This is a genomic window from Kribbella sp. NBC_01510 (genome assembly GCF_045040325.1).
In the GTDB taxonomy this organism is placed as follows: Bacteria; Actinomycetota; Actinomycetes; order Propionibacteriales; family Kribbellaceae; genus Kribbella.
The window spans coordinates 8,121,073-8,175,496 of the sequence record NZ_CP109418.1 but is presented as its reverse complement, the minus strand read 5'-3'; the positions used below and the strand labels follow the sequence as shown (position 1 = coordinate 8,175,496).

The 54,424-nt window shown below is 67.0% G+C and carries 62 protein-coding genes, 1 pseudogene and 1 other annotated feature (1 of these 64 cut by a window edge); of the genes and pseudogenes, 25 read left to right on the top strand and 38 right to left on the bottom strand.

Going from position 1 to position 54,424, the window contains the following annotated elements; all coding sequences use genetic code 11:
• The first annotated feature begins 109 nt into the window (after positions 1-109).
• The gene (locus OG558_RS40030; RefSeq protein WP_405067683.1) at positions 110-292 is read left to right on the top strand and encodes a hypothetical protein; all 183 of its coding nucleotides are present in this window, start codon (positions 110-112) and stop codon (positions 290-292) included.
• Between the two features lies 1 nt (position 293).
• On the opposite strand, the gene OG558_RS40025 is transcribed toward OG558_RS40030, so the two are convergent.
• The 7 genes from OG558_RS40025 to OG558_RS39995 all read right to left on the bottom strand — a co-directional run bounded on the left by OG558_RS40025 (position 294) and on the right by OG558_RS39995 (position 4,748).
• Positions 294-527 (bottom strand): hypothetical protein, encoded by a 234-nt coding sequence (locus OG558_RS40025; protein ID WP_405067682.1) that lies wholly within the window; start codon positions 525-527, stop codon positions 294-296.
• Between the two features lie 13 nt (positions 528-540).
• Positions 541-1,494: a sigma-70 family RNA polymerase sigma factor gene (locus OG558_RS40020; RefSeq protein WP_405067681.1), complete on the bottom strand. Its 954-nt coding sequence runs from the start codon at positions 1,492-1,494 to the stop codon at positions 541-543.
• On the bottom strand, positions 1,487-1,768 hold the full coding sequence (locus tag OG558_RS40015) for a DUF899 family protein (RefSeq protein ID WP_405067680.1): 282 nt from the start codon (positions 1,766-1,768) through the stop codon (positions 1,487-1,489). Before OG558_RS40015 ends, OG558_RS40020 begins: the two co-directional genes overlap by 8 nt.
• Positions 1,769-1,798: 30 nt before the next feature.
• Complete coding sequence (locus OG558_RS40010) at positions 1,799-2,506, bottom strand: hypothetical protein (RefSeq protein WP_405067679.1); 708 nt, start codon at positions 2,504-2,506, stop codon at positions 1,799-1,801.
• A 57-nt stretch (positions 2,507-2,563) separates the two neighbouring features.
• A complete protein-coding gene (locus tag OG558_RS40005) occupies positions 2,564-3,379 on the bottom strand; it encodes an SDR family NAD(P)-dependent oxidoreductase (protein ID WP_405067678.1) in 816 nt (271 codons plus the stop codon).
• A complete protein-coding gene (locus tag OG558_RS40000; RefSeq protein WP_405067677.1) occupies positions 3,376-4,101 on the bottom strand; it encodes an SDR family oxidoreductase in 726 nt (241 codons plus the stop codon). Before OG558_RS40000 ends, OG558_RS40005 begins: the two co-directional genes overlap by 4 nt.
• Before the next feature lie 242 nt (positions 4,102-4,343).
• Positions 4,344-4,748, bottom strand: a complete 405-nt coding sequence (locus tag OG558_RS39995; protein WP_405072278.1) for a PH domain-containing protein — start codon at positions 4,746-4,748, stop codon at positions 4,344-4,346.
• 401 nt (positions 4,749-5,149) lie between these two features.
• On the opposite strand from OG558_RS39995, the gene OG558_RS39990 reads away from it, so the two are divergent.
• Positions 5,150-5,644 (top strand): MarR family transcriptional regulator, encoded by a 495-nt coding sequence (locus tag OG558_RS39990; protein WP_329479007.1) that lies wholly within the window; start codon positions 5,150-5,152, stop codon positions 5,642-5,644.
• A 456-nt stretch (positions 5,645-6,100) separates the two neighbouring features.
• Complete coding sequence (locus OG558_RS39985; RefSeq protein WP_405067676.1) at positions 6,101-6,634, top strand: DoxX family protein; 534 nt, start codon at positions 6,101-6,103, stop codon at positions 6,632-6,634.
• Positions 6,635-6,702: 68 nt separating this feature from the next.
• On the opposite strand, the gene OG558_RS39980 is transcribed toward OG558_RS39985, so the two are convergent.
• Positions 6,703-7,674 carry a GlxA family transcriptional regulator gene (locus OG558_RS39980; protein WP_405067675.1) on the bottom strand — a complete coding sequence of 324 codons (972 nt, stop codon included), beginning with the start codon at positions 7,672-7,674 and terminating at the stop codon, positions 6,703-6,705.
• A gap of 141 nt (positions 7,675-7,815) precedes the next feature.
• Here OG558_RS39980 and OG558_RS39975 point away from each other — a divergent pair, with 141 nt between their 5' ends.
• Positions 7,816-8,748, top strand: coding sequence for an NADP-dependent oxidoreductase (locus OG558_RS39975; RefSeq protein WP_405067674.1), 933 nt, complete (start codon positions 7,816-7,818; stop codon positions 8,746-8,748).
• A 160-nt stretch (positions 8,749-8,908) separates the two neighbouring features.
• Here OG558_RS39975 and OG558_RS39970 read toward each other — a convergent pair whose 3' ends face one another.
• Positions 8,909-9,445 (bottom strand): hypothetical protein, encoded by a 537-nt coding sequence (locus OG558_RS39970; RefSeq protein WP_405067673.1) that lies wholly within the window; start codon positions 9,443-9,445, stop codon positions 8,909-8,911.
• 254 nt (positions 9,446-9,699) lie between these two features.
• Between OG558_RS39970 and OG558_RS39965 the strand changes: the two genes are divergently transcribed.
• Genes OG558_RS39965 through OG558_RS39955 form a run of 3 tightly spaced genes read left to right on the top strand, consistent with a single transcriptional unit; the run spans position 9,700 to position 12,043 of the window.
• Positions 9,700-10,563, top strand: coding sequence for an NAD(P)H-binding protein (locus OG558_RS39965; RefSeq protein WP_405067672.1), 864 nt, complete (start codon positions 9,700-9,702; stop codon positions 10,561-10,563).
• Positions 10,560-11,504, top strand: a complete 945-nt coding sequence (locus tag OG558_RS39960; RefSeq protein WP_405067671.1) for a haloalkane dehalogenase — start codon at positions 10,560-10,562, stop codon at positions 11,502-11,504. The genes OG558_RS39965 and OG558_RS39960 overlap by 4 nt, the downstream gene beginning before the upstream one ends.
• A 5-nt stretch (positions 11,505-11,509) precedes the next feature.
• Positions 11,510-12,043 (top strand): anthrone oxygenase family protein, encoded by a 534-nt coding sequence (locus OG558_RS39955; RefSeq protein ID WP_405067670.1) that lies wholly within the window; start codon positions 11,510-11,512, stop codon positions 12,041-12,043.
• A gap of 316 nt (positions 12,044-12,359) precedes the next feature.
• Here the strand turns inward: OG558_RS39955 and OG558_RS39950 are convergent, their stop codons facing one another.
• Complete coding sequence (locus OG558_RS39950; protein WP_405067668.1) at positions 12,360-13,148, bottom strand: alpha/beta fold hydrolase; 789 nt, start codon at positions 13,146-13,148, stop codon at positions 12,360-12,362.
• Positions 13,149-13,274: 126 nt separating this feature from the next.
• Here OG558_RS39950 and OG558_RS39945 point away from each other — a divergent pair.
• Positions 13,275-14,551, top strand: a protein-coding gene (locus tag OG558_RS39945; RefSeq protein WP_405067666.1) for an IS3 family transposase whose coding sequence is annotated in 2 segments (ribosomal slippage) — positions 13,275-13,554 and positions 13,554-14,551 — 1,278 coding nt in all. Because the reading frame shifts where the segments join, the coding sequence is not laid out codon by codon here.
• Positions 13,553-13,705 (top strand) — a sequence feature (AL1L pseudoknot). Its footprint overlaps the gene before it by 153 nt.
• Before the next feature lie 1,141 nt (positions 14,552-15,692).
• Here the strand turns inward: OG558_RS39945 and OG558_RS39940 are convergent.
• Positions 15,693-16,202: a hypothetical protein gene (locus OG558_RS39940; RefSeq protein ID WP_405067665.1), complete on the bottom strand. Its 510-nt coding sequence runs from the start codon at positions 16,200-16,202 to the stop codon at positions 15,693-15,695.
• A gap of 266 nt (positions 16,203-16,468) precedes the next feature.
• On the opposite strand from OG558_RS39940, the gene OG558_RS39935 reads away from it, so the two are divergent.
• A complete protein-coding gene (locus OG558_RS39935; RefSeq protein ID WP_405067664.1) occupies positions 16,469-17,344 on the top strand; it encodes a tyrosine-type recombinase/integrase in 876 nt (291 codons plus the stop codon).
• Positions 17,345-17,397: 53 nt separating this feature from the next.
• Here OG558_RS39935 and OG558_RS39930 read toward each other — a convergent pair whose 3' ends face one another.
• Positions 17,398-17,661 carry a hypothetical protein gene (locus OG558_RS39930; protein WP_405067663.1) on the bottom strand — a complete coding sequence of 88 codons (264 nt, stop codon included), beginning with the start codon at positions 17,659-17,661 and terminating at the stop codon, positions 17,398-17,400.
• A gap of 118 nt (positions 17,662-17,779) precedes the next feature.
• On the opposite strand from OG558_RS39930, the gene OG558_RS39925 reads away from it, so the two are divergent.
• Positions 17,780-18,160: a hypothetical protein gene (locus tag OG558_RS39925; protein WP_405067662.1), complete on the top strand. Its 381-nt coding sequence runs from the start codon at positions 17,780-17,782 to the stop codon at positions 18,158-18,160.
• A gap of 87 nt (positions 18,161-18,247) precedes the next feature.
• Complete coding sequence (locus OG558_RS39920) at positions 18,248-18,487, top strand: hypothetical protein (RefSeq protein ID WP_405065343.1); 240 nt, start codon at positions 18,248-18,250, stop codon at positions 18,485-18,487.
• An 81-nt stretch (positions 18,488-18,568) separates the two neighbouring features.
• Here OG558_RS39920 and OG558_RS39915 read toward each other — a convergent pair whose 3' ends face one another.
• The 4 genes from OG558_RS39915 to OG558_RS39900 form a co-directional block, all read right to left on the bottom strand.
• On the bottom strand, positions 18,569-19,153 hold the full coding sequence (locus tag OG558_RS39915) for a DUF4291 domain-containing protein (protein ID WP_405067661.1): 585 nt from the start codon (positions 19,151-19,153) through the stop codon (positions 18,569-18,571).
• Positions 19,138-19,677 carry a hypothetical protein gene (locus OG558_RS39910; protein WP_405067660.1) on the bottom strand — a complete coding sequence of 180 codons (540 nt, stop codon included), beginning with the start codon at positions 19,675-19,677 and terminating at the stop codon, positions 19,138-19,140. Before OG558_RS39910 ends, OG558_RS39915 begins: the two co-directional genes overlap by 16 nt.
• 926 nt (positions 19,678-20,603) lie before the next feature.
• Positions 20,604-21,143, bottom strand: a complete 540-nt coding sequence (locus tag OG558_RS39905; protein ID WP_405067659.1) for an META domain-containing protein — start codon at positions 21,141-21,143, stop codon at positions 20,604-20,606.
• A 50-nt stretch (positions 21,144-21,193) separates the two neighbouring features.
• Positions 21,194-21,694, bottom strand: a complete 501-nt coding sequence (locus OG558_RS39900) for a SigE family RNA polymerase sigma factor (protein ID WP_405067658.1) — start codon at positions 21,692-21,694, stop codon at positions 21,194-21,196.
• Positions 21,695-21,956: 262 nt separating this feature from the next.
• On the opposite strand from OG558_RS39900, the gene OG558_RS39895 reads away from it, so the two are divergent.
• Positions 21,957-22,475, top strand: coding sequence for an NUDIX hydrolase (locus OG558_RS39895; protein WP_405067657.1), 519 nt, complete (start codon positions 21,957-21,959; stop codon positions 22,473-22,475).
• A gap of 416 nt (positions 22,476-22,891) precedes the next feature.
• Here the strand turns inward: OG558_RS39895 and OG558_RS39890 are convergent, their stop codons facing one another.
• Positions 22,892-23,929 (bottom strand): hypothetical protein, encoded by a 1,038-nt coding sequence (locus OG558_RS39890; RefSeq protein ID WP_405067656.1) that lies wholly within the window; start codon positions 23,927-23,929, stop codon positions 22,892-22,894.
• 78 nt (positions 23,930-24,007) lie between these two features.
• Here OG558_RS39890 and OG558_RS39885 point away from each other — a divergent pair, with 78 nt between their 5' ends.
• Entirely contained in the window at positions 24,008-24,628 is a 621-nt protein-coding gene (locus tag OG558_RS39885) for a TetR/AcrR family transcriptional regulator (protein ID WP_405067655.1), read from the top strand.
• Between the two features lie 6 nt (positions 24,629-24,634).
• Here the strand turns inward: OG558_RS39885 and OG558_RS39880 are convergent, their stop codons facing one another.
• Positions 24,635-24,850, bottom strand: coding sequence for a tyrosine-type recombinase/integrase (locus OG558_RS39880; RefSeq protein WP_405072277.1), 216 nt, complete (start codon positions 24,848-24,850; stop codon positions 24,635-24,637).
• 204 nt (positions 24,851-25,054) lie between these two features.
• On the opposite strand from OG558_RS39880, the gene OG558_RS39875 reads away from it, so the two are divergent.
• Positions 25,055-25,696: a class I SAM-dependent methyltransferase gene (locus tag OG558_RS39875; protein WP_405067654.1), complete on the top strand. Its 642-nt coding sequence runs from the start codon at positions 25,055-25,057 to the stop codon at positions 25,694-25,696.
• 699 nt (positions 25,697-26,395) lie between these two features.
• The gene (locus OG558_RS39870) at positions 26,396-27,034 is read left to right on the top strand and encodes a hypothetical protein (protein ID WP_405067653.1); all 639 of its coding nucleotides are present in this window, start codon (positions 26,396-26,398) and stop codon (positions 27,032-27,034) included.
• Between the two features lie 186 nt (positions 27,035-27,220).
• Here the strand turns inward: OG558_RS39870 and OG558_RS39865 are convergent, their stop codons facing one another.
• Positions 27,221-28,942 (bottom strand): CocE/NonD family hydrolase, encoded by a 1,722-nt coding sequence (locus OG558_RS39865; protein WP_405067652.1) that lies wholly within the window; start codon positions 28,940-28,942, stop codon positions 27,221-27,223.
• A gap of 134 nt (positions 28,943-29,076) precedes the next feature.
• On the opposite strand from OG558_RS39865, the gene OG558_RS39860 reads away from it, so the two are divergent.
• Both OG558_RS39860 and OG558_RS39855 read left to right on the top strand, forming a co-directional pair.
• Positions 29,077-29,976 (top strand): LysR family transcriptional regulator, encoded by a 900-nt coding sequence (locus OG558_RS39860; protein ID WP_405067651.1) that lies wholly within the window; start codon positions 29,077-29,079, stop codon positions 29,974-29,976.
• A gap of 132 nt (positions 29,977-30,108) precedes the next feature.
• Positions 30,109-31,368, top strand: a complete 1,260-nt coding sequence (locus tag OG558_RS39855) for an MFS transporter (protein WP_405067650.1) — start codon at positions 30,109-30,111, stop codon at positions 31,366-31,368.
• 275 nt (positions 31,369-31,643) lie between these two features.
• Here the strand turns inward: OG558_RS39855 and OG558_RS39850 are convergent, their stop codons facing one another.
• From OG558_RS39850 to OG558_RS39840, 3 genes are all read right to left on the bottom strand, one after another.
• Positions 31,644-32,231, bottom strand: a complete 588-nt coding sequence (locus OG558_RS39850) for a TetR/AcrR family transcriptional regulator (protein WP_405067649.1) — start codon at positions 32,229-32,231, stop codon at positions 31,644-31,646.
• A gap of 82 nt (positions 32,232-32,313) precedes the next feature.
• Positions 32,314-32,547 carry a hypothetical protein gene (locus OG558_RS39845; protein WP_405067648.1) on the bottom strand — a complete coding sequence of 78 codons (234 nt, stop codon included), beginning with the start codon at positions 32,545-32,547 and terminating at the stop codon, positions 32,314-32,316.
• A gap of 61 nt (positions 32,548-32,608) precedes the next feature.
• Positions 32,609-33,451: an alpha/beta fold hydrolase gene (locus OG558_RS39840; protein WP_405067647.1), complete on the bottom strand. Its 843-nt coding sequence runs from the start codon at positions 33,449-33,451 to the stop codon at positions 32,609-32,611.
• A gap of 127 nt (positions 33,452-33,578) precedes the next feature.
• Here OG558_RS39840 and OG558_RS39835 point away from each other — a divergent pair, with 127 nt between their 5' ends.
• Together OG558_RS39835 and OG558_RS39830 are read left to right on the top strand one after the other, a co-directional pair.
• Positions 33,579-35,171 (top strand): FAD-dependent monooxygenase, encoded by a 1,593-nt coding sequence (locus OG558_RS39835; RefSeq protein WP_405067646.1) that lies wholly within the window; start codon positions 33,579-33,581, stop codon positions 35,169-35,171.
• 190 nt (positions 35,172-35,361) lie between these two features.
• Positions 35,362-36,429: an alpha/beta fold hydrolase gene (locus tag OG558_RS39830; protein ID WP_405067645.1), complete on the top strand. Its 1,068-nt coding sequence runs from the start codon at positions 35,362-35,364 to the stop codon at positions 36,427-36,429.
• On the opposite strand, the gene OG558_RS39825 is transcribed toward OG558_RS39830, so the two are convergent.
• The 3 genes from OG558_RS39825 to OG558_RS39815 are packed head-to-tail and all read right to left on the bottom strand — an operon-like array spanning position 36,398 to position 39,296.
• Positions 36,398-37,399, bottom strand: a complete 1,002-nt coding sequence (locus tag OG558_RS39825) for an LLM class flavin-dependent oxidoreductase (RefSeq protein ID WP_405067644.1) — start codon at positions 37,397-37,399, stop codon at positions 36,398-36,400. The genes OG558_RS39830 and OG558_RS39825 overlap by 32 nt on opposite strands.
• A gap of 32 nt (positions 37,400-37,431) precedes the next feature.
• Positions 37,432-38,214 (bottom strand): methyltransferase family protein, encoded by a 783-nt coding sequence (locus tag OG558_RS39820; RefSeq protein ID WP_405067643.1) that lies wholly within the window; start codon positions 38,212-38,214, stop codon positions 37,432-37,434.
• A 44-nt stretch (positions 38,215-38,258) separates the two neighbouring features.
• A complete protein-coding gene (locus tag OG558_RS39815) occupies positions 38,259-39,296 on the bottom strand; it encodes an alpha/beta fold hydrolase (RefSeq protein ID WP_405067642.1) in 1,038 nt (345 codons plus the stop codon).
• A 14-nt stretch (positions 39,297-39,310) separates the two neighbouring features.
• Between OG558_RS39815 and OG558_RS39810 the strand changes: the two genes are divergently transcribed.
• Positions 39,311-40,018: an alpha/beta fold hydrolase gene (locus tag OG558_RS39810; protein WP_405067641.1), complete on the top strand. Its 708-nt coding sequence runs from the start codon at positions 39,311-39,313 to the stop codon at positions 40,016-40,018.
• Between the two features lie 199 nt (positions 40,019-40,217).
• Here the strand turns inward: OG558_RS39810 and OG558_RS39805 are convergent.
• Together OG558_RS39805 and OG558_RS39800 are read right to left on the bottom strand one after the other, a co-directional pair.
• Positions 40,218-40,514, bottom strand: a pseudogene (locus OG558_RS39805) (FAD-dependent oxidoreductase); the annotation flags it as partial.
• Positions 40,515-40,577: 63 nt separating this feature from the next.
• A complete protein-coding gene (locus OG558_RS39800; protein WP_405067640.1) occupies positions 40,578-41,243 on the bottom strand; it encodes a hypothetical protein in 666 nt (221 codons plus the stop codon).
• 21 nt (positions 41,244-41,264) lie between these two features.
• On the opposite strand from OG558_RS39800, the gene OG558_RS39795 reads away from it, so the two are divergent.
• A complete protein-coding gene (locus OG558_RS39795) occupies positions 41,265-41,450 on the top strand; it encodes a hypothetical protein (RefSeq protein WP_405067639.1) in 186 nt (61 codons plus the stop codon).
• 106 nt (positions 41,451-41,556) lie between these two features.
• Here the strand turns inward: OG558_RS39795 and OG558_RS39790 are convergent, their stop codons facing one another.
• The 4 genes from OG558_RS39790 to OG558_RS39775 all read right to left on the bottom strand — a co-directional run bounded on the left by OG558_RS39790 (position 41,557) and on the right by OG558_RS39775 (position 45,009).
• Entirely contained in the window at positions 41,557-42,537 is a 981-nt protein-coding gene (locus tag OG558_RS39790) for a serine hydrolase domain-containing protein (protein ID WP_405067638.1), read from the bottom strand.
• 70 nt (positions 42,538-42,607) lie between these two features.
• The gene (locus OG558_RS39785) at positions 42,608-43,417 is read right to left on the bottom strand and encodes an FAD/NAD(P)-binding protein (RefSeq protein ID WP_405067637.1); all 810 of its coding nucleotides are present in this window, start codon (positions 43,415-43,417) and stop codon (positions 42,608-42,610) included.
• 4 nt (positions 43,418-43,421) lie between these two features.
• Positions 43,422-43,886: a Crp/Fnr family transcriptional regulator gene (locus OG558_RS39780; RefSeq protein WP_405067636.1), complete on the bottom strand. Its 465-nt coding sequence runs from the start codon at positions 43,884-43,886 to the stop codon at positions 43,422-43,424.
• A complete protein-coding gene (locus tag OG558_RS39775) occupies positions 43,879-45,009 on the bottom strand; it encodes a 4Fe-4S dicluster domain-containing protein (protein ID WP_405067635.1) in 1,131 nt (376 codons plus the stop codon). The genes OG558_RS39780 and OG558_RS39775 overlap by 8 nt, the downstream gene beginning before the upstream one ends.
• A gap of 106 nt (positions 45,010-45,115) precedes the next feature.
• On the opposite strand from OG558_RS39775, the gene OG558_RS39770 reads away from it, so the two are divergent.
• From OG558_RS39770 to OG558_RS39760, 3 genes are read left to right on the top strand one after another with little or no spacing between them, the layout of a single operon-like run.
• On the top strand, positions 45,116-45,868 hold the full coding sequence (locus OG558_RS39770) for a hypothetical protein (protein ID WP_329478929.1): 753 nt from the start codon (positions 45,116-45,118) through the stop codon (positions 45,866-45,868).
• Complete coding sequence (locus OG558_RS39765) at positions 45,865-47,160, top strand: Ni/Fe hydrogenase subunit alpha (RefSeq protein ID WP_405067634.1); 1,296 nt, start codon at positions 45,865-45,867, stop codon at positions 47,158-47,160. Before OG558_RS39770 ends, OG558_RS39765 begins: the two co-directional genes overlap by 4 nt.
• Entirely contained in the window at positions 47,157-47,624 is a 468-nt protein-coding gene (locus OG558_RS39760; protein WP_329478925.1) for a hydrogenase maturation protease, read from the top strand. Before OG558_RS39765 ends, OG558_RS39760 begins: the two co-directional genes overlap by 4 nt.
• 62 nt (positions 47,625-47,686) lie before the next feature.
• Here the strand turns inward: OG558_RS39760 and OG558_RS39755 are convergent, their stop codons facing one another.
• From OG558_RS39755 to OG558_RS39745, 3 genes are all read right to left on the bottom strand, one after another.
• Complete coding sequence (locus tag OG558_RS39755) at positions 47,687-48,832, bottom strand: YbhN family protein (RefSeq protein WP_405067633.1); 1,146 nt, start codon at positions 48,830-48,832, stop codon at positions 47,687-47,689.
• 48 nt (positions 48,833-48,880) lie between these two features.
• On the bottom strand, positions 48,881-49,414 hold the full coding sequence (locus OG558_RS39750; RefSeq protein WP_329478920.1) for a flavodoxin domain-containing protein: 534 nt from the start codon (positions 49,412-49,414) through the stop codon (positions 48,881-48,883).
• 211 nt (positions 49,415-49,625) lie between these two features.
• Positions 49,626-50,738, bottom strand: a complete 1,113-nt coding sequence (locus OG558_RS39745) for an alpha/beta hydrolase (protein WP_405067632.1) — start codon at positions 50,736-50,738, stop codon at positions 49,626-49,628.
• A gap of 146 nt (positions 50,739-50,884) precedes the next feature.
• On the opposite strand from OG558_RS39745, the gene OG558_RS39740 reads away from it, so the two are divergent.
• A complete protein-coding gene (locus tag OG558_RS39740) occupies positions 50,885-51,400 on the top strand; it encodes a hypothetical protein (protein WP_405067631.1) in 516 nt (171 codons plus the stop codon).
• Here the strand turns inward: OG558_RS39740 and narI are convergent.
• The 4 genes in view from narI to OG558_RS39720 are tightly spaced (each overlapping or abutting the next) and all read right to left on the bottom strand, a layout consistent with a single transcriptional unit that may run on beyond the window.
• Entirely contained in the window at positions 51,367-52,080 is a 714-nt protein-coding gene (gene narI, locus OG558_RS39735; RefSeq protein ID WP_329478914.1) for a respiratory nitrate reductase subunit gamma, read from the bottom strand. The genes OG558_RS39740 and narI overlap by 34 nt on opposite strands.
• Positions 52,077-52,757 carry a nitrate reductase molybdenum cofactor assembly chaperone gene (narJ, locus tag OG558_RS39730; protein WP_405067630.1) on the bottom strand — a complete coding sequence of 227 codons (681 nt, stop codon included), beginning with the start codon at positions 52,755-52,757 and terminating at the stop codon, positions 52,077-52,079. The genes narI and narJ overlap by 4 nt, the downstream gene beginning before the upstream one ends.
• Positions 52,754-54,382, bottom strand: a complete 1,629-nt coding sequence (gene narH, locus OG558_RS39725) for a nitrate reductase subunit beta (protein ID WP_405067629.1) — start codon at positions 54,380-54,382, stop codon at positions 52,754-52,756. Before narH ends, narJ begins: the two co-directional genes overlap by 4 nt.
• Positions 54,382-54,424, bottom strand: the 3' portion of a protein-coding gene (locus OG558_RS39720) for a nitrate reductase subunit alpha (RefSeq protein ID WP_405067628.1). 3,668 nt of this gene lie beyond the right edge of the window; 43 of the gene's 3,711 nt are visible here — the last part of the coding sequence; its start codon lies beyond the right edge, outside the window — the gene reads right to left on this strand; it ends in the stop codon at positions 54,382-54,384. The genes narH and OG558_RS39720 overlap by 1 nt, the downstream gene beginning before the upstream one ends.

The following is a 54,424-nucleotide window of genomic DNA, read 5'->3' as shown; positions in this document are numbered from 1 at the left end:
TGAAGTCCTCGAAAGAGTTCCGGAGGCGGTGTCGGATCCGGCCGAAGGTGTTCGTAGAAGGGGTGAGCGGCCGCCCACGAGGGCGCCACAGATCGCAGGAGATGAAACCATGTTCGGGACACCGTTGACGCCAGAGTCGATCAAGGCGGAGACGGCGTACCGGCTGGAGCGGGCCAAGCGTGCGTTCCGGTCCGCGCGCCGCCGGGAGCGCCCGGAGCAGGCCGGCCCCAGCCCCCGCGACGATGGGCTCGCCGGACCCTCCGGCCCACAGGCGTTGGAGTTCGTCGCGTAGCCTACTCGTGCGATGAATGACCGCGGGCCCCGCAGAGGTCGGCGGCGATACTGAATAGTCGGACGCGTTCTGATTGCCGACGTTGTTGATCGTCTTGGTGATCGAGTGCGCGATGGTAGATCTGCCGCATGACGCGGTCGGCGGCGTCGGCCGAACCGAGCATGAGGTGGCAGAACAGTCGCAGCTGTGCGTGAAGCTCCTCGTTGTCCTGGGTGATGTTTTCTGATTCAGACATGCCGTTGGCCGTGTCAGAGCCCGAACAGTGGAAACAGCCCTGAGCCGTGGAACGCGACGATCCGGCAGACGCCCTCGGTTGTGAGTGTCAGTACGTGCAGCGCATGTGGGTGGTGTGCGCCGTCGCGGCCGCGGGCGTACACCGCGAAGGCGGGTTGTCCGTTGGCGGAGGTAGGGACCAGTGCGGCCGGTCCGATCACTCGCATCTGTTTGGCCAGGAAGGCGAGGATGGTGTCGCGGCCTTCGAACCAGGTCGCGATCGGCGGCATTTCCCATCTGGCGTCCTCGGTCAATACCGCGACGAGTTGATCGACGTCCGCGGTTTCGAAGGCGGTGACGTATCGGTCGAGCAGGGCCCGCTGTCGTGGCTCGGCGGGTTCGGTCAGGTCGTCTTGGCTGAGCGGAACCTGGGCTCGGGCGCGCTGGAGCGCGCTGTTGACGGCCGCTGTCGTCATCTCCAGCAGTTGCGCCACCTCGGCGGTACGCCATTGCAGCACGTCGCGGAGAATCAGCACGGCTCGCTGTCGCGGCGGTAGCTGCTGGAGCGCTCCCACCAGCGCGAGCCGCAAAGTCTGTCGTTCCACCACGACCGTCGCCGGATCGGCCGGTGCGGTGGTGAACAGGAAGTCGGGTATCGGCTGGAGCCACGGCACCTCCCGAGCTTGTGCGCCGAGCGCCGCATCCGGGTCTGTCTGGGGGGCGCCGAGATCCGCGGGCAGAGGCCTGCGTCTACTTTTTTCCAGCGCCTTGAAACACGCCCGGGTCGCGATTCGGTACAGCCAGGTACGCAGGGACGACCGTCCCTCGAACGCGTCGTAGGCACGCCAGGCGTCGAGGTAGACGTCTTGCACCACCTCTTCGGCCTCGTCGACCGAGCCGAGCATGCGGTAGCAGTAGGCGAGCAGCTCACGCCGGAACGGTTCGCTCAGCCTTCCGAAATCCTTGTCGCCGGCTTTGGCTTCAGTCATGGTGTGCATGATCCGCCGATTGTGTGGTGGCGGATTGCGCGGCTCGCCCGGTCGGGCCGTATTCGTCGTGTCGCTTCAGCCACGAATATCGCGGCACCTGGGGGTATCCGTCGGGGGAGTCCTCCCAGTCCACCTTCAGCCACGGCATCCGCCTGCGCTGAGCAGCCAACGCGTCCCGTGCGCGGGTCAGCTCCTGCTCCTTCGCCAACAGGCGCAGGCGGGCGGCCTCCCGTTCCGCCGGCGTGACGACCCGGGCCCGGTAGGTGTTGTTCATCATGGTGTCCCTTGTGAGAAGGAATTCGGATCAGTGGACGTCGATGTCAGCCATGTCGATGGCGACGAAGACGATCTGGTCGTCGCCCATTGGGGCGTAGGCCCGTCGCGTGGCGGGGATGACGATGCCGTCGACGTCGCGGTAGTCGGCGGCGTAAAGCTGCGCCTCGACCGTCCGGCCGACGATGTCGATGGTGAAGTCGTGGCGGCGCAGCAACCCGTCCGGGCCGAAGCAGAACACCTGCGTGCGGGTGTGGCTCTTGATGTGGTCGGGGAAGGTCACCTTCAGCCGCCGCCATGTTTCACCGTCGGCCTCAATCGGGGCGATCTCCTCGCAGACGAACCCCGGCCAGGTGAACAGGAACGGCGTATTCAGGTACGTCCACAGTGCTTCCCCGGTGAAGTACGCCAGATGCAGGTCGTCCCACGGCGTCTCGAACTGGTGGCCGTCGAACGACCGTTCCGGGTCGTCGCGTGCCTCGACCACCGTGCCGATCGGTCGTTGCAGGACGACCCGGTCGGGTTCGAAGACCGACCGTCGGTCCTGGCCGACGAAGTCCATGGTCAGCCGTTCCCGCGTGGTGTCCACCTCGAAGCGGACCTTCGTCAGCGCGTCGCCTTGTCCCTTGATCTGCCAGAAGGCCCCGGTGATGGCGGCGTCGACAGCGATCGTCTGGATCCGGTTCCACCGGTCCACGCCACCGTGCGCGGCGACGGCGCTCGCGAGTAGATCGTTCATTCTTGCTCCTCTGTAGGGATGCCCCGGCCGCCGAAACGGCGGTCGGGGCGAGTCGGGTCAGTCGACGATGATTCCGCCGGTCAGGTTGGCGACGGTGCCGGTCATCGCGGATGCCCGGTCGGAGGCGAGGAACACCGCCGCTGCCGTGAGTTCGGCCAGCGTGGTCGGGCGCTTGCGGTGGCTCATACCACTCGCTAGCGCAATGAACTGCTCCTTGGTGATCCCCAGCGCGTCGGCGTGCAGCCCGTACACGACGTCGATGACCGGTGTCTCCACCATGCCCGTGGTGCGTAGGCAGATCGCGCGAACACCGTGCTGGGCCCATTCGGCCGACAGCGCGCGGTTGAGGCCTTCCATCGCCGCCCAGCCGACGCTCATGCCGCCCACCAGGGGCAGCGGCAAGCGGGCCGGTTCGGGTGTGTGCATCATGATCACCCCCGACCGCCGGGCGATCATGTGCCGTGCGGCGGATTTCGCGGTGATGAAATGAGCCTGGGCATACGTGGTGATCGGGCGCAGGAAATTCTCGACCGGCAGTTCGATGAGCGGTATTCCCTGCAATCCCACGGGCGAGATTCCGATCGCGTTGAACGACACGTCGATGCTGTCGGCGTCGGCGACGACGGCGTCCAGGTGCTCGGTCACGGATTTCTCGTCCAGGGCGTCGACCACGGCGGTCTCGACTGCTCCACCCGCGGCGGAGATCTCCTTCGCGATCGTGTCGATGACGTCGAGATTTCGCGCGGTCAGGAACACCCTGGCACCTTCGTGAGCGAAACCGCGGGCCACCGCACTACCGACCGCGCCGCCCGCGCCGTAGACGACGACATTCTTGTTTTCCAGCAACATATCCTTCTCTTTCTGGTTGTTCACGCCATCGCGTGAAGTCCGTGGCCGGTGAGCTGGTACTCCCGGTGCTCGTCCTGGTTGTAGGTGTCCTGGCACAGCCGCGCGATCTCGGTGCCGACGATGGCCGGCGTGAGAAGCGGTTGCAGTGCCGCCGCGAATGTGTCGGTGTCGATTCCCTGCCGCTGGGCGTATGCGGCGACCCCGGCGGCGCCGAGTTCGGTGGCAGGCGTCAGTTGCGGCAGCACGGTAGCGAAGCCGATGCCGAGCTGGGCGCGGCGGGATTCATCGGCGGCGTATCCGGCGAGAAATCGGATCATCGCCTTTGCGCCCGAGTATCCGCCGCTGAGCGGTGAGCCGCGCAGGGCAGCCCCGCTGGATATCGCCACCACCAGGCTGCCTGGCGTCAGCGGGTGGCGCAGTGCCGCGCGGATCCAATGGAAAGCGTGTTGGGTGTCGACCTGCCAGTTGCGGCTGAACGATTCCCAGGACTGTTCGTGTACTGGGCCGATGGCGGGCGTCGCGCCCGCGTTGAGCACGAGCAACGTCGGTTGGTGTTGCTCGATCAGGGTGCGGGCGGTCTCTGCGTCGGTCGCGTCGGCGACAACCGGGACGAACGCCGCACCCAATCGTCGGTGCACGTCCGCCAATGCGTCGGCGGTGCGTGCCACGCCGACGACCTGGTGACCTTGGTCGATCAGCGCGGCGGCGATCGCCGATCCGAAGCCGCGGCCCGCTCCGGTGACCACCGCCGTGGTCTGTGACTGGCGTGATGAGCTCATACCTATACAGAGGCGAGCTCACCGCGAAAGTCATCGCTGCGGCTCGGTTCGGGTTCTCACAGAGGGTGTCCGATGATTTGTCCGGCGACCGCTCGAGCCGGGGGTATCTCGTCGGGTCAGGATCCGGAGCATCCAGCCTTGGCCTGAACACGAAGTTGGAGGTCGTCTGGCACGTGACGCATTCCCATGTTGGCCCCGTTCGGCGCCGATTAGCTCGGACCGACGAGGAGGCCGACGACTGCGGCAGAGATGCTCGCCGCGGTGCCTGCCAAGAGCACCGCAGCACCCCACGACGGAGTGCTCTGGCGACGTGTTGCTGTGCTTCGGCTCGCGAGCCGGAGCCGTTCGAGCACAGCGGCGACCTCTACGGCCGATGGTCGCCCGTTCTGACCGTCAAACCGCCAGGTTTCACGGCCGTAGCGGCCAAGATCAACGTTTACTTCGTACCGCCGAACCCGAAGTCGTTCGATCGCTGACCAGGGAAAGGCACGCTGACGCAGCACCCCACGGATCTCGAAACCTTCTGCCGTCACCGTGAGGCGACAGCAGGGACCTCGTAGCTCGTCGTACAGAGGCCACAAGAAGAAAGTGCCCAGCCCCAGCCACCATGGCATGGTGCTGCCCGCCAGGTAGACAATCCCAAGTGGCCAGCTGACGAGTACCGAAACCAACCGCCACGAGCTCCCGCCGCTGCCCTCAAACTTTGGGCTCCAGGGCAAAATGGGAAGTTCGGGTGCCGGCGTAAAGTCCTGGGCGTCCCACGGCCGCTGCGCATCGATGTCGTCCACGAGCCACCATCCTGAGATTGTCGATCATCCAAGCTACGACGCAGCGAGCGGCTGAGCCGTTGCACCTTGCGTGGTGGTCGTGGTAGCCGCCGCCGTCCATCTTGCAGTTCTTCCGGAGGGCGTTGCTTGTTCTGCCTTGACATATGCGCCGCTCCCATGCGGAGTAGCCTCCTCGGGGCCTGAGTACGATATTGTGCGTATGTCATACGACACGAGGAGCAGATTTTATGAGTCCGGGGTCTTCCAGCGTGGCGCGACGCCGGCGGCGGCTGGCGACCGAGATCAAGGACTTGCTGCGCCAGTTGAGCAACGAACTGTCGTTGCTCAACCACCAGGTCGGCACGCACCTCGAGCTGAAGGACGTCGACCTGGACTGCTTTGAGCTCATCAGCCGGTACGGCCCGATGAGCCCGAGCAGCGTGGCAAGACGGGCGGGGCTGCATCCGGCGACGATGACGGGCGTGCTCGACCGCCTGCAGCGGGGCGGCTGGATCACCCGTGAACGCGACCCGGAGGCCACTGACCGTCGTGCCGTGACCTTGCGCGCACTCCGCGACCGCAATGCCGAGGTGTTCCACCTCTACTCGGGAATGAACAGCACGATGGACGACGTCCTGGCGGACTACTCCGAGGGCGACCTGGAACTCCTCGTCGGCTTCCTCCAACGCACTACCACTGCCGGCCAGTCCGCCACTGCCACGCTCGCTGAGGCCGAAGTCTAGGTCTCGGTCCACTTCGGGCCTTCAGAGCTTACGGCGGCCGGGAGGAGCTGTACGCCGCGTTTGTCGCGCGCCGGTCGCCTGCCACCACTCATCCGCAGCCGGTAACCGCAGCACTCGGCCCAGCTAACCACGGGCAAGCTCCGGTACCCGCGCCAGGACCTGGCGCCACGACGGCCGCCGCCCCTCATCACGCCGGCGATATCAGTGCCAGGCAATGCGCTGGCCCCGCCCTCGATGACGTCGCTTCGCGGGTTCTCGTCGGAATCAGCGTTGGAACGGCCGGCGGATCAACACTACCTTCAGGCGCGCTTGGTGATGCTGAAAACAGATGATACGATTCTCATATTATCTCTCATGCGAATTTTCGGCATCAGGGTGGGCAGTGGAAGGAAGCTCCCGCAGGGAAGCAGCGACGAGCCGACCGCCAGACCTTCCCGTACGCGAAGGAGCAGCAACATGAACACAACGTTGAACGTCGTTCTCTGGATCGCCCAAGGTTTCCTCGCCCTCTTCTTCCTCGCGGGTGGCGCCCCGAAGGTCCTCGGCCGCGGCATCGACCGTTGGACCGGGTTCTCCGACCTGCCCCGCGCCCAGGTGATCCTCGTCGGTGTCGCGGAGGTTCTCGCCGCCGCGGGTCTGGTGCTGCCCAAGGTGACCGGAACGCTGCCGTGGTTGACCCCCCTGGCGGCCATCGGTCTTGCCGTCATCGGTCTGATGGCCGCTGGGTTTCACGTGCGCGCCAACGAGCACCTCAACGTACTGGAGACATCACTCCTGGCTTGCATCGGCGCAGTGATCGCGATCGGTCGCTGGGACCTCATCGACTCAAGCGCCGATGTCTCGCCACGGACGCTGGTCGTAGCTCTCTGCCTGCTGGTCCCTGCGGCCATCATCAACGTCATCGTCCTCTACTCGGGCAATGGCGAGCTGGCTGCGCCGGAGCACAGCAGTTCCGGACAGGTTGACGGAACCCGGCAGCCCGTCGGGTGACGACGCTACCCGCGGTCCACCCTAGGCCGATCCGGAGTGACAGATCGGTGCCTACGGCATGCAAGGTGTCATGCGGACAGGTCCTGAGCGCGAAAGGTGCGCCGATAGGCCGCTGGGGAGACGCCGATGGCGGCGCGCAGGTGTTGCCGCAGGGAGTTGCCTGTGTTGAAGCCGGCCTGCTGGGCAACGTGATCGATCGGCAGGTCGCTGCTCTCGAGCAGCTGGCGGGCAAGCTGGACGCGCTGCAAGGTCAGCCATTCGCCAGGTGTCAAGCCGACCTCGGATCGGAAGCGTCGCGTGAATGTGCGCACGCTCATCCGTGCGTGGCCCGCCAGCTCCGCCAGGGATAACGCTTGGTCAAGTCGATCCAGAGCCCAGGCCCGTGTCGCGGAGGTGCTCGCTGTCGTTGCCTCTGGCACCGGCCGGTCGACGTACTGCGCCTGGCCGCCATCGCGCCAGGGTGGGACCACGCAACTGCGCGCCACCTGGCTGGCCACTGCGCTTCCGTGGTCGAGGCGCACCAGGTGCAGGCACAGGTCCACGCCCGCCGCAGCTCCGGCGGACGTCAGGATGTCGCCACCGTCGATGAAGAGCACATCCTGATCGACGTCGACGCGAGGAAAGGTCTGGTGGAAGTGCTCGATCTCTTGCCAGTGCGTGGTGGCGCGGCGCCCGTCAAGCAGGCCCCCGGCTGCCAGCACGTACGCCGCCGTGCACAGTGAGGCGACCCGGGTCCGTGGCCCGATCAGCGCGAGGGCAGCAGCCAGCGGCTCGGGGAGAACTCCCTGGTCGCGAATCGAACCCAGTGACGCAGAGGGAGGAATGACCACCGTGGCGGCGGTCGCGAGTATCGATGAGTCGTGCTCGACAGTCACGGAGAACCCAGCAGCAGTACGGACCGGCCGACCGTCCAGTGTGCAGGTGACCACCTCGTACAACGGCTTGCCGTTGGCGCCTTCCGCGCTGCCGAAGATCCGAGCAGGGATTCCGAGCTCGAAGGGGATGACTCCCTCCAAAGCGAGCACTGCCACGCGATGCATGGCCGGATTCTGTCACATGATGTCCATCGAGCCACTACCTGGCGAAGGACTGGCGGGTGACCCTGGACAGTGTCCGGGGTGGTCCCGGCGTCACGACGACATCGGAGAACTTGAATGCGATCGGAGTCCGGCGGTGTGCGGATGCGTGCGATCAGCCTGCGCGACTGGGGTGGACCTGAGGTTCTTGAAGAGATCGAGACGGATCGGCTGAACCCTGGGGCGACGGAGATCCTGGTGCGTGTGCATGCCGCCGGGGTCAACCCGACAGACTGGAAGGCCCGGTCGCATGGCGGCTTGAGGCTCTGGGACGACCCTGTGATTCTCGGCCACGACGTCTCCGGTGTGGTCGAGGCCGTCGGGCTGGGGGTGACATTGTTCGAGCCCGGCGACGAGGTGTTCGGGATGCCTGACTTCCCACGCCAGGCTGGGGCGTATGCAGAGTACGTCGTAGCGCCTGCGAGGCATTTCGTCCGGAAACCGGAGGGAATCGACCATGTCCATGCGGCTGCGCTGCCGATGGCCGGGCTGACGGTGTGGCAGGCTCTGACCGAGATGGTGAGCCTGAGACCGGGGCAACGGGTGCTTGTCCACGCGGCCGCCGGTGGCGTCGGGCATCTCGCCGTACAGATCGCGAAGGAACTTGGTGCCTACGTCATCGGAACCGCTCGGCAGGACAAGCATCTCTTTGTTCAGAAACTCGGCGCCGACGAGGTGATCGACTACACCCAGGTCGATTTCGCCGACGCGGTATCGGATGTCGACGCGGTGCTCGACACGATCGGGGGAGATTACAGCATTCGTTCGCTCCGGACGCTTCGCCGAGGCGGCACCCTCGTGAGTCTGGCCGCAGCGGCCGATGCTCCTTCTGCCGACGTGGCAATGGAGTACGGCGTCCGCTGCGGGTTCATGCTGGTCGAGCCTGACTATGCCGGCCTGAAAGCCATCGCCGGTCTCGCCGCGGCAGGGCGGCTCATCGCCGAGATCGCAGCTGTTCTCCCACTGGCCGAAGCTGCCGAGGCCCACATCCGAGGTGAGACAGGCCGCACCACGGGAAAGATCGTCCTCGTCCCGTGACCCTCGCTCGCTGATTGCCTCAGCGTGAGACCAGTTTTTGGTAGAGGTCAGCTGGTTGGGCACTGCGAAGCTCTGGTCGAAGTGCCGGAAGTCGATGCCGTCCTTCAGCGCGGTCATCTGATGCATCACGACCTCGGGCTCCGGTGAATGCCGCTGACCGTCAGGACAGCAGGGCGCATCCATCGACGACGTGACCGGTGGTGGAGAGTTCGACGATGTCACCGGACGCGTCAACCGTGCCCAGGATGTGGCCGCCGCTGACGAGCCTCAGTGCCGGTGCGCCCAACCGTGCCTTCTGCGCTTCCCTGACCCAGGCCATTGAGTTGCCTTCGAAGTCCAAGGTGGAATGACTGTCCGGGTAGACAGTGAATGTCCCAGGTCCTCCGTTGTCGTAGTCGATGGAGACCCCGGTGTTCAGGTTGGTCAGGCGGTTGATGAGACGTCCGGTCACCCGCGTGGTGATCGAGCCGTCCGCGTTCTCGGTCTGCTGCACCACGTACTCCCGGTCCTCGATAGCGCTGATGTGTATCGGGAAACCGCAGACGTCCGCCGGGATGTCGCCGGGGGTGTTGCCGACCGGGACGCGGGGGTCACCCGTCCCCGCCTGCGCCATGCCCGTCGCGGTGGTGATCAGCGTTGTGATGACGGCGAGACCGAGTCCGATGCGGAGTGCCAGTGGCGATTGCTTGCGCTTCATGGAGTTTCTCCCTTGCGTCCGCGGCGCGGGTGGCCGTTGTTGTGAGATGCGGTCAGGTGTCGAAGACATTGCACGAGATTCATAACATATGGAGAGCGTATGTCATCGGGCGGGCTGCGCTCGTCATGCGCGGCCCCAGGACGCGACCGCAACCATCGACGAACTCGGCCCAGCCGGTGCCTCAGGTTGCGTCAGGAGAAGATGTGACTAATATGGGGATCATAATATACGAATCTCGCAGAGATGGAGTTGTCATGATCGTGATCACAGGAGCGACCGGCACCGTCGGACGTCCGCTCGTCGCATTGCTGAAGGATCAAGGCGTCGCCGTCCGTGCTGTCACCAGGTCCGCCGAAGTGGGGAAGGTGCCGGCCGGCGTCGACGTTCACAGGGCCGATCTGGCGCGGCCGGAGGACGTCGCGCCCGCTCTGGAGGGAGCCAGCGCCCTCTTCGTGCATCCGCGTGCCGTCGGTGAGAGTGCGGCGAAACTGCTCGCACTTGCCGCCGAGAAGGGGGTGCGGCGAGTGGTGGTGCTGTCGGCGATCAACGTCGACGACGATCCGGAGTACCAGCCGTCGCGATTGAACGGTGATCGCAACAAGGAGGTGGAGGCCGCTGTCGCCGACGCGGGATTGCCATGGGTCGCAGTGCGGGCCAGTTCGTTCGCCACCAACGCCATCGGCATGTTCGGCGCCCAGGCCCGCGCCGGCGACGTCGTCCGGGCCCCGTATGCGAACTTCGCCGAGGCCCCGATCCACGAGTCGGACCTGGCCGCGGTGATCGCTCGTGCGCTGGTCGATGACGACCTGGACGGACGCCGGATCCCAGTGACCGGTCCGCAGTCCGTGACCCATCAGGAAATGGTCGCTGTCATCGGCGAGGTGATCGGTCGGCCGCTCCGTTTCCAGGAGGTCCCGCCGGAGCTGGCCGCCCGCGGACTGGTTGCGAATGGCCTGCCGGAGGCTTTCGTCGACGCACTGCTGGCCAGGTACGCGCGGGACGCCGGAAAGCCGGCCCGCGTCACTGATGAGGTGGAGCGGATCCTCGGCCGCCCGGCGAGCAGCTTCGCCCAATGGGTCGCGGATCACGCGGACGCTTTCCGGGCGGTGGCGTCATGACGATCACCGTCCGTCGTACTCCGGATGCCAGATTCGAAGGGCTCCTGGACTACCCATTCGAACCGCACTACTTGGACATCGATGCCGGCGACGGCGCCGGCACTCGGCTGCGCGTGCACTACATTGACGAGCGACCTGATCCGGCCAAGGCGTCCGGCGAGACGGTGCTGCTGCTGCATGGCGAGCCGACCTGGAGTTTCCTCTACCGCCACATCATCCCGCCGTTGGTCGCCGCCGGGCACCGCTGTGTCGCCCCCGACCTCGTCGGCTTCGGCAAGTCCGACAAGCCCGCTAACCGATTCGACTACACCTACCAGGCTCACGTGGACTGGCTGCGCCAGGTCGTCTTCGACCGGCTCGACCTGTCCGACGTGACAATGGTTTGTCACGACTGGGGTGGCCTGCTGGGCCTGCGCGTGCTGGGCGAACACCCTGACAAGTTCCGGCGCGTCGTCGCGACGAGCACCTCGATGCCGACCGGGGACCGGGACCCCAGCGGCCCGCTGTCCATCTGGCTGCAGATCAGCCAGCGGTCGAACCCGTTCGTGGCGAGTCAGGTCATCGACCGCGGTACGGTCACCGAACTCGATCCCGCGGTTCGGGCGGCGTACGACGCGCCGTTCCCCGACGAGAGTTACCTGCAGGGCGCCCGGCAGTTCCCGCTGCTCATCCCGCTCACACCGTACGACGAGGCGACCGTACCGAATCGCAAGGCATGGTCGGTACTGCGGACCTTGTCGATCCCCTTCCTGTATGCGCACGCAGATCACGACTACGGAGTCGGCGAGGGGAGGACGACTCTGCGCGAAGCGGTTCCGGGCGCGCAGGAGGTCGTCCTCGAGAACGCCGGTCACTTCGGCCTGGAGGACCGTGGGCCCGAATTCGTCGCCGTGGTCGACGAGTTCATCCGTTCAACCGCCACAGTCGAGAGTGACAGGTGACCGTCATGTTTGTCGCGAAGGTCTCGCGGGCGGCGAGCCTGCTATTCACCGGACTGTTCGCCGGGTTCCTACTGGGGGTGCTCGTGCTGGAGAACTCGCTGCGGGGCTACGACGCCTCGGTCTATACGCAGGTTCGGAAGGTAGAGCTCGATTCGCTCGACACGCTGGCCTCCGTCACCTTGATCCCCGCACTGGTCTCCACTCTGATCCTGGCCGTTCTGACCATCCGGGCCAGAGGCAACGATCGGTGGCTGCTACTGGCGGCGTTCGCGTTGCTGGCGCTGGTGTTCGTCACGTCGCTGGCGATCAACCTGCCGATCAACGGCGATCAGGCCGACTGGTCAGTGCAGGCTCCACCATCGGACTGGGCGAGTGTGCGGGACCGCTGGCAACTTGCCCACGTGGTCCGCACAGTCTCCGCCGTACTGGCGCTGTGCTCACTGACCGCCGCCGCTGTCAGCCAGACGGTCCGGCGCAATACCGGCGCAGGATCCGACCGTGTCCTGCTTGGGAGCACTACGGGTTCATCTCAGCAGTAGCCGGCCCCGTTGTCGCGTCATCGCACCGGATCTGCTGAGCCTGCCTGGCCCGACGACCAGCACTCCGGTGCCGTCGATCGACGGCACCGGAGCCCTACCGAGGCAGCCTGGAGCAGGCGGTCTGCGCTGGAGAATCTTGACAGAATGTTGTGCGGAAGTCGTATGACACGAGGAGCCGACCTTATGAGTCCTGTATCTTCCGGCGAAGCGGCGCGCCAGCGGCGGTCCAGTTGATCGGGGTGGCCGGTGCCCGGCGAGGCGGGGCAATGAGCTCAACCTCCGACTGATAGAGCCCTCGGACGGAATTACGCCTTTGTCATTGCTGGAAGAAGCTGGTGAGGACCGGCTTCAGTGCGGCTGGTGACACGGCGTGGCTCTGTCCGTCGAGGGCCTGATACTTGCCATCGGGGAGAATTCCGGCCAGTTGCCGAGCCCCGGTACGCAGCAGTTCGGGAGCCTTGCCTCCGGCCAGGACGAGAGTCGGCACCTTCACGTCAGCGAAATCGGCGGCTTGGAGCGGCTTGCCGTAAATCTTGTCGTCGACGATCGCCACGTCGTACGGAAGAGTATGAGCCAGCCCGGTCAGGCGTTTCCATAACGGCAGCAGCCGCATGACGCCGACCGCGAAGCCAGGTGCGCCCATGCCCTTGGTCATCATGTACCTCACCGCAGCACTCCGATTGCCTTCGGCGACGAGCGTGTTCAGGTGCTTCTGGAAGTCGGCCGGTGGCAGTGGTTTGCTGTGGTCGACCCGGAACGGCGGTTGATACAGCGCGAGGCTGCGAATGCCGATGTCCGCCGCGGCGGCGTGAAGGGCCAGCGCGGCGCCGGAGGACTGCCCCCAGACGTGCGCCTCGCCGCCGGCTGCCTGGACGAGTGCTTGTAGATCTTCGATCTCGCGTTGGACCGCGTATGGCCGGGTGTCCGTACTGTCACCACGTCCCCGGCGGTCGTAGTTGTAGACGGTGAACCGGTCCGAGAGGGCGGCCACCAGCTTGGGCAGCATCGGGTACTTGCGGTAACCGAAGGCCCCGGCGACGAGGATCAGTGCGGGGCCGGTGCCGGCCTTGTCGTACGCGATGGTCGTGCCGTCAGGCGAGGTCACTGTGTGCATAATCGTGTTCTCCAGTGGAATCTGGTCTTCGTACCAACTCGTCGAATGACTGGGTCCGTAATCGACTGAATCGCCCCGGGTCTGATGGAGGCTCTCAATCCATGGAGGATGAGAGTTATGGCGGCACCGAGGAAGTATGGCGACGAGTTGCGTGAGCGGGCCACGCGGATGGCGGTGGATGCGCGCAAGGACCCGGCGACGAGGTCGGGTGCGATTCCGCGGATCGCGGAGCAGCTCGGTGTGCACCGCGAGACGTTGCGGGGTTGGGTCCGGCAGGCTGAGATCGACGCGGGGACGGTGGCGGGGACTACGATCAGCGATGCGGAGCGGATTGCGCAGCTGGAGCGGGAGAACCGCGAGCTTCGGCGGGCCAACGAGATCCTGAAGACGGCGTCGGCTTTTTTCGCGGCGGCGGAGCTCGACCGCAAGGTGAAGTAACCGAGGTGCCGACTGCGGTGCTGGTCGAGTTCATCGACCAGCACCGCGACCGGTTCGGGGTCGAGCCGATCTGTAAGGTCCTGGCCGCGGCTGGGATCAAGATTGCCCCGAGCACCTACTACGCCGCCAAGAGCAGGCCGCCGTCGGCCCGGGCGGTTCGCGACGCCGAGCTGGTCGCGGCGATCCGCCGGCTGCACAAGGTCAACCTTGAGGTCTACGGTGCGCGCAAGATCCATGCCGAGCTGAATCGGGGCGGCATCAACGTTGCCCGGTGCACTGTGGAGCGGCTGATGCGCGCCGAGGGCCTGCGAGGGATCAGGCGGGAGAAGACCCGCAAGACCACCCAGGCCGGGGGCGCTCAGACATCACGTCCGGCCGACCTGGTGCAGCGGCGGTTCGTCGCCGATGCTCCTAACCGGCTGTGGGTGGCGGACCTGACCTATATTCGCACCCGCTCCGGGTGGGTCTACGCCGCGTTCGTCCTCGATGTGTTCTCCCGCCTGGTCGTGGGCTGGCAGGTCTCGACCAGCCTGCGCACCGACCTGGCTCTGGACGCCCTCGACATGGGGCTGTGGGCACGGCAGCGGGCCGGCCACGACCTCACCGGGCTGATTCATCACAGCGACCGCGGGGCCCAATACCGAGCTGTCCGCTACACCGAGCGGCTCGCCGAGGCCGACGCCGTCGCCTCCGTCGGCAGTCGCGGCGACTCCTACGACAACGCGATGGCCGAGGCCTTCAACTCGCTGTTCAAGGCCGAGCTGATCCGCAACCCCGCCACCCGACCCAACACAGGCTGGAAGTCCATCAGCGACGTCGAGATCGCTCTCGCCGAATACGTCGACTGGTTCAACCACCGACGCCTACACGGCGAGATCGGCCACGTCCCACCCGCCGAGCTCGAAGCCAACCACTACAGTGAAATCCCCGACCTCACCGAGGCCGGAGCCAAGTAATCGAGCCTCCACGAACCCGGGGCGATTCACAAGCGAGGAGGTCGAGGTGCCGGCTGACGACGAAATTCGAGCTCCATCTGGGCACGAACGTGCTCGGCCATTTCGCCCTCACCGGGCCGCGATGGCGTCCGCGTCATGGGTTATCTGCTGCTGTTGTGGGTTCTCCCCTGGTGCACCAGGGGAGAACCCAAACCTCGAGGGGATATCCGGCTCTTCCGACAGGTGGGAGATCCTCCCCAGCCGTGGACGTCGACCTGCTCACCCCACATACCGACATACGCGCGCAAGGGGTTACACAACAGCTCCTGCTTCGCCGGATCCGGACCGCCCGACAGCACGTGGGCCAGCGTCCGTTGCCAACTGCAGGCCGCCGTTGCCATGGCGATGTGAAGCGCGGAGATCTGCTGGAACTCGGTGGCGGCGTCCGTGTAGATCCACTCGTTATAGGCGGGCAGGTGTAGTGACCTCTGTCAGCGGCGTTTACGTCCAGCCCGAGCCCGGCCTCTGCCAACCCAGTGCCTGAGTTCATCCGTCGCCTCCTCATTTCGCCTCTCTACCTGCGGAATGACTCTTCCCGGCTCGGCGAATGCAATGATCGGCGTCCACACGATCCGTCCAGAGCGGCTGGACCATCGGACCGCAGGAAAGTGAGTGATTGCCCGAACGCTTGACCGGGGAATCTTGCGGCTCCAGAACAGGCCGCGAACAGTCATCGTCGTGCTGTCACAACTGACACCGAGGCGGTACCCCCGGACGGACAAGGTGACTCCGACACCCGCAAGCGTGGCAGCGCCGACCTGGTGCAGGACGCCTGTAGCTCCGAACCACCATTCGATGCCAAAACCCGACGGGCAGGACGCCGGGAAGCATGTTGGCGAGGCGGGTAATCAGCAACGGGCGAAGCTCCACGACACCGATCGTGACACCTCCGGTTCGCCGCGCCCACTGCCTGCGCTGACTGACACCGGCATGCCGTCCACGTGCCCTGGGTAGTGGTCGCTTGCGGGGTGGGATCTAGGCGTGGGGGCACCTCCTCTACGGCGGCCGGGCCGCCGGGCCGCCCGGCCAACGCACGCTCATGCCGAATTGAGGACGTTCGTTGATGCGAGAAGGACTCAGCGTGAGCGTTCGGCGCGCCGGGTCAATCGTCGTAGAGCGAGTAATCCGTTGCGCTCGGCTTCGCGTCGTCGACACCGATCGCCAGTAGGTCGGCCGGGCTGAACGTCAGTTCCGCGCGGTCGCCGAGCATCGCCGTGACGAGCGCGTCGAGCATCTCCAGGTGGGTCTCCCGCGACTCGGCTGTGAGGGCATCGATGCGCTGGCTGGCCACCATGACACGCTGGCCGTCCGACCCTGCTTCGTCGATCTTGCGGACCAGGAGGCCCGCCTCCAGGAAACCGGACCACGGAGTGCGCAGGGCGAGAAACGAGTCGGCCGTCGCGGAAAACAAGCTGAACAGCACCCGGTCGTTGAAGGTGCCGATGCCTTCCGGATGCTGGTGCAGGCCGAAGAGTTGCTGAAGCCCGTCGAGCATCGCTGCGTAGTGCGCCTTCAGCGCCGCGTTGAAGGTCGACGACTCGGGATAGTAACCACCGAATCCCCGATCCTGCGCGCCGAGGTAGACGCGGACGAGGTCACGCCGGTTGTACAACGGTCCTCCTACGATGGATCCCGAACGCTACCTCGTCCGCCGTCCGCCGTCCGCCGTCCGCCGGGGATGCCTGCGGTGCGACCGGACACACCATCTATTCGCCCCATTGCGCCCCGCTCCTCCAGCACGAAACCGGCCGGCCCAAACGCGCGCATCTGCCGCAGATGGTGAATGTGTGAGCGGTTGACGCGACTGGCACGTCCTTGGGCACTGGGGGAATGGAGATCTCACAGCCAGAGCCGGCCGTTTCCGGTGTCGTTGTCGTCATGTCTCGCGTCCTGCGGTTAGCTGTCGCTGCCTACTTGGCTCGGTTCAAGGGCCAGTCCCGCATCCACACCGACTCCGACCTGCGGGGCTATCTGGTGTGGTGCGAGCGGCGGGGCCTGGACCCGCTGGCGGCCGGTCGGCCACACATTGAGCTCTATGTCCGTTGGTTACAAGAGGTGCGCCGGTACCAGCCGTCGACGGTGTCGCGCCGGTTGTCGGTCGTTGCAGGCTTCTACCGGACCTGCGTGATTGACGGCGTTCTCGAGCACTCCCCGGCCGAATTCGTGCGCCGCCCCCACGTACCGGCCCAATCCCCGACGCTCGGGTTGAGTCACCTGCAGTTCGAGGCCATGTTGACCGCCGCCAGGCAATCACCCAACCGGTTCGACTTCGCCCTGGTCACCATGCTCGGCCTGCTCGGGCTGCGGATCTTCGAGGCCACCGGCAGCGACATCGAAGACCTCGGCGAACAACACGGCCACCGAGTCCTCCGCGTGCACGGCAAGGGCGACAAGATCGCCCTGGTGCCGCTTCCCCCAGCCGTGAGCCGGGCCATCGAGCGCGCCATTGACGAGCGCACCGCCGGACCGATCCTGCTGACCTCGCGCGGCACCCGGATGGACCGGCACTGCGCGACCCGCCGACTGCGACACCTCGCTGACCGTGCCGGGGTTAGGCTGCCGCGGATGCACCCACACATGCTCAGGCACACCTTCGTCACCACCATGCTCGACGCCGGCGTCGACCTGCGGGACGTACAAATCGCCGCCCGCCACGCCGACCCACGAACCACCATGCGCTACGACCGAGCCCGCAACAACCTCGACCGCCACCCCAATTACATCCTCGCCGCCTACATGGCCTCCGCAACCTGACAGAACCCTCCGGCCGCCATCCGAGCTCACTCACATGCCGATGTGCGGACAGCCTAGGGACTCGCGCTGAAGATGGGTTCGGCGTTGGTGAGGACGCGGACCATCTCTGGAACTTGGTTTGCGGGGAGTTTAGTGAACAGGATGGTCTCGAGTTCGTTCACGAAGGCCCTGAGTTGGCGTTCCGCCTCGCGGTCCAGGGGCAGGAGGAGGTATGTGAGTCTCTCGAACTCACCCGGGACACGAACCGGCGGCACGGTGCCGGACGTCAATGCCTCCGTGAGTTCAATGAGGTCTCTCGTCACATCCGCGTTCGTCATAACGACATCTTCACCGACGACGGCGCCGGCGCACGTCCGCTCATGCCGCTGTTGGTGAGTGCTCCAGGACGGCCGTGTCCCGGCAGCGGTGCGAGCTCGGCAATGTGATCATGGGCTCGTGGGCCAGAAGAAGTCGCGACAGTTCGATGAGATCAGCGCCCGTGGTGACGGTGATCCGGAATCCAGCGGCGGTTGGCTGACGTGGCCACGGCCGCTACATGACCGCGAGTGGGTCGACGTCGACGGGAGTGCCTGGCGGATGCGCGGCGGCCCGCTGGATGCCAAGCAGGCCAGACGGCTCATGAAGCGCCCAGACGTCCATATCGTGCGCGCCTACGAGCTCAATGTGGCCGAGGTGCGCGGCGCCGAGCGCGATGCCTTACTGGCACGCGTGGAAGAGTTCTTTGCCGGGAACGCGCCTCCCTATAGCGAGTTCGAACTAGGCGACTTCCGCGATCAGAACCACCGGGTCACGCTCATGGTTCAGGAGAGCTGCTGACACCAACGTCCTCATCTGCCGGCGAGAGTGATTCGATGTCATACCGATGAGCGGAGATATGAACCATGGGCCTGAAACACTCCGACGGTGACTGACGAGCGACCGTCCTCCGCGGATCCGGGTTGGACCATCCGGCACTTCTCGCAGTCGAACCCGTCCGGAAGCGGCTCTGGTGACGTAGCAGCGCTGCTGCGCAGGGTCGCCGATACCCTGGACTCGCTCGGCGATGTTCAGGTGGAGGACCTGACTTTCAAGTCGAACGTTACTGCCGATGAGGACGACCTGATCATCACCGTCTACTACGAAGCTGCACCGCGCCGGCGTTAGTCAACGGATCTTGGCGGATCTGCCGCATTCCGCGCGCTCATGCCGATGACAGGGCGTCGGTGCGGACGCGGCGTACGACCTCTACATGGTCGCCGAGATGCGCTCCGCGACGGTGACCGGTAGCGGATAGGGGCGTTCGTCGGGAAGATGGTCGAGGCCGTGGCGGCGACGTTCTAGCGTGTCGGTGACGTCCTCGATGCTGCGGACCCACTTGGTGGCGTAGCGGGTGACGGCCGACCCAGACAACCCGACCTGGAGCGACCGGTAGGGCAGGGGTTGGCCGCTCAATGTGCGCTCGGGATCCCACTGGACGCGCACCGGGCAGTCCGCGAGCGCGCGCCGCCAGGTGTCGCGGTCCGGGTAGAGCGTGGGGTCGAAGTGGCTCAGGCACGACTCAGCCAACGCGTCCTCGAACCCGGTCCGGCTCATCCGAATTGCGAGCACGCGCTCCTGACCCGGTTTCGACGCCCAGCCACAGCGGTACATCATCCACAGGAACGACGGCTTGATCCACGTCATCCGGTTCATGCTGAACGGTGCGACGAACGTGCCAGCGGCGAGAGCGGCGTCGGCGATCTCGTGGCCGTATGCCTGGTAGACGACGATCGAGTCGGCGTCGAATACCGCGCGCACCTGCCGGGCCGGTGGGGTCACTGGCGCATCCATCTCGCCAGGTCCTCCACAGACGCTGCAGCAGGCGGCACTCGGGCGAAGAACGATCCGGACCGCCACTCCCGCGCGCCGGTCTCCGGGTCGCGGATCCACTCGCCTTCGACCCAGTCGACCAGATCCATTAGGTGCCGGGACCGGGCGAACTCGGCCGTCACGGCGACCCCCTGCGGGATCAGAAAGACCGAGTCGATGTAGCAGTGCGCATCGAAGTTGACGTTCTTCGCGCGCCACACCAGTGGAGCGTCCTCGACGTGGCCAATCATGAACAGCAGCCAGCAGCAGGCCAGCAGCACGTCGCCGCCGCCTGAGTCTGCATCACCGACCGCGGCGATCTCGTGGCGGGTCAGCTCACGGATCAGGGGCGCGTCGGCCGGAGTGAAGCTCGACAGCAGCGCGGCGACCAGTGCCGGGCGGTCCACCTCGTCGGCGGTGCTCCGTCTGCCATGCCCGAAGGCCCGAGCTACGTCGGCGTCCGACATCACCCTCGCGTCCAGCAACAGCTCCAAGCCCGATGTCACGGTCTCAGCCTTTCAGGTGCCGGGCAACGTGGCCAAAGCACATACAAATGAGTGCCAGCGGCACTATAGCGACGCCTCAACGGAGCCACGCCGAACGCCAGCCAAACCACGCCGACGGTAGACGCACGCACATGCCGCGATCCGCGCGACTGCCCATGACCGGACGAGTCGTGCGGACACCTGGATAATCGCCCCATGGCGAAGTGGCTCTGTCCGTGCGGCAACCAGATCAGGTCCAGCGGCGCGATCCCAAACCCGCAGGAGTGGCACCTTCTTTCTGACGCCGGTCTAAGCGAACTCTTCGACGATCACGTTCAGGACGTCAGCCCCGAAGACGTCGAAAGGCGAAGCCGATACGCGTACAGATGCGATCAGTGCGGACGACTTCACGTCTTCTGGGACGGCCTTGGCGAGTGGCCGCCGACCATCTACTCACCGGAGAGCACCTGAACCGACTCCCTGGGCCAACCACCGCGGATGCCGCGCTTCGCACGTCCGGATCTGCCGCTGTCCGCGCTGCAGCGCTGATTTCTCTGCCCCGCAACGTCCGCATCTGCCGCGATCCGCGCTCCGATTGTCGCGCATCAGTCAAACGGAGGTAGCCCCCCGGTCTCCCTGCCGAATTCGCTCCTATGGATCAAGCGAGCGCCTTCGGCGCCCCGCTTCTCTGCACGACCACCGATCCACGCGAGACCACCTAGCATCGTCCGACGACCTGGCGGCGCACCGACCGGCGAGTCCCGTCCCCTGACGCCCGATTGTCCGGGCAGCCCGGCACGCGTCAAGGTCGACCTTCGGCCGTCGCAAGCGATCGAGCAAACCGCTCGACCCTTGATCCGCACCGTGCTGACCTTGGTCTGGCAGCTATCAAGGCGACGGGGCAAGTGTGGCGACCCAATGATCGGGGTGCCGCGTCAAGCGAGCAGTCACACCCGCTCGTAGGTTCCGAGCCGTTGTCCACCAGCCGCGTAGAAGGTGAGCGAGCGGCCGTCGATCGCGAACCGAGCTGCCCGTTCAAGCACCTCTGAATTAGGGACGGTGATGAGGTCGGGACAGCCGATCAGGGTCTGAGCGCTATTGGCAGTGCTGATCGATCCGTCGTCGCTGGCGCTGTAGGTTCCGCTGATCGCGTTGCACCCGTCCGAACCCCGCCATCGCCCATCGCTCGTGAACGTAATGTTCGGCGCGCGGCCGGCCGGCAGCGCGGGGGGTGGAAGGGCAGAGTTGTCGAACCCGACGATGTCGACCGGCCGCCAGTTGCCAATCAGTGCACCGGTCTGCGTCTGCGTCGATGCCGACGTGCTGGGTGTCGACACGCCCGCGGTCTCGGTCCCCGAGGGCGCGGTGATGGCAATGGCGACTCCGACCGCAGCCATTGTCACCGCAGCGACGCCGGATGCCAGCCAGGTCCGGCGGCGACGAACGGGCTTGGCCGCTCGGCTGACGAGGTCCTCGACCACCGGCACCCGCTCACCTGCTTCGATCATCGTGGCGCGAAGCTCGCGCTCAAGGTCTGTCATGGTCGTCGCTGGCTCCCTTCACTAATCGCCGGATCGTGCGCCGCTCTCAGCGCGGCGAGTGCCCTGCTCACAGTCGCCCGTGCTGTGGAATCCTTGATCCCGAGCACGGCCGCGATCGAGGCATGGTCGAGATCCTCGTAGTAGCGCAGGACGAGTACCGTCCGCTCCCGGGGCGATAGTTCCGCCAGCGCGCGCCACATCGCGTCGTGCTCCGCCACTGCCAACGCCGGATCAGGCTCCGAGTGGGCAGACTCAGCCATCACCAGAGGGGCTTCGCGGGAGGAACTACGTCGGGCCGCCGACACATGCGCGTTGACCAACACCCGTCGGACGTAGGCGTGCGGATCGTCCATGCGCCGAACGCGCCGCCAGTGTTGATGGGTGTGCATCAGAGCGGTCTGTGCCAGGTCCTCGGCGCGGTAACGGTCGCCCGACAGGACGTAGCCCAGCCGCACGAGCTGCTGCCCACGCACGGCCACGTACTCGTCGAACTCCACATCCGACTCCCAACTATGGGGTTGTCCTACCCCTTGAACGCTCCAGCGCCACAAAACGCTGCATCAGATCAGATCGTCGCGCGTGCACACCGCGTGCCCTTATGAGCGCACACCAACGGGCTCGACTGGTCACTCACGGAGAGGAACCGACCGGGCCCCACGCTCGGCGAGCTACCGCTCAACCAGGCGGAGCCACCTGGACCGCCTTCGCAAGGCAGTGACCGGCTTGCGGCCTGGCCGCTGGCGCCCTGATCATCTGCCTATGAACGAGACGCCTGCCACGGCGAGGCTAAGACGTGCCGTCCGGGCGGTCATCCTGGCCGATGACGACCGTGTTCTGCTGTGCCGCTTCAGCTTCCCGCATCCGGCTGTACCGACGGGCGCAACGGTTGTATGGGCGGCCCCCGGCGGCGGCATCGAGCCCGGTGAACTGCCGCTGGCGGCACTGCGCCGGGAGCTGCACGAGGAGACAGGGCTTGTCATTGACGCTGACCCGCCTCACGTCTGGCACCAGGAGGTCGCCGCTCCCGGCCATGCGGACGGCTACGACGGGGTGGTCAACGACTACTTCCTCGTCCGCACCACGCGCTTTGATCCCCGCGGCGCGCTGTCCGATGACGACCTCGCCGCCGAGCACATCAGCGGGATGCGATGGTGGCGGCACGCAGACATCGCTGAATACGGCGGAACCGACCTGTTCTCACCCCGTGACATCGCCACACCGCTGGCGAGGCTGATCGCCGGTGACATCCCCGGCACGCCAATAATGCTCGGCCTGTAATCTCCCTGGGCACCTATAGGTCCGCTGTATCCGCCAGACGCACCAAAGAGACGAGGCTGCTGGACAATCAGGCGAATCTCCGCGCGCGGCGTGCAGGTCCGACGAGCATCGGGAGACTCAGCACAGATGATCGTGCAGCAGCGCCTGCTCTACCGCCGTAGCGCCTGCAGAACTATCCACGCTTGGCGGAGAGTACAACGTCCGCTTCTGCCGCGATCCGTGCACGCAACCGCGGTGTCTTCGACACGGCGGGCCAGTTGGCGCTTGTGCGCGGAGAACGTGAGCAGATGTCGCTCGCACCGGTCGATCGGGTTGGACAGGCGGGTGAGTGTCGACTGCTTGGTCGAGTGTGACGAATCGTGGATCTCGTCTGGGTACGCGATCCGTGGAGCGCTGACCGATCGTTGGTGCGCCCTCTATCTGATGTGGAAGACGTGGACCAGGTGTGGTGTATCGGCCAGGGTGTGAGGTGCAAATGCGTGGTAGGCCCAGACGTGGACCCAGGCGTTGCCGGTTCGTACCGTGAGTACGGTCTTGAACATTCCCGGTGCGAAGTAGGTCAGGATCAGGAAGACCACCGACAGGGCGGCATTTCCTGGTGAGTCGAAGATCGTCCACGCGTCCCAGACGTGCAGCGCCGTATAGGTGAGTCCACCGAGGATGACCGTGGCGGCGGTCGAGCCGGTGAGCAGAAGGAAGCGTGGCACCAAGATCGCGTAGATGAAGACCATGGCGGGCAGTACGGCGCCGGCGAGGTACAGCGTGAAGGTCAGGGGAGCACCCAGCAGGATCTGACGGGCGGTGAGGTCGAAGATCTCGGGCTCGAGCGCGGCGATCTGGACGAGTGATTCGACGCCGAGGATCACGCCGATGAGTAGGGCGTCGGCGCGGCGGTTGCCGGAGCGGAGGTTGAGCGCCTCGGCCGAGTACCGGCGTCGGAAGTAAAGGAGGGGAACCACCGCGTAGATGACCAGGTTGAAGCCGGCCCAGGTGACGGCCTCCGCGGGGCTGACATGCTCGTGGGTTCCGTAGATCGAGCCCGCGAGGTGGAGGCCGAAGGGATGCCATCCGAGGAGTCGGGCAAGGGCGAAGCCGAGGCCCAGCGCGCCTGCCGCGTAGAGGAGCAGGAACAGCGTTTCGCGGGCGGCCACCGATCGCCGCGGTGCACGGCTGGCGAGGTCAGGCACGGCCCGTTTGCGGGAGACCCAGTAGGTGAGTGCGGTGAGCAGCAGCACCTCGACGAGGACGAGGTTGGCGTCCACCACGCGACCGAGCGGTGTCCGCGCTGCGGCGTTCGGCCAGTCGAACGGCAACGTGTCTCGCGCCACAGCAAGAGCCAGTCCGTTGCAGGCCACCCAGCCCACGGCGGCAAGGCGGACGCTGCGCCGGCGGAGCAACGCGCGGAGGCCAGGGCGGTGCGCGGGGTGCGCTTCGGGCTCGTTGACGAGCGTCATGGTGGGGTCTCCAACACGTTTGGTAGCACGACTGTGCTACTAAACGGAACGCTAGCACGACTGTGCTATAAAGGGCCAGTGCCCAAGGTTGTGGATCCGGTGGAGCGCCGCCGCGAGCTCGTCGGGGCAGTACTGCGGGTGGTACGCCGCGACGGCCTGGAGCAGGCCTCGGTACGCAACGTCGCGCGTGAGGCGGGGCTGTCCATGGGATCGCTGCGCCACTACTTCGTGAGTCAGTCCGAGCTGATGGTCTTCGCGTTCCGGACAGTCATCGACCGGATCGAGGCACGCCTCGCGAGGCTGGAGCCCGAGCCCGACCCGAGGCGACGAGCCGAGCGCGTGTTGGCTGAGCTGCTCCCGCTCGATGACGACCGGCGCGCCGAGAATGAGGTCTGGTTGGCCTTCACATCCCGGGCCATGGTCGACCCGTCGCTTCGGGCCCTGCGTGACGAGGGATACGACGCGCTCCAGGCCGGCTGTCGAGCGATACTCGCCGACCTCTCCGCAGCCGGTCTCGCCTCGACCGACGTTCGGGCTGAGGCTGAGCGGCTGCACGCCTGGCTCGACGGCCTCGCCGTGCACGCGGCCATGCGACCAGACCTCTACATCGCCGATAAATTGACAGCCGCCATCACCTACCACCTCGACATGCTCGCAACCGAAGCAGCCGCTGCCCCGCGGAACAGGCGGCCGCGTTGAACCCTGCTACGTCGGCGCCGTGCAGCGGGTGGTCTCGCCGACGACGGACCGCGCTGGTGCGGGATGCGCGTAGACCTGCGTCGAGGCCGGGGTGGCAGGTCCCAGCAGTGCCTGTGCCTCGTCCAAGGTGCCGCCGGCATCAAGCACGTTGCTCGCGAAGGCGTGGCGCAGTATGTGCGGATGCACCGGCCCGCTCCAGTCCGGCTCGGCGCGACAGCGCAGCCAGCAGTTCGGTCAGCGCTCCTGGTCGCATCGGCGCACCCAGCGGTTCCCGGAACAGGTTCACCAGCCTGAACTCACAGGCCGCGGCGGCTGACACCTGTTGTCGTTCCCAGCAGTAGGCGTCCTGGGCCTGCACGACCAAGAAAGTCCAGCGGCACGATCGCAAGGACCGACGCGACCGCGCCATTCGCTGATACTGGGGGCATGGACGACTGTTGTGATCCGAAGGGATATCAGGCGGTGTTCTCGTCGCGGTTCGCGCGGCGGGTGGCGAAGCGGTACTCCAAGCGTGGCCTGAGTCCGGCGGCGTCGCGGATGGTCGGGTTCGTGAGCGAGCACGGCCTCAAGGGGGCCACGGTGCTGGAGATCGGCGGTGGCGTCGGGGAACTGCAGGTCGAACTGCTCCGCCGCGGCGCGGCGCGGGTCACCAACCTGGAGATCTCCACCAGCTACGAGGCCGAGGCCAGGGCGCTGCTGGAGCGGTTGGGTCTGACCGAGCGGGTCACGCGGGGCTTCGGCGATATCGCTACCTCACCGGAGCTGGCCGAACCGGCCGACGTGGTCGTGATGCATCGGGTGGTTTGTTGCTATCCGGACTACCAACTGCTGCTGTCTGTCGCGGCGAACCACGCTCGCCGGCTGCTCGTCTACAGCCACCCCGCGGACAACGTCGTGGCCAAGGCGATCATCGGGTCCGAGAACCTCGTGCGCCGGCTGCAGCGCAATCCGTTCCGCGCGTTCGTCCATCCACCCGACGCGATGGTCGCCGCCGCGGAAGGCGACGGCCTGCGCACGGAGTACCGGCATCGGGCCAAGGACTGGCAGGTCGTCGGGCTCGTGCGCTGACGGTAGACCCGGAGCCATCAATCCGGGTCCACCGCCAGCTGATTCAGTTCACTGACTGAGCTTGGTGATCCGGGTGTATCAGATCCCCAGGCTCGTCCGGGTGCACACCTCGCGGCCGCGGGCCGGCCAGATCATGTCCCTAGCCAGCACTGATAGCCGTGCGTATAGCCCGTTGAATAGCCAGCGGCATAGGCGGCGGCCCGCGATATCTGCTGGCGCGCCTGTCCGGCCGGGATGCGGACCGTGCGCTCAGTTGGACGACGGCCGGGCTCACCACGGCGCCGGGCCCGGCGCCGGCCGAACGGCGGCCACGCCAGAGGTCGTGCAACACGTCGAGGACTTGCCGATGAAGGTCTCTGTTTTCTGTTGTGGACGCTCTAGGTTCGCAGTGTCCACGACACAGCGGGAGCCACGCGAGTGCAGCGGTGGCTGGTCGCGATGCCGGTGAGGAGTCGTGGACCCCAACATCACCGTAGGCACCGACGGCAAGCTGACCGTCACCCTCACCCCAATGCGGTCACCCGACATCCAAAATCAGCTGGTTGATGATCGCCCAGACGTGCTAGCCGACGCTGTCGAGAGCTGCTCGGGTATCTCGTGGGTAGTTGCCTTTGGCATCAGATCAACCTCTGCCTCCGCCAGGGCGTCTGACAAGTGTGCCTGGCTACAAGGCTAGGCGCTTGGAAGGGGGAATCACCGATGAATCGTCTTCGCACTCTCGCCTGCGTCGTGGCAGTCGGAGCCGCCGGCACCTTGCCGGCGGCCGCACTGCCCAGCCAAGCGGCCGTCACGACGGCCTCAACGACAACCGTTGCTGCCAGCAGCAACCTCCACGCGCTCGATGCGAGCAAGCTCCGGTACGTCCGCCGGTGCTGGGGATACGTGGGGTATCCGAACGCCGGCTGCGAGGTGTCCGCCGCCGTCCCGAAGATCTGGAAGATGACCAGGCTCAGCACCTACCACGCCCGCTTCGACGACCGGTCGAGGACCTGGATGGTGCGGATCAACGGCGGTCTGGGCGGCAAGCAGAGCAGCTCGACGGCGGCCCTGAGCAAGCAGCGGAGCCTGCGCGGGGTGCCCGGCCTGAGGATCGTGTCCCGCGTGACCAGCACAGAGGTCTACGCGCCCGGGCCCAATCCCAGCACCACGGTCAAGGTCACCACACTCACCTACACCTACCGCAGCTATCGCGGCACCCGCTGGGTGGCCACCCGGTACGTCGAGTTGTGGGGCCCGCGCGCCTACGTCGAGATCACGGTGGCGGGTCGCCAGAAGGACCAGGCAGGCCTGAAGACCGTTCTGGCGAAGGCAACCCGGACCATCGCGCTAGCAGGTTGACCCAGCCCTCACAAGGTCCGCAAGACTGGAGGCGGGCGGCCGCTTGGGCGTGAGCGTTGCCAAGGCCGCCCGCCATACCAGCTGACGCGGGAGGTCAGCTCTGGTACACCCAGGCAGGTAGGTCGGCGATGCTGTCGAGGATGGCGTGGGGACGCCAGTCTCTGACGACGACGCAGCCCGGCGGTGTCACACAGCGCTGCGGCTGGTCGCCGGGATGATCGGCAGGAGCAGCGAGGACGTGTGTTGCCCGCCGGTGAAGAGGGTGGTGGTGCCGCCGAAGACCGTGTGTGGACGGGCGCGTTCGTCGGTGTGGACGAAGATGCCGTTGCCGCGCATACGAACGCCGTATGCTTCCGGCCACGGACCTTCGCCGGGAAACGCGAAGTCGCGGCCGCACAATGTGACGCCGAGCCGGTATCCGGAGGGGATGATCACCGAGGTGGGCCAGATCTCGATGTCGACGCCGACCGGCTCGCCGGGCGTGAGCGGCTGCGACTCGGTGTAGGTCTGCCAAGGCCGGTACGGCGTGCTGAGCGCTGGGTCGGTCGAGCGAAGCGAGGCGCGTAGCCAGCCGAACGCGATAGCGCCCTCGGGATCCATTGCACCGGGAAAGGTGACGTCCTGTCCGTTCGGGTCCTGCACCCGCAGTACGAGGAACAGGTCGGCGTCTGTGGTGCTGGAGGCAACGGTCAGGTGCGCGGAGGCAGGTCCGGTGATCTCGGTTTCCACGATCAACGGGTCCGTCCACAACGTGACTCCGTCGCCGAGTGCGGCGAAGTCGACGCTGGTCGCGGACCGCGGCGGCGTGGTGTCGAGTTGGCGGCGGTCGACGTCGAGGTGGAATGTTGTCCACGTAGTCCGGGCCAGTGGCCACTCGTTCTCGGCGCGCTGCGCGAACGTGCCGTCCACCCTGCGCAGGTTGAGGTACACCGGTGGCTGATCGCGCCAGCCGGTGTCCTCGTCCTTGAGGAAGTGGCCGAAGAACCGTTTCTGCAGCCGCAGGCCGTAGTCGGTGTAGAACTCGACCCAATGCTGCTGCCCGTGGACCTCGAGCCACTTCTGGCCGGCCGGGATCGTGTTGTAGCCCTCGAACCCGCCGCGGGTATGCAGGTGGTGGCCCCAGTTCGTGGCGGACAGCGTGGGCACGGTGATCCGGGTGAGATCGGCCGACCGGTCCCGGTAGTAGTCGTCCAGAATTGGGCGGGCAAGCATATCGGCGACCACGTCCGCCCGGCTCTTCTCGAGCACGTCCGGATCGAGCGTTTCCGGGCCGGCCACCGGCACCCCGGTGACTGGATTGCGTGCACCGCGGTCGCCGACGCCGTGCTGCATCGCCTCCACCTGCGGCGGAAACCACTGGCTGAGGAAGTCGCTGGGAATACCGCCGTGGTGGGTGAACTCCCGGTAGTAGTCGGTCGCACCCTCCCACGGACAGATCGCTGCGAGGTGCGGCGGTTGAAGTGCGGCAACCTGCCATTGATTGACGGCGTAGTACGAGATCCCGAGCAGGCCGACCTTGCCGTTGCTCCACTGCTGCACTCCGGCCCACTCGATGCAGGTGTAATAGTCGCGGGCCTCGCGCGGCGAGAAGATGTCGACATACCCGGGGGATCGGCCGGAGCCGCGGGCGTCGACACGGATGACGACGTACCCGTCGGGGACCCACTTCTCGGGATCGACGGTCTCCCAGTTCTGGTAGCGGTTGGACGAGCCGTCGAGCGCGTCGGGATGCTCGGCCTCCAGGTTCGACCACGCGAACCTGAACGCCTGCTGGAACGACAGTCCCTTCGCATACGGCCCGTGGGTCATGATGACCGGATAACGGCCGTCCGTGTCGGGCCGGAAGATATCGGCCCGCAGGACCACGCCGTCGTCCATGGTGATCGGCACATCCCAATCGATGCGCATCAAGTTCTCCTTACGTAGGTGTCGGCAGTGCTGGGTGCCACTACCAATGAACCGCGGCCGGAGCGGCTCTGACAGGGGTACCGCCGCAGCGGCCTCAGATACTCTCGATCCGCTCAGCAGATGGAGGTTCAGGCATGGAGTTGCGCCAGCTACGCCATTTCATCGCGCTCGCGGAGGAGCGCAGCGTGACCGCCGCGGCCCGTCGGGAGCTGATCGTGCAATCCGGACTGTCGAACTCTCTGCAGGCCCTGGAACGCGAGCTGGGCACCGAGCTCTACCTCCGCGGCACCCGGCCGGTGCGGCTCACCGCCACCGGAGAGGCTCTCTTGGCGCCGGCCCGCGAGGCGTTGCGCGCCGCAGAAACCGCCCGTCGCGCGGTGCAGGAGACCCGGGACGTGCTCGTGGGCCGGCTCCGCGTCGGCATCGCCCTCTCGGCGCAGTACCTCGTACCGTTCGCGGGCTACCTCGGCGCGTTCCTGCGCGACCACCCCGGCGTCGACGTCCGAATGCGCCCCGCCGCCGCGCTGGTCATGCTCGACATGGTGGAGAACGGCGAGCTCGACTGCGCCATCGGACCGGCCTTGGAGCAACGCGGACGGTTGCGTCTTACCTCGCTGGCCAGCGAGCCCCTCGCGCTGACCTGTCGCAGTGATCACGAACTCGTCCGCCGTGACCGTGTGACGGTCGCCGACCTCGCGGGCGAGCGCTTCGTCGACGTACCCCCGGGCTGGACCGCGCGCCTGCTGTGCGATGCCCTGTTCGCCGGGGCCGGACTTACCCGGCGGATCGTCGCGGAGGTCGGCGACTGGGAGGTCCTGCTGGAGATGATTGCCGCCGGCGCCGGTATCGGATTCACCCCGGTGGGACTGCAGTACAGGGTTCTGACCGATCCCGACAGCCCGCTGCGTCACCTCCGAGTGGACGGCGCCCAGATGGATCGCCACCTCTACCTGATCCTGCCGCCGCACGCCGAGACCAGTCCTGCGGCCGCCGCGTTCGCGGCCGGCATGCTGGCCCGGCACGGCGCCGGCTGAGGGCTCCGGCCTCGGGATCTCCAGGAGAGATGGAAGCCATCTCATCCAGGCCCACAAAGTCTGGCATCGGCCTTCGCGAGCAGGCGGTTCTCATCGAGTGGAAGCATCATCCGCTTGCGAGAGGTTTTGGAAATGAGTACAGCTACACGTTCGTCCCGTGTCGCGGTTGCCAGCACTCGGCGACATCTGGCCGGTTTCTGGTTCGTGGCTGCCGCGTTCCTGACGTTGATGGCGTTCGGTACCGTCCCCACCCCACTGTGGCCGATCTATCAGGTCCGGGATCACTTCGGCGCGACGACGGTGACGATCGCCTTTGCGGTGCTGGTCGTCGGCACCGGCTCCAGTTTCCGGCTGCTCGGTCACCTGTCCGATCGGCTCGGCCGCCGCCGGGTGATCGTTCCTGGACTGCTGGTCGCGATTGCTGCCGATGCGGTGCTGGCCTTCTGGCCTGATTTGCCTGGCCTGATCGTCGGCCGGGTGCTGACGGGTGTGGCGATCGGTCTGATCGCGTCGACAGCGACCGCCTATCTCGCGGATCTGTACCACGAGGCGCGGCCCGAGCGGGACGGATCACCTGTTCCCGCACTGGTCGCGACCGCCGTCAATCTCGGTGGTCTCGCACTAGGCCCGCTGGCAGCGGGAGTACTGGCCCAGTGGGCGCCGTCACCCTTGCGTACGCCGTACATCATCTTCGGAGCGTTGATGGCGGGGCTTCTCGTGCTCGTGTTGGCCAGCCCCGAGACCATCGACACCGCTGCGGCGGATCAGGACCGGCCGGTGCGCTTTGCGCTGCGTCCAGGTCAGGGCGCAGCCTTCGGGGCAGCAGCAGCCGTCGGGTTCTTCGCGTTCGCGGTGATGGGGTTGTTCTCGTCGCTGGGCGTCATCATCGTGCGCAGCGAGTTGGGCATCACGTCATACTTCGTCGCCGGCCTGGCGCCGTTCGCCGCCTTCGCCGCGTCAGCCGTCGCGCAGCTCGCGCTCGGTAGGCTCGCCCAGTCGACGGTGCTCTTGATCGGCGGGCTGCTGTTCCCGATCGGGCTGGCCCTGACCGCGGTGTCGCTCTACCAGCCGACGCTCTGGCTGGCGCTCACGTCTGCGGCTCTTGCCGGCGGTGGCGCGGGGCTCCTCATCAAGAGCGGTGTGACTCAGGCCGCGATCGCCGCCGTACCGGCTTCGCGGGCCGGCGTGCTCGCGATGTTCTTCATCATCGCGTACGTCGGCATGGGGCTGCCGTCGATCGCGTTCAGCCTGGTCATCCAGCATGTCGCGCTCCGGCCGTCGATGATCGGTTTCGCCAGTGTGCTGTCGGTCGGCGCATTCATCGCCATCGTCATCGCTCGCCGATCAGCCGCCGTCGCCGGGTCCGGCCGACCGGGGGTGCAGAGCCGATAGACCTGGCCAGCTGGTGACGAGGCAGCAGATGTGGCCGATCCTCGACGTCGGGGTGCAACTCCATCTGCTGCCTCTCGCAATGCTGACGCAGGGTCCGTTCTGGTCAGCGGCGTCGATGGGCTGTACTCAGCCCATCGACGGGACCGGCCGAGCGGGCAGCGGACGTCGTCGGTGCCGTACAGGACGAGTGTTGGCGTCCGGACCTGGTCGAGAGCACCAGCGGCCACCAGTTCGTGAAGACCACGATCTGAACCTGTGCCGACCGCTGCGAGGGATCACTCTCGCCGTTCGTCCGGGATCGAATCCAGGGCTGTCGTGAGGACGGCGTCGAGTATCGCCTGGGCCTGGTCACCTGAGGGGAGGGCCCGTGCGATCGTGATGGCGCCTACGATCGAGGCGACGAGGGTCCAGGCCTGCTGCACCTGTTCCTCCTCGTCGCCGGGCATGGCGGGGGCGATGGTGGCGATCACGTCGACCATCCGGCGGCGATATGTCTCGCGGACGGAGTCGCCCGCCCGTGCCACGTCCGCGCTCAGTGACGGCATCACACAGCCGTCTGCGGGGTTCTCGCGGTGCAGGTCGCTGAGGTAGACGCGGAGAACGTCGCCGAGCAGGCGTCGTCGTACGGCCGGCTCCTGGTCGGCGAGACCGGCGAACTCGATACCCAACTGCGTGGCCACGACCTCTTCGAGGACGGCTTCCTTGTTGGCGAAGTTGGAGTAGAGGGCCCCTGAGGTGACCTGGGCCGACGCGGCCAGGCCGTCGACCCCCACGCCGTGGAAGCCGTTCTCCTTGAGCGTTCGCCCCGCCTCCTGCACGATCGCGGCCTTGGCCTGCGCTCTGTGCTCCTTCGTGTACCTCATCCCCGGCCTCCTTCCTGTCTCCGGGCGCTCGGACTTTAGCGTAGCGCTCGCTATATAACGAGCGCTACGCCGAGTACGTCGATCACGGGCGTCCGGGTGAAGGCGGTAGAACGGTGTCGTGCTCCGAGAGCAACCCGAGCATGCGCACGTCGATGCGCTCAGGTCCCCAGGGCTGGACCTGGACGCCGGGCTGCGGCTCGTCGCCGCCCTCCACGAACATTGCCTCCGCGCCACCGGGTGTGTAGATGAACACGAGCGTGGCGGGACGGATGCCCGGGTTGTTGAAGCGGTGGACATTGCCGCGCAGCAGAAACACCACATCACCGGTCGACGCGGTAAAGGTCTCGTCGCCGGGTTGCAGTACCCGGGCGACGCGTTCAGTGGCGCAGGAATCCCAAGGTCTGCTGCACGAAAAGGGCGTGGTACTGGAAGATGCCGCCGTGCCCGGAATCGGGGTAGATGCTCAGCTGGGCGTCAGGGAGTAGCTGTGCCAGCTCGAAGGAATTGATCGTCGGCAGCATGATGTCCTCGTCGCCGTTCACGACCAGGACGGGCTGCGCGACGGTCGCGAGTCCGGCGGGTGAGGTGCCCTGCTCCCACTTGGCGAGCGCGGTGAGCTGGGCGCCGATCGACTCGTTCGTCACTGGCGTGTCCCGATCCTGCAGGGTGCGCTCGTCGAGGCGGCCCAGGAAGGCGTCGGCGGCTGCCTGACTGGTCGGCGTAGGCGAGAAGAACAGGATGTGCTTGGGGTGCTTGCCCTGGTTCGACGCCTGCTGAATGGCACTCTGGAGCACGGGTCCAGCGCTCGCACCTCCCTTGCCCCCGGCGGGGCCGGTTCCGGCCAGAACGAGGCGCCGGACGAGGTCTGGACGCTGCTGGGCGACGACCTGGGCGACCATGCCGCCCAGGGAGAAGCCCAGCAGGTCGACTGTGCCCAGTCCGAGGGCCTCGAGGAACGCCACGGCGTCCTCGGCCATGGCCTCGACGTTGTCGGGGGTCGTACCTCCGGATCGGCCGACGCCGCGGTTGTCGAAGGCGATCACGTGGCGCTCTGAGGCGATGCCATCGATCACGGCAGGGTCCCAGTCGTCCAGCCCGGCCGTGAGGTGGTGCAGGAATACGAGCGGGACGCCGCCGTCGGCGCCCACCTGCCGATACGCGAAGGGGACTCCGTCGACATCCACAGTCATGGTCGGCGTGTCCTTGTAGCTCACTGTCATTGCTCTTCACTCTCCGACTTGTGCCGCGTCGGGGCGGCATGCCCAGCGTCGTAGGATAACGATCGCTATATAACGAACGCTATCCTATGTGAGAGGCGTACACCAACCGGAGAGCGAAGGGCCACAGATGCGAGACACCGACGAGCGCGAAGTCACCGGTTCCACGAAGATCCAGGTACTGGTAGTCGGAGCCGGGCCCGTGGGGCTGGTCGCCGCCTGTGATCTGGCGCGCAGGGGGATCGCGGTGCGTGTCATCGACGCCGCCGACGGATCGTTGTCGGGTTCGCGCGCTAAAGGGCTGCAGCCCCGCAGCCTCGAAGTGCTCGATGACCTCGGAGTGGTCGGACGGATCATGGCGTCTGGACGCTCCCGAACGCCGATACGCAAGTACAAGGGCACGACCGTCCTGGGAACGAGCGAGGTGAACCCTGATGCCCAGGAACCGAGCTGCTCCACCCCCTACACCCGCACCATGCTGATCCCGCAGTGGCGCGTGGAGGAGGTGCTGCGCGAGCGGCTCGGAGAACTGGGCGTGGCCGTGGAGTACGGGTCGCGGCTTGTGGGACTGGAGCAGGACGGCGAATTCGCCCATGTCACCATCCAGAACGCGGGCGGGCGTGAGAACGTCTCCGTCCCCTATGTCGTGGGCAGCGACGGGGCGTCCAGTGAGGTGCGAAAGCTCGTCGGCGTCGGTCTTCTGGGGCAGACGGACGAGACAGTCAGAATGCTTACCGGCGATGTCGAACTGAGCGGCCTGGACCGCGACTTCTGGCACTGGTGGCCCAGCCCCGACGGGAAGCTCCTGGCGCTGTGCCCGCTGGCGTCCACGGACACCTTCCAGATCCAGATCGGTGTGTCCCCCGATGCCGCGGAGGAGTTCTCGCGGGAGGAGATTCAGAGCCTGATCGACCAGCGGAGCGAGCGAAACGACATCCGCGTCCGGCGCGTTGTGTCCCAGTCCGTCTGGCGTTTCAACGTGCGGATGGTCGACCGGTACAGGGTGGGCCGGGTCTTCCTCGCCGGTGACTCGGCCCATGTCCACTCGCCGGCAGGAGGACTAGGAATGAACACCGGTATCCAGGACGCATACAACCTCGGCTGGAAGATCGCTCACGTGCTAGGTGGAGCCCCTGAAGCCCTCCTGGATACCTACGAGGAGGAACGGCTCCCCATCGCCGCCGACATTCTCAGTCTCTCCTCGAAGCTCATCTCCGAACGCCTCAAAGGGGGCGTGCCGAGTGAGGCGCGAAGCACGGACACCTTGCAACTGACTTTGAACTACCCCGCGAGCGCGCTCAACGACGGCCCCGTGCGGTCTGATGCGGTCGTGAACCCGGGGGATCGCGCACCGGACTCGCTGGTCCAGGCAGCTGACGGCACCACCGCTCGGTTCTTCGACCTCTTCCGGGGTCAGCACCTGACCGCGCTCGCCTTCGGGCCGCAGAGCCGCAAGATCGCCCAGGTGCTCGCCGAACGCTTTCCCCGGGAACTGCGGACGTTCGCTGTCCTACCGCCCGATTCTCCCAACGCCGACCTGGATGCGAGTTCGGTGATCGACCACGCGGGCCACGCTCATCGCGATTACGGCATTGACGGCGACACTCTTCTGATCGTGCGGCCTGACGGTTACGTCGGCATGCGTGTCACCGACCCGGACCAAGTCCGCGCCTTGGACTACCTCGGGCGAATGCTGCCTTCAGGAAGACCAGTCGGCTGCTGAAACCACCCGGATTTGCTGCGATCTCGTTCATCGGGAAGGTGGCACTCATGCCAAACGCCGAGCCGGCTGAGGTGGATCTCCAGGAGAGATGGAAGCCATCTCATCCAGGCCCACCAAGTCTGGTATCGGCCTTCGCGAGCAGGCGGTTCTCATCGAGTGGAAGCACCATCCGCTTGCGAGAGGTTTGGAAATGAATACAGCTACACGGTCGTCTCGTCTCGCGCACCTGACAAGCGTGCGTGCACTCGCCATCGTCATCGCGGCGGTCGCCGGCATCGCCGGGCTGCTCATCACGTCCGGACCGGGGGCGTCCGCCCAAGCCGGACCCGCTCGCGCTCGATCCGCCCCGGGCGGCGCTGCCCTTACGGCCCAGCGCGCCTGCTCACTCAACCCGTCACCCCCGGCCGGCTTCATCGAGCGCAAAGTCAAAGTCAACGGCATCGGCATCAACTACGTGCGCGGCGGTCACGGGCCTACCCTGCTCCTGCTGCACGGCTACCCGCAGACCTGGTTCACGTGGGACCACATCCTGCCCGCGCTCGCCCAGCACTACACGGTCGTCGCGCCCGACCTGCCCGGCGCCGGGCTGAGCGATGCTCCCGCCTCCTCCGCCGCCTATACGAAGAAGGCGATGGCCGCCGACATCTACGCGCTCATGGTCAAGCTCGGCCTCAGCCGCGACATCAGGGTCGTCGGCCATGACATCGGCACCACGGTCGCTTATCCGTACGCCGCCGCCCATCCCGGTGACGTCGTGAAACTCGTGCTCAGTGAAGCCCCGATCCCGGACCCGACCATCTACACGTTCCCCTCGCTGACTCCGAACGGCCCCGGGCTGTGGTGGTTCGGCCTGTTCGCCGAGAAAGACGGCCTGGCCGAGGACTTGATGGCCGGCCGGGAGCGGCAGTGGGTGACCGACTTCATGCCGACGAGCGAGGTGGTCAAGGGCGCCCTCACCGCATGCGACATGGACATCTACGCCCACTTCCTCGCGCAACCCGGACACTTGCGAGCGAGCATCGCGTGGTTCGCCACCCTGCCGCAAGACGTCAAGGACAACGCCATCTACCAGCAGACCAAGCTCAGCATGCCGGTCCTCGCCATCGGTGCCTCGGGCAACCTTGGTAGCCGTGAGGCCACTTGGGTCCGTGGGTACGCCACCAACGTGACCGGGGTGGTCGTCCCGAACTCCGGGCACTGGCTCTACCAGGAACACCCCGCCGAGCTCACCAGGATCCTCCTGCAGTTCCTGGGATAACCGGCGCTCGGGCGGCTGCCGCTGCAACCACCGGCAGCCGCCCGTCGAGGTCGGTGAGCTGTCTGTGGATCTCGCTGGCCATTGTGATCACCGTGTCGGGGTCGTCGCCACAGGGGATGAGGTTGAAGGTTGTGCATCCGGCCTCGACATAAGGACCGAGGAAGTCGGTTACCTCCGCAGCGGAGCCGAATGGCGAGTACCGCTCGAACTTGTCGAATGGCAGCCGGTAGGTGGCCTGCATCGCATCAGCGACGGCGGATCTGGCACGGTCGCGCCTCGGGGCCAGTCCGCACCAGACGTTGAGTCCGTGCGAGAACGCTGCGGTCTCGCGGCCGATTTCCGTTGCCAGGGCGGCGATGGCTGCCGTTGCTGCCGCAAACCGGGTGGGTGAGATCCAGATCCCGAGCCAGCCGTCGCCCAGGCGCGCGGCGCGGTCGAGTGCTGCTCCCGATCTGCCTCCGACGATCAGCGGGGCGGGCTTGGTCGGGATCGGCCGTACGAGCGCGTCGTCGACGGTGAAGTGGTCGCCGTGGAACGTCACCTGATCGCCGGCGATCAGGTGGCGCAAGACCGTCAGTGATTCGTCCATCCGCTTGCCTCGGGTCACCGGATCGACGCCGCAGACAGCGACCTCGTGGCGGTCCTCGCCGCCTATGCCGACGCCTAGGGTGAGCTTGCCCGGCGCCAGTTCGGCGAGGTCGCTGAGTTGGCGGGCCACCGGAACCGGGTGGCGCAGCGGCAGCAGATACAAGCCGACGTAGACGCCGAGGTCGGGGCGGCATCCCAGTGACGCGGCGGCCTGGATCAGGCCGTCAATGCCGAAGCCTCCATGAAAGCTGATGTGGTCGCCGAACACGACGTGGTCCAGCCCGGCGTCGGCGATGCCGATCAGTGCCTCGCGCCGCTGCGTGCCCGTGAGCAGACGGCCTCCTATCGCCGGGATCGCCGTACCGACGCGGATACTGCTCACGGGGCGCTCGGTCGATCCGTTCGGTGACATTGTCATGACAGGCCTGCCTTCGTCTCGCTTCGGGGCACCGCGTACGCCGATCGCGGGTGGCGGGGCACGAACCGGGGCACGCGCTGCGCGTACTCGCCGTACAAGTCGCCGAGTTGCCGGTGCAGGTCGCGCTCCTCGAACCGGACCCCGACGGCGATGTATGCCGATGCAGCGACCGCGAACAGCAGGTGCCCAGTGGTCATCGACGGGGTTGCCCAGAAGGCGACCAGCAGCCCCAGCATCATCGGATGTCGCAGCCACGCGTACATCCAGCGCTCCGCGAAGGACGGCGAGGTGTAGCGTCCGCGCCGCGCCCAGCCGCCCTGGCGCAGGCCCACGAAGTCGAGATGATCGATCATGAAGGTCGAGCTGAGTGCGATCACCCAACCCACAGCGCAGATCCCCCACAACAACGCAATCCACGGCTGCGCATCGACCCGCCAGATCGAGCCAGGTAGTCCACGCCACTGCCAGAACGTCAGGCCGAGGCACAGGCTCGTTGACAGTACGTACGTACTGCGCTCAAGCGCAGCAGGCACGACTCGCGCAATCCGCCGCTTCACGCCGGCGCGGGCCATCACGGAGTGCTGGAGCGCGAACACCAACAGCAGGGCCGAATCGACAAGCACCGCCCGCCAGGCCGGCCCTGTCTGGGCGCGGTCGATGACGGGGACCAGTCGCACGTTGCCGAGGAACGCGATCGCCCACGCCGCAGTCAACGCGAACGCAAGATAGGCGAACGCAGAGTAGACGCGCGAGGCCACGCCGGTCGAGTAGCTAGTCACGTCCCCAGCATCAGTGACGCCGAGATCGTCTGTCAGCAGTGGAACTACCGCACTTCGTCAGGGCCTGAACGACCGCCGGCGACGACCCAGGCTGCGATCTGGGACCGCGACCGGAAACCCAGCCGAGCCCGGATGCGCTCCACGTGCGACTCCGCCGAGCGCTCGCTGATGCCGAGCCGGCCGGCGATGTCCCTGTTCGTGAGCCCCTGGGCGACCAATTGCGCCACCTCGTACTGGCGTCGTGTCACCGACGTGCCGGGAACAGATCGCAGCGGTGAGAGGCCGAGGAAGCCTCGCATGGCTTGCACGATGGCGTCCAGGTCGCCGATGTACGGAAGGTGATCGCGGCCGGTCAGCACCTCCAATCGCGCGCCCGGGATTCCGGCGGCGAGCAACCGAGCCTGCTCCAGCGGCGCCGCCCGGTCATGGTCGCGATGCAACACGAGCGTCGGGGCCTGAACGTTCGCGAGCAGATCGGTGATGTCGAGGTCATATGCGAGGGCGAGCATCGCGCGCGCAGTCTGGGGCGTCGTGGCCTCGCGTTGGTATCGGACGAACGCCGCTCTGGTCGCGGCGTCGGCGTCGGGGGCGAAGATGTCGGCCAGCACATCCGAACCAAGGCCCCAATGCTCCGCGATCAATCCGAGGACATGCTCACGGACCTGCACAGCCGCGATGTCGGCTCCGCGTACCCACCCCCCGTAGAGGACCAACCGCGAGACGCGAGCCGGATGCCCCGCCGTCCACGCGGCGGCCACCGCGGCACCCAATGACGCACCGAACAGATCGAATCGCGAAGCGCCGACCGCCCGGACGACAGCATCGAGTGTCTCGAGCTCCAGTTCCATCGACGGAACACGCTCCGCGCCCCCCGACAGCCCGCAGCCCACCTTGTCGTAACGGACCACCGTCCGCCCCTGCGCCAAGGACTCGTACAAGGCACGCTCCGGCGGCATCGCCCAACTCAGCTCCAGATGGGTAAGCCATCCCGGCGCATGCACCAGAACCGGCCCACGCCCCACTACGGCATACGCCACCCGCGAGCCATCGGTCAGCCTCGTCGTAGCGATCCGCTGCTCCACAACCTCATTCTGCCGTGGCTCGTGACCATGCGTGGGCCGACGCTACTGGCTTCGACGCCGAGATCCGCGCTCTGCAAGACCGCGGGTATTCGGCTATCGGGTTCGGCAACCCGCTTCGCGATCTTGCCGGCGACGCCGCCTACCTGGCCGACTTCCTGCGGACCCTGAGTGGGCCTATCGTGCTCGTCGGCCATTCGTACGGCGGCAATGTGATCTCCACCGCCGCCATCGGCAACGAGCAGGTCAAGGCGCTCGTCTACCTCAACGGCTGGATGTGCGACGTCGGCGAGAGCCAGCAGGAGCTCCTCGAGAGGTTCGAAGGCAGCCTTGTGGGGCCCTCGATCCGGCCCGTTCCGTTCACCAACCCTGATGGGAGCGAGGGCGCCGACCTCTACCTTGCCCCCGAGGCCTTCCGAGAAGCCTTCGCCGCCGACGTCGATCCTGCGACGGCCGCAGTGATGGCTGCGGCACAGCGGCCCTACGCGGCCGCGGCGTTCGCAGCTACGCCGTCGGCCCCGCCCGCGTGGAACACACTGCCGTGCTGGTATTTGCTGGGCACCGAGGACAAGGCCATCCTGCCGGAGCTGCAGCGGTTCATGGCCGGGCGAGCGAACGCAACGATCGTGGAGGTGGCGGCTTCGCACGTCTCGTTCGTGTCCCAGCCCGAGGCCGCGACCCAACTCATCTTGCAGGCCGCCGAAGCGACAGCCGCAGCTGGCTGAACGGTCTTGACGTATCGGCGGCCGACGGCGGCTCACCCCAGTCGACTTGAACTGCGAGAACGGGTGAGGAGCCCTGATGGCAGGTTCACCTACCAGCGACCCTGCCGCCGGTGATCGTGAAGCTCATCATCACCAACGCCGTGCGCGAGCGGCTCGTCGAGATCCTCGACGCCGCACTCGTCGATCCGGGCGCGGTGATCTAGCGGTCGCGTCCGTCGGCTTCGAGGAGACGGGGGAGCAGCCTGGTCTGGGAGATGAGTGTCACCTGCGAGCCGAGAGCGCTGAACGCGGTGGCCATTTCGGATCCGACGACATCGCCACCGATGATCGCCAACCGGTCGGGGATGGCCCGGGCGGCCTCGGCTTCTCTGCTCGTCCACGGTGTCACGTCCGCCAGTCCCCGGATGGGCGGCATCTGGGCGCTGCTGCCGGTGGCGATCACGACTGCATGGCGGGCCTGCAGGACAGTGGTCGTGCCGTCGGTGTTAGTGATCGTGACGGTCCGGGTGCGCCGATGATCACCACGTCGAAGGTGGAATCCTGGCTCGGGTGCGTCATCTCAGTTGGCCTTGACTGCGAGGCGGTGCAGACGGATCGCCGAGATCAGGAAGAAGATGCCGCCCAGCACGGCGTATCCGCTGATGCCTGAGACGGACGCCTTCGGCCCGCCGGCCATCAGGATGAAGCTCGAGCCGGCGATGACAGAGATTCCGCCGCTGAGGATCATTGCCCACTGCCCTCCGAGCCGGTAGCGCAGGATCGCGACGATCAACTGCACGATGCCCGCGGTGATCGCCCAGGCACCCCACACCCGCAGAACGCTCGGGATACCGGAGGTGACGGCGACAGCCAATCCGATCGCCGTGAGCAGACTCAGCGCCATGTTGAGGTACAGCGGTGCTCGCGGTCGTGTGGTCCCCGAGGAACGGAAGTCGATCACGGCCGCGGCCACGTCGAACAGCGGATAGATCACCAGGAGGGCGATGCCGGCCGGGTTGAGTGTCGAAGCGGTGAGCATGATCAGGACAGCCCAGATGACGGCGAAAACGAAGCGGACGTAGTACAGGTTTCGCAGCTCTTTGGTGCTGCTGGCGGTCTCGGTTACGGCGCGGGCGTCGATGGCACTGGACATCAGATTCCCGGCTTCCGGGGGTGCGCGTTCCTCAACGCCGCCGCTGAATACCCCGACCCGACCCATCCGGTCCACCAGGCGGTCCTCAGGCACCGGCAATGGTTTCTGGCGACGATGACCGAGCTCTTCTCCGAAACCGGAAAGCCCGACCCCGATCCCGCAGCCCGGCATTTCGTCATGCTGCGAGACGGCGCCATGGCCGCCGGCTGCCTGACCGATCCGAAACCTATCTGTGAGACATTCCTGCGCGGGACCGAAGGACTCCTCAAGTACCGCAGTCGCCACCAATCGGACTACTAGAACCAGCCTCAACGCGGATCACCGTCGGCGAGCCGGGCTGTCGTCCCAGACGGTTCTGAGCGATGGTCGCCCAGGACAGCTGTTCACCAGTACGACATGTCGGTCCTCAAGGTGTGAAGGCGCGGGCGATGGGCCAGGCGCCGGGGGAGGTGTTTGACAGCACGGTGCAGGTGGTGCCGGTGTGTGGGTCGTGCGTGGACTTGAACGACGCGCCGGCGTCGTACCCGACCAGGATCGCCGTGTCGGTGCTCTCGTGCAGCCAGAAGCCGAGACCGTAGCGCCTGGATTCCTCGGGTACGTCGCAGCGCGGCCGTACGACCTCTTCGACCGAATCCACTAGGTCGCCGGCGAAAAGCGCGCGCCAGAAAGTGGAGATGTCGGCGGCGGTGGTGTGGATGCCGCCATCGCCGGTGGCCAGCACCGGCAGGTGGAAGATGTTGGAGCGATCCACACCGTCTATTGGCAGGTAACCCACGGCCGCGTCAGCGGGCAGCTCGTCGGAGCGGAGGAAGTCGGTTCTGGTCATGCCGGCGGGGCGGAGCACCCGTTCCCGGACCAGGTCGTGGTACCCGACGCCGCTGGCCCGCTCCGCCAGCAGGGCGAGGACCACGAAACCACCATTGCAGTAGCCGAAGCGCTCACCGGCCCGGAACTTGGTGGGATGCCCGTCCAGCAGGGGCAGGAACGCCTCGGTGGTAGTCAGCTCGTGCGCCGCGCCGATGAAGTAGTCGGTGATGTCGGTGTCGGCCTCTTCGTCCAGGTAGTCACCGATGCCGGAGGTGTGCGTGAGTAGATGCTCGACGGTCACGTCTCCCGCGATCAGCGGAAGATCCTTGCCGAGCAGGGATCGAGCGGTGGTGCTCAGCTCCAGCACACCGTCATGCACCAGTGAGAGCACCGCCACCGCGGTGAACCCCTTGCTGCCGCTGGCGATACCGAATCTGGTGTCCAGGGAGTTCGGAACGCGGTAGGCACGGTTGGCCAACCCGTAGGCCTTCGCGAACTCGATCTGGCCGGCCCGATCAATCCGGACCACACCGGAGAACCCGGTTTCCTTAGCGATCTTGTCAATATCCCCCTGCGCCATTGCCGCAGATTAACCCAGGTCGCGCGCCTACCTGGAGGCCGTATAGCCACGCCTGTCGTACGGCGGATGCTCACAGTTGCGGTACGGCGAGAAGGGGTTCGACGGTCGCGTAGTCCACGACCGGGCCGTCGCGGCAGATCAGCAGTGGCCCGAGCTGGCAGTGCCCGCACAGCGCGACCCCACACTTCATCGAACGCTCGAGCGACACGCGGATGCGCCCGGCGGGTAGCCGACCGGCGATCAGGACACGTGCACCGAATCGCATCATCGGTTCGGGACCACAGAGGAACGCGACCGTCCGGTCCGGATCGATCCGGAGCCGGGACATCGGCTCGGTGACGAAACCGACCGCGCCGTCCCAGCCCGGCGCGGGGCGGTCGACGGTGAGCTCGACGTCGAGGTCGTCGCGCGCCGCCCAGCGATCCAGCTCGGCGCGGAACAGGAACTCGTCCGGGGTGCGGGCGCCGGCCACCAGCACGATCTTGCGGTACGCCGGCCGTTCCGCCAGCGCCTCCAGCAGCAGCGGACGCAGTGGCGCCAAGCCGATGCCACCGGCCACCACGACGAGATCGTTGCCGGCGGCAGCTTCCGGCGCCCACGCCGTACCGAACGGGCCGCGGACACCGATCACGGATCCGGGCCGGGCGTCGTGCAGGGCCTTGCTGACCGCGCCGACGGACCGGACGGTGTGCACCAGTGTGCCGTCGTCGCCGATGCCACTGATCGAGATCGGCACCTCGCCCACGCCGTACGCGTAGAGCATGGCGAACTGCCCCGGCCGGAACGGGGCCAGCGGGCGGTCGACCGGCTCCAGTCGCAGCGTGGCCGAGTCGCGGGTCTCGACCGTGCGGCTGGTGACGCGGTACCTGACCGGAAGCATCGGTTCAGCCGGCATCGGTACGGCCCTCGTCGTTCGGATTGCCGTAGACGTCCAGCAAACGGGCGCGGGTGGACTGCAGCCGGTCCAGTACGACGACCAGCAGCCGGCGGGTCAGCGCGTAGCCGAGCGAGGGATCCTGGTCGGCGAGCAGCCTGAGCCGCTCGGCGTCGAACGCGGTCGCATGGACGGTGCCGACCGCTCGGGCTCCGAAGTGCCAGCGGTACGGCGGGACGAGCCAGGACCAACCGAGCAGATCGCCAGGTCCGAGAGTCTGGACGACGACATGGCCGCGGCCAGGGACTGCTGTGTCGAGCGCGACGCGGCCGTGCTGGATCAGCCAGCAACAGTTGGCCGCGCCATCCTCGTCGAACAGCCGCACGCCGTCGTCGTAGTCCACCTCGTGGGCTGTGCTGAGCAGCATCTCCCGCTCGTGCGGACCGAGGGTGTCGAACAAGCCGATGCTAGGCATCAGCGGACTCGCCGGCCGCTGCCGTCGCGGCGAGCCGGCCCACTTCCTCGGTCAGGTCGATACCGACAGGGCACCAGGCGATACACCGGCCACATCCGACGCACCCTGACCCGCCGAACTGGTCGTACCAGGTGCCGAGCTTGTGGGTGAGCCACTGCCGGTAGCGGCTCTCGCCGGAGCTGCGGACGCTGCCACCATGCAGGTAAGAGAAGTCGAGCTCGAAGCACGACTGCCAGCGTTGCCAGCGTTCGGTGTGGTCCCCGGTGAGGTCGGTGACATCCTCGGTGGTGGTGCAGAAGCAGGTCGGACAGACCATCGTGCAGTTGCCGCAGGTCAGGCACCGTTCGGCGACGTCCTCCCAGTGCGTCGAATCCCGGCTGCCGGCCAGCAGGGCCCGCAGGTCGACCTCGGGCATCGCCCGGCCCATCCGGTGTGCGGCGGCCTCGACCTCCGTGCGGGCGCGGTCGGTCTCGTCCGCCGCGGCGTCGCGGTGGTCCAGCCGGCCGAGCAGGTCGGCGCCGGCTTCGGTGCCGGTCTCGACCAGGAACCGGTGGCTGTCGGCCGGTCCCGACGCCGTTAGTTCGGTAAGCGTCAGATCGGCCCCCGGTCCGGCCCCGGGGCCGGTGCCCATCGAGGCACAGAAGCACACCTCGCCGGGTTCGGTGCAGTTCACCGCCACGACGAACAACGACCGGTGCCGTGCCTCGAACGACCCGTCCGGATGGCTGCCGCCGCCGAGCACACCGTGAAGCTTCGCGATCGCGGCCAGATCACAACCCCGAACGCCGAGCAGCGCGTACCGCGGTGTCTCCTCGTCGGCGGCGCGGAACGAGCCGTCCTCGTCGGTGGACCACAGCTTGCGGCGGGCCGGATGCAGGAACGTCTTCCAGGACTGCGGACCGGCGGAGTGGGCGAACATCGCGTCGTCCTCACGCGGCCGCAACCGGTAGTAGCCCGGACCTGTCTCGACGCCCCAGCCGGCGGGCAGTTGGCCGGCGTCGGTGAGCTCGGCCAGCACGATCGCGCTGCCGGACACGGTCGGCCCGATCACCTGATAGCCATCGCCGATCAGCACCTGGACGAGAGCGCCGAGGCCGTCGGTGTCGATGATCGATTGACCCATACCGCGATCGTCCTGGTGGCCGCCGTACCGGCCCCAGGGCCGAAGGTCCCGGGCGGCGCGGTCTTCGGTCCCTGGCGGCGCCGTCGGTCGCCCTGGTGTGCTCACGATGATGAATACTCCGACGCTTGCGGTTTTCAAGCTCGCCTCGTGTGACGGTTGCCAGCTCACCGTGCTGGACTGCGAGGACGAGCTGCTCACGCTGGCCGGGCGGGTGCGGATCGCGCACTTCCTGGAGGCGTCGAGCGCGGTGCTGCCCGGTCCGTACGACGTGGCACTGGTCGAGGGCTCGATCACCACGGCAGCCGACGCCGAGCGGATCCAGCGGATCCGGGCCGAGTCGCGGGTGCTGGTGGCGATCGGTGCCTGCGCGACGGCCGGCGGGATCCAGGCGCTGCGCAACTTCGGCGACGTCGCCGAGTTCGCGTCGGTGGTGTACGCCCGGCCGGACTACATCGAGACCCTCGCCACCTCGACGGCGGTCGCGGACCACGTCCGGGTCGACTTCGAGCTGCGCGGCTGCCCGATCGACCGCCGCCAGCTGCTCGAGGTGCTGACTGCCTTCCTGGCGGGCCGCAAGCCGGATCTGCCCGACACCTCCGTGTGCACCGAGTGCAAGCGCCGTGGCCTGACCTGCGTGATGGTCGCCGACGGCACGCCGTGCCTCGGCCCGGTCACCCATGCCGGGTGCGGAGCGCTGTGCCCGGCGTACCGGCGTGGATGTTTCGGCTGCTTCGGCCCGATGGCGAAGCCCAACGTGGCGGCGCTGCTCCCGCGACTGCGGGAGGCCGGGATGACCGACGACGAGGTCGACCGGGTCTTCCTGACGTTCAACGCGGCTGCCGGCGGGTGGTCCTCGTGAACCATCGCGCCAGGCAGCTGAACGTCAGCTCGCTCGCCCGCGTCGAGGGGGAGGGTGCGCTACGAGTCACGGTTCGCGACGGAGTGGTGGAGCGCGCGGACCTGCAGATCTACGAACCGCCGCGATTCTTCGAGGCCTTGCTGCGCGGGCGAGGCTACACCGAGCCGCCCGACATCACGGCACGGATCTGCGGCATCTGCCCGGTCGCCTACCAGACGAGCGCGTGCACCGCGATCGAGGACGCCTGCGGAGTGCGGGTCGGCGGCCCGATCGGTGAGCTGCGCCGCTTGCTGTACTGCGGCGAATGGATCTCCAGTCACGCGCTACACATCTACTTGCTGCATGCGCCGGACTTCCTCGGCTACCCGGACGCGATCGCACTGGCCACCGCCCATCGCGACATCGTCGAACGTGGGCTGGCCCTGAAGAAGGCCGGCAACGCGATCCTGGAGCTGGTCGGCGGCCGGCCGATCCACCCGATCAACGTTCGCGTCGGCGGCTTCTACTCCGCACCAGGCAGAGACCGGCTGGACGCGCTGGCCGCGCAGTTGCGGCCGGCGCTCGAGGCCGCGATCGCCACGGTGCACTGGGTGGCCGGATTCGACTTCCCGGACCTGGAGCTGGACCACGAGTTGCTCGCTGTCCACGACCCGGCCCGGTACGCGATCGAGGGCGGCACGACGCTGCGTCGCAGTGACGGGCCTGCGTTCGGAGTCGACGCCTTCAGCGACCATGTGGTCGAGGAGCAGGTACGACACTCGACTGCGCTGCACGCCGCCCTCGACGGCCGCCGGTACCTCACCGGGCCGCTGGCTCGATACACCCTCAACCACGAGCGCCTGTCACCACTGGCTCGCGAGCTCGCGGCCGGCGCGGGACTCGGCAGCGAGTGCCGCAACCCGTTTCGCAGCATCGTGGTCCGTGCCGTCGAGACCGTGTACGCGGTCGAGGAAGCATTGCGGTTGATCGAGTCGTACCAGCCGCCGGAGCCGCCGTACGTCGGCGTTCGGGCACGAGACGGGGTCGGGCACGGTGTCAGCGAAGCGCCGCGTGGCCTGCTCTACCACCGCTACGCGATCGGCGCCGACGGCCTGGTCCGGTCGGCGACGATCGTGCCGCCGACATCGCAGAACCAGGCCGCCATCGAGGAAGACCTCCGCCGGGTCGTCTCGGCCCATCTGGATCTCGGTGACGAAGCGCTGACCGCGCTGTGCGAGCGGACGATCCGCAACTACGACCCGTGCATCTCCTGCTCGACGCACTTCCTCGAGCTCTCCGTGGAGCGGCTGTGAAAGCACCGGTCGTGATCGGCATCGGCAACGAGTACCGTCGCGACGACGGTGTCGGCCCCGCACTCGTCGCCGCGCTCGAGGAGTATCGGCCAACCGGTGTGCGGCTGATCGTGTCCGACGGCGAACCGGCGCGGCTGATCGAGGATTGGGCCGGCGCCCCACTCGCCGTGGTGGTCGACGCCGTGCTGTGCGAGCCGTCGACGCCCGGCGAGATCCATCGCACCGACCTGCGCGGTCTGGCCGCGGTCGTCCGCGCGCGTCCAGCCGGCTCGCACGGCCTCGGTATCCCTGATGCGGTGCGGCTCGCCGAGGCGCTGGACCGGCTGCCGGAACGGCTGATCGTCTACGCGGTCGAGGCCACCGACGTTGCCTTCGGCACCGACCTGTCGGCGCCGGTCGCCGCCGCATTGCCTCGGCTGGTGACGGCCGTACTGACCGAACTGGGGTTGCGTCCGCGAGGATGACGAGCCCGCGACGAGGGAGTTCCCCTCTGCCGGTCATCTCCGGTCACCGACCGGCTCGCCGACTACCTGCTGTTCCTCCGCGACTGGCCGCTCGATGTCGTGTCGCGGCCGGCCGGGACCGCCGTACCTTTGTGGTGGGTTGGGGTGGCGACTCTGTCGCGCCAGCCTGGGGTGCGCAGGGACAGGTAGCAGAGGCCGGCTACGGGGACGGGGATCCAGAACTGGAAGAGCCGCCAGGAGACGACCGCGATGACGGCGACCCCGCCGGGGACGCCGAGACCGATCAGGCCCGGGATGAGGACGCCTTCGATGATGCCGAGGCCGCCGGGGGTGATCGGCAGCACCGCGAGCAGGCTGGCGATGCTGTAGGCGAGCACCAGCGAGGCCGGGTTCATCGGGTGTCCGAAGGCGATCAGGAAGAACCAGAGAGCTGCCGCGTCGAGCAGCCAGTTGAGCGTCGCCCAGGTCAGGAAGGATCTGCGGACCTCTCGGTCCGACAGCAGCTCACGAAGCTGGGTTGCGATCTCACGAGCGCGGGGACGCCAGCGCCGGGGGAGCCGGCGAAGAGCGAAGCGGAGGACGGCGGCAGCGCCGGCAGCCATCCGTGAACGCTCCCGGGTGGCAATGACGCCGCTTCCCGCAAGCACAGCGCCGATGAGCCAGAGGATCAGATAGGGCGCGGTCGGACCGGAGAAGATCAGGGTGGGAATCAGTGCTACCCAGAGGACGGCGGCAAGAGCCACCGCACACCCGACGCCCTGTACTGCGATTGCCGCGGCGACGTCGGTCGGCGCCGCGCCACCGGAGACCAGAAGCCGATAGCGGAGCGCCGTCGTCGTCGCGCCACCGCCCGGCACGATGTGTCCGATGCCGTAGCCCGTCAGATCGCTGCGCAGGAGCCAGCCGAAGCCTGCCGGCCGCTCGCGGAGCACGCTACGGGTACTCAGCGAGTAGCACACCAGGCTCATCGCTTCGAACGCGATTCCGGCGCCGACCCACCATGGATCGACCTGTCGCAGCAGGCGCAGCGATTGCTGGGTGCCGGCCATTCTCGGCAGCACGACGTAGTCGACGACCGCGATGAGGATCAGCAGCCCGATCGCGCTGCGGCCCCAGGCCAGCGCCGTTCTGGCCGCTCGCCCGGCCGCTGTGCGTCGCGGGAGTCGGGGATCAGCCGCCTTACTTGCCTGCGGCGACAGGTGCGCCATTGCCGGCTGCTTCGGCCAGGTCGAGGGCCAACGTGATCATCTCGCTCCTCAGGTCATCCGGCCCGTCGGCGGCGACGGTTGTACTCGCGACGCCTCCAGAGCGGTGGCGATTTCGCCGGACCAGGCGCGGATCTCGGGCCAGTCCCTGGAGTCGCCGATCAGCTGGTCGAGTTCTGCGCGGTGGGAACGGACTCCGGCGACGGCGTCGGCTTGGAGGTCCCCGGCGAACGTCTTGACCGGAGCGGCCTGGATGAGGCCGGCCAGTCGGGCGACGTCGGGTGGGACGGGCTGGTCCTGGTCCTTGCTCGGACCGATCGGGCCGCTGTGGAAGAGCCAGACCGGCCGGCTGCGGAGTTGCCGCTCGTGATCGCGGAGGAAGCGGACAGCCTCGGAGCGCCAGCGTCCCTTGTAGATCGCGCTGCCGACGATCACGGCGTCGTACTCGCTGACGGCCAGGACGGCGCCGATCTCGTGGACGTCGACCTGGTGGCCGGCGGCGCGGAGCTCAGAGCCGATCACCCCCGCAATAGTTGCGGTCGCGCCCATCTTGGTGGCGTAGGCGATCAATACCTTTCGGGTCATCACACATCTCCTTCCGTCAGCACGCGAAGAGGCTCACGTGCCGCTCGTCGTGCGAGTCGAGGTCCGCGGTGAGTCGGCTGCCGCCGATAGTTCCGTCGCGGTACTCACGTACTCACGTACTCATCGTGGTTCCGGCGACAGGCCCGCGTCAGAGTCTTTCTGCCTGGATTGCCTGGGCCGCAAAGTCGGTTGGTCGGCGTCCGTCGTGCCGTTATGGCGAGACCTTGTTTCCTTCGAGGTGGAGTGCGGTTGCGAGGAACGCGGTGACGCGGTGTTCCCACTCGCGCGGGTGGGTTCGCAGGGCCTGGGTGTGTCCGGTGCCAGGGACGATCCACAAGTCGACGCTGCCGGCGGCCGCGGACCGGATGTAGCGGGCTGCGCTGCCCTCGTCGGCACGGTCACCGGCAGCGATGAGCAGCACTTTTCGTGGCGCGGTCGCAGCGACCGCATCGCGCAGCGCCGGTGGTCGATCTGCGGCCGTGAGCAGGCCCGTGATGCCGTAGGTCAGCCAGTCGAGGCCCTCCTGAAGGGTGCCGCGCCAGCCGTATTCGCCGGACAACCACGCTCGGTCGGCAGGTACTCGATGGGTCGCGCCTTCGGCGACGACTGCGCGGATCCTCCGGTCACGTGCCGCCGCGCCGATCGCTTCCTCGCCGCCCATCGACAACCCGACCGCCGCGATCAGGTCGTGATCGACGTCCGTTCGCGTCTGAAGGAACGACACGGCCGCGGCGACGTCCTGATCGCCGTACCAACCGAAGTCCATGGCTCGTCCGTCGCTGCGGCCATGACCGCGTGCGTCGAAGAGCAGTACGCCGTACCCGTGATGCGCCAGCACGACGGCGTGATCGAGCACGCTCGAGCGGGTCGAGCCCGCCCCATGGAGCAGGACAACGGCCGCGTGGTTTCGCGACGGGATGTACCAGCCGGCGAGCGCGACCCCGTCCGCGGTCGGGAACGTGACTTCGGCAAACGTCAGACCGCGGTCCGCCGGAGTTGTCGAGCCGACGGTCGTCGGAGGCACGGTGGTCGCGGCAACCGCCTGACCGATCGTCAGCGCTGCGATGACCACAGCGGCGAGAAGGACGGGCACAACCAGGATGCGGCGCCAGCTCCGGGTGGCGCGGACCAGGATCACCCCGCTGACGGCAATCAGGGCCAGACCGGCTGCCAGGAGGGCGAGGCCGACGACGGTGATGGGATGGAAGCCGGCCTTCGCCAGGTACGGCAGGCCGACGCCGATCCCGACTCCGAGTACGAGACATCCGGCGCTGAACACCAGGCTGCCTCGGACGATCCGTGGGCGGGCACCGATTCGCTTCACCTCGCGTCACCTCCGCCGTCCGCTCCCAGGTTCTGTCGGGGCGCACTCGCCACCCAGGGCCGCAGGTCCTGACACAGCGGGGACAACCGACCCTGCCGCCGGGGCGGGTCCAGCGGGAGTGTGGAGTCGAGTGGAAAGGGTGCCTCATGACACGAACGCCTCACCTGCAGCCCGCTCGGAGGCGACTACGGCCGATACTGCTCGGTCTTGGCGTGGTCGTCGGGGTCGCCGTTGGGTTCGGTTTGTTCCGCAAGTACGGCGGTCGAGCGCGGGACGCCAGTTCGTTCGCGATGTTCGGCGAGACCAAGACCACGGTTGAGCATCTGACGAGTGCCGATGCCACGGCGGTGTTCGGCGCGGTCACGCTCGACCTGCGAGAGGCTCAGATCGACGAGGAAGCGACAGTCGACTGCTTCGCGCTCTTCGGTGGTATCGACGTTCTGGTGCCCAAGCGGTGGCGGCTCGCGTTGTCAGGCACGCCGATCTTCGGGGGAGTCGAGGACAAGACCAGCCAGGACGAGCCGCTGCCGGCCGAAGCACCCGTCCTCCTCGTCAACGCGGTCGCGATGTTCGGCGGGGTCGCGGTCGCGAACGAGCCAGGCGACGCGACCCTCAGGGCCAAGGGTCGTCAGGGGTTGTCCCAGCCGCGGCGCGGAGAGTGAGTGGCGGTCTGCTGGTCGCGGCTGCGGTAGACGATGTAGGGCCTGGTCAGGTAGCCGAGCGGGGCGCTGAAGACGTGGACCAGGCGGGTGAAGGGCCAGAGGGCGAAGAGGGTGATGGCGACGAGGCCGTGGAGCTGGAAGGTGAGGGGAGCCGCGGCCATCAGGTCGGGGTGGACGTCGAAGCGGAAGAGGCCGCGGAACCAGATCGAGACGCCGTCGCGGTAGTCGTAGTGACCGAAGATGTTCGCGATCACCGTGTTCACGAGGCCGAGCACTATGACGGTGGCGAGGAACAGGTACATGACCTTGTCCATCCGGGTGGTCGCCGAGAACACCGGTCCGACCGTGCGCCGGCGGTAGATGAGGATGGCCAGGCCGGCGACCGTGCAGAAGCCGGCGATCGCGCCGATCGAGACGGCGAGGAAGTGGTAGAGACCCTCCGAGATGCCGACCGCCTCGGTCCAGGACTTCGGTACGCCGAGACCGATCACGTGCCCGAGGAACACGCCCAGGATGCCGAAGTGGAACAGCGGGCTGCCCCAGCGCAGCAGTCTGTTCTCGTACAGCTGCGAGGACCGGGTGGTCCAGCCGAACTTGTCGTAGCGGTAGCGCCAGAAGTGCCCGGCCACGAAGATCGTCAGGCAGATGTAGGGATAGACCACCCACAGGAACTCGCTCATCGGCGTGCTCCGGGAAACGTTGGCATCGGCAACGGTTGGATCGCCGGGTCGAAGGCCGGTGTCGCGTACGGCGTGAGTCCGACCTCCTCCTGCGGTGGGCCTTCGGCGGCGAGGCGGTCGATCGCGGCGCGTTCGTCACCAGCAAGCGGCGGCAGTGTCGCGGTGATCCCCTGTACGGCGCCGTGCCAGGCGGACCCGGCGTCCGCGAGAGCCAGCCGGAGGATCTCGAGACCCGCGCGATGATCGATCAGCAAGCGCCACCCGAGTCGCTGGTCGACGGTCGCCGCATACTCCAGCACGACACAGAGGTGATCGGGCAGCTCGGTATCGTCCAGCACGAAGCCGGACCGCAGGTAGGTCTGCTTGAAGCGCAAGAGTGCGACTCCACGACGCCTGGTGTCTCCGTGGGCGAAGTAGGTCAGGTAGAGGTTGTGCCGTCGCCGGTTGTCGAACGTGTCGACGTACCGCTGCTGGAGCGTGGACAAGTCTTCGGATGCGAGCTCTTGAGCGGTGGCGCGCAGCGGATCCCCGACGGTCCGGGGGAGTTGGGCCGCTCCCTGCCGGATGAGTTGCAGCCGTGAGAGCAGTTCGTCATCGGGGTAGTCGAGCAGCAGCGATGCTGCCTGCCAGGCGATGGTGAGGTCGCGAGGGGGCAGTTGCGGGTTCGGGTACTTCATGGCTGATCGGCCTTCGGTGGGAAGAGGCCGTCCGGCTTGCCCTTGCCGTCCCAGTTCAGCAGGTTGACCCGGTCGGCGGTCTGCCGGTCCTTCAGCATCTGGAAGTTCTCGACCGCGATCGGGGTCGGTACGCCGGAACCCTCGCCGAACGGGCCCGATCCACCCATGCCCGGTCCACCTTCGTAGTCGAGCGAGCACTCGGTCGCCAACTCTTCCAGCGCATGCGCCTGCTCGGCGTGCGCCGGTGGGATCACGTAGCGTTCGTCGTACTTGGCCAGTGCGAGCAGCCGGTACATGTCGTACATGTCCTCTTCAGTCATGCCGACCGCGTGGGGGATGCCGCCGTCGGGGTCGCGGCCGAGGTTGATGTCACGCATGTACGAGCGCATCGCGGCGAGCTTGCGCAGGACGAGGTCGACAGGCTGTACGTCGCCTGCTGTGAACAACTCGGCCAAGTACTCGATCGGGATCCGCAACGCGTCGATAGCGGCGAACAGGTTCTCCCGCATCTCGGCGTCCTCGCCGGTCTCCCTGACGACGTCGACGACGGGAGACAGGGGCGGGATGTACCAGACCATCGGCAGGGTTCGGTACTCCGGATGCAGCGGCAGAGCGACCTGGTAGCGGTTGATCAACGCGTACACGGGCGATCGTCGAGCGGCCTCGATCCAGTCGTGCGGGATCCCGGCCCGCTCGGCTTCGCGTCGTACGTCGGGGTCCGAGGGATCGAGGAACACGTCCCGCTGGGCTTCGTAGAGTCCGTGCTCGTCCGGTGTCGACGCGGCGGCTAGGACCTTGTCGGCGTCGTACAGCATCAGGCCGAGGTAGCGCAGCCGGCCGACACACGTCTCCGAGCAGACCGTCGGCAGGCCGACTTCCACCCGCGGGAAGCAGAACGTGCACTTCTCCGCCTTGCCGGTGCGGTGGTTGAAGTAGACCTTCTTGTACGGGCAACCGGAGATGCACATCCGCCAGCCGCGGCAGCGGTCCTGGTCGACGAGCACGATGCCGTCCTCGGACCGCTTGTAGATGGCCCCGCTCGGACAGGACGCGGCGCACGACGGGTTCAGGCAGTGCTCGCAGATCCGCGGCAGGTAGAACATGAAGGTCTGCTCGAACTCGAACTTGACCTTGTCGCCGACCTTCTTCAGCACCGGGTCTCGCTCTGCCGTCGCGGCCGAGCCACCGAGATCGTCGTCCCAGTTCGCCGACCAGGACACCTTCATGTTCTGCCCGGAGATCAGCGACTTCGGCCGGGCCACAGGAGTGTGCTGCTGGGCGGGCGCATCGGTCAGCGTCGCGTAGTCGTAGGTCCAGGGCTCGTAGTAGTCCTGAATGGACGGCATCTTCGGGTTGGAGAAGATGGTCAAGAGTTTCTTCAACCGCCCACCTGCCTTGAGCGTGAGCCGGCCGCGCTTGGTGAGCGTCCAGCCGCCCTTCCACGTCTCTTGGTCCTCGTAGGTCCGTGGATAGCCCTGGCCGGGCCGGGTCTCGACGTTGTTGAACCAGACGTACTCGGTGCCGGGGCGGTTGGTCCAGGCCTGCTTGCAGGTGACCGAGCAGGTGTGGCAGCCGATGCACTTGTCGAGGTTCATCACCATCGCCATCTGCGCCATGACTCGCATCAGTAGGTCACCTCCTGGGAGCGCCGCCGGATCACGGTGACC

Excerpts from the sequence above, each read along its gene's own strand:
- OG558_RS40030 (WP_405067683.1), top strand. The coding sequence starts at position 110 with ATGTTCGGGACACCGTTGACGCCAGAGTCGATCAAGGCGGAGACGGCG.
- OG558_RS40025 (WP_405067682.1), bottom strand. The coding sequence starts at position 527 with ATGTCTGAATCAGAAAACATCACCCAGGACAACGAGGAGCTTCACGCA.
- OG558_RS40020 (WP_405067681.1), bottom strand. The coding sequence starts at position 1,494 with ATGACTGAAGCCAAAGCCGGCGACAAGGATTTCGGAAGGCTGAGCGAA.
- OG558_RS40015 (WP_405067680.1), bottom strand. The coding sequence starts at position 1,768 with ATGAACAACACCTACCGGGCCCGGGTCGTCACGCCGGCGGAACGGGAG.
- OG558_RS40010 (WP_405067679.1), bottom strand. The coding sequence starts at position 2,506 with ATGAACGATCTACTCGCGAGCGCCGTCGCCGCGCACGGTGGCGTGGAC.
- OG558_RS39995 (WP_405072278.1), bottom strand. The coding sequence starts at position 4,748 with ATGCCATGGTGGCTGGGGCTGGGCACTTTCTTCTTGTGGCCTCTGTAC.
- OG558_RS39990 (WP_329479007.1), top strand. The coding sequence starts at position 5,150 with ATGAGTCCGGGGTCTTCCAGCGTGGCGCGACGCCGGCGGCGGCTGGCG.
- OG558_RS39985 (WP_405067676.1), top strand. The coding sequence starts at position 6,101 with ATGAACACAACGTTGAACGTCGTTCTCTGGATCGCCCAAGGTTTCCTC.
- OG558_RS39980 (WP_405067675.1), bottom strand. The coding sequence starts at position 7,674 with ATGCATCGCGTGGCAGTGCTCGCTTTGGAGGGAGTCATCCCCTTCGAG.
- OG558_RS39975 (WP_405067674.1), top strand. The coding sequence starts at position 7,816 with ATGCGTGCGATCAGCCTGCGCGACTGGGGTGGACCTGAGGTTCTTGAA.
- OG558_RS39970 (WP_405067673.1), bottom strand. The coding sequence starts at position 9,445 with ATGAAGCGCAAGCAATCGCCACTGGCACTCCGCATCGGACTCGGTCTC.
- OG558_RS39965 (WP_405067672.1), top strand. The coding sequence starts at position 9,700 with ATGATCGTGATCACAGGAGCGACCGGCACCGTCGGACGTCCGCTCGTC.
- OG558_RS39960 (WP_405067671.1), top strand. The coding sequence starts at position 10,560 with ATGACGATCACCGTCCGTCGTACTCCGGATGCCAGATTCGAAGGGCTC.
- OG558_RS39955 (WP_405067670.1), top strand. The coding sequence starts at position 11,510 with ATGTTTGTCGCGAAGGTCTCGCGGGCGGCGAGCCTGCTATTCACCGGA.
- OG558_RS39935 (WP_405067664.1), top strand. The coding sequence starts at position 16,469 with ATGTCTCGCGTCCTGCGGTTAGCTGTCGCTGCCTACTTGGCTCGGTTC.
- OG558_RS39930 (WP_405067663.1), bottom strand. The coding sequence starts at position 17,661 with ATGACGAACGCGGATGTGACGAGAGACCTCATTGAACTCACGGAGGCA.
- OG558_RS39915 (WP_405067661.1), bottom strand. The coding sequence starts at position 19,153 with ATGGATGCGCCAGTGACCCCACCGGCCCGGCAGGTGCGCGCGGTATTC.
- OG558_RS39895 (WP_405067657.1), top strand. The coding sequence starts at position 21,957 with ATGAACGAGACGCCTGCCACGGCGAGGCTAAGACGTGCCGTCCGGGCG.
- OG558_RS39890 (WP_405067656.1), bottom strand. The coding sequence starts at position 23,929 with ATGACGCTCGTCAACGAGCCCGAAGCGCACCCCGCGCACCGCCCTGGC.
- OG558_RS39875 (WP_405067654.1), top strand. The coding sequence starts at position 25,055 with ATGGACGACTGTTGTGATCCGAAGGGATATCAGGCGGTGTTCTCGTCG.
- OG558_RS39870 (WP_405067653.1), top strand. The coding sequence starts at position 26,396 with ATGAATCGTCTTCGCACTCTCGCCTGCGTCGTGGCAGTCGGAGCCGCC.
- OG558_RS39865 (WP_405067652.1), bottom strand. The coding sequence starts at position 28,942 with ATGCGCATCGATTGGGATGTGCCGATCACCATGGACGACGGCGTGGTC.
- OG558_RS39860 (WP_405067651.1), top strand. The coding sequence starts at position 29,077 with ATGGAGTTGCGCCAGCTACGCCATTTCATCGCGCTCGCGGAGGAGCGC.
- OG558_RS39855 (WP_405067650.1), top strand. The coding sequence starts at position 30,109 with ATGAGTACAGCTACACGTTCGTCCCGTGTCGCGGTTGCCAGCACTCGG.
- OG558_RS39850 (WP_405067649.1), bottom strand. The coding sequence starts at position 32,231 with ATGAGGTACACGAAGGAGCACAGAGCGCAGGCCAAGGCCGCGATCGTG.
- OG558_RS39840 (WP_405067647.1), bottom strand. The coding sequence starts at position 33,451 with ATGACAGTGAGCTACAAGGACACGCCGACCATGACTGTGGATGTCGAC.
- OG558_RS39835 (WP_405067646.1), top strand. The coding sequence starts at position 33,579 with ATGCGAGACACCGACGAGCGCGAAGTCACCGGTTCCACGAAGATCCAG.
- OG558_RS39830 (WP_405067645.1), top strand. The coding sequence starts at position 35,362 with ATGAATACAGCTACACGGTCGTCTCGTCTCGCGCACCTGACAAGCGTG.
- OG558_RS39795 (WP_405067639.1), top strand. The coding sequence starts at position 41,265 with ATGACCGAGCTCTTCTCCGAAACCGGAAAGCCCGACCCCGATCCCGCA.
- OG558_RS39790 (WP_405067638.1), bottom strand. The coding sequence starts at position 42,537 with ATGGCGCAGGGGGATATTGACAAGATCGCTAAGGAAACCGGGTTCTCC.
- OG558_RS39785 (WP_405067637.1), bottom strand. The coding sequence starts at position 43,417 with ATGCTTCCGGTCAGGTACCGCGTCACCAGCCGCACGGTCGAGACCCGC.
- OG558_RS39780 (WP_405067636.1), bottom strand. The coding sequence starts at position 43,886 with ATGCCTAGCATCGGCTTGTTCGACACCCTCGGTCCGCACGAGCGGGAG.
- OG558_RS39775 (WP_405067635.1), bottom strand. The coding sequence starts at position 45,009 with ATGGGTCAATCGATCATCGACACCGACGGCCTCGGCGCTCTCGTCCAG.
- OG558_RS39770 (WP_329478929.1), top strand. The coding sequence starts at position 45,116 with ATGATGAATACTCCGACGCTTGCGGTTTTCAAGCTCGCCTCGTGTGAC.
- OG558_RS39755 (WP_405067633.1), bottom strand. The coding sequence starts at position 48,832 with ATGGCGCACCTGTCGCCGCAGGCAAGTAAGGCGGCTGATCCCCGACTC.
- OG558_RS39750 (WP_329478920.1), bottom strand. The coding sequence starts at position 49,414 with ATGACCCGAAAGGTATTGATCGCCTACGCCACCAAGATGGGCGCGACC.
- OG558_RS39740 (WP_405067631.1), top strand. The coding sequence starts at position 50,885 with ATGACACGAACGCCTCACCTGCAGCCCGCTCGGAGGCGACTACGGCCG.
- narI (WP_329478914.1), bottom strand. The coding sequence starts at position 52,080 with ATGAGCGAGTTCCTGTGGGTGGTCTATCCCTACATCTGCCTGACGATC.
- narJ (WP_405067630.1), bottom strand. The coding sequence starts at position 52,757 with ATGAAGTACCCGAACCCGCAACTGCCCCCTCGCGACCTCACCATCGCC.
- narH (WP_405067629.1), bottom strand. The coding sequence starts at position 54,382 with ATGCGAGTCATGGCGCAGATGGCGATGGTGATGAACCTCGACAAGTGC.